The following is a 55997-nucleotide window of genomic DNA, read 5'->3' as shown; positions in this document are numbered from 1 at the left end:
GGGGGAACGTCCTCGGGTTCACGGACTACGGCAAACGGCCGGAGTTGGGCCGAAGACCCTGACGCGAGGTGCCCGCACATCCGCCTTGAACGTGTTCAAACAGGGCCCTGACCGTCTGGGTGGCCCGTACGCTCAGCCGCAACGGGTGGATCCTCCTGGCCGACGTACTGCACGGCAACGAGAAGCCGGCCGACGCCGTCAACCACCTGCTGGTGGTCGGCTTCTACCTGGTCAACCTCGGCTTCGTCGCGCTGTACCTGAGCGGCGACGGGACCATCGCCCACGCGCGGCGTCTTCGAGGCGCTGTCGACGAAGCCGGGCGTGGTCCTGCTGGTGCTCGGGGTGATGCACCTGGGCAACGTGTACGGGCTCAACCGGATCCGGCGGCGCGGGGCGATGGAGCGGGAGCAGCTGCCGCCGGTCCCGCCGCAGGACTGGGTCGCTCCGGCGGCCGGGGCGTGAGCACCGTGGGGACCGCGGCCGCGGAGGGGGGCCGGGGCGGGAGCACCGCAACGGTCCCGGAGGGGGGCCGGGGCGCGGTGCGCGTCCCGGTTCGCCGGCTGACCGTGCTGTACGACGCCGAGTGCGCCCTGTGCGCCTTCCTGCGCGACTGGCTGGTACGGCAGCGGCAGCTGGTGCCGCTGGACCTGGTACCGGCCGGTTCCGCCGAGGCCCGTCGGCGCTTTCCCGGCCTCGACCACCGCGCCACCCTCGACGAGATCACCGTCGTCGGGGACGGCGGCCAGGTGTATCAGGGCGCCGCCGCCTGGATCGTGACACTGTGGGCGCTGCGCGAGCACAGGGGACTCGCGCATCGCCTCAGCACCCCGGCCGGGATGCGGGTCGCCAGGAAGGCCGCGCCTGCCGCCGCGAAGTGGCGCGACGGGCAGTGGGGCGGGCAGGCGCACCGCCGCGCGGAAGGGTGGACGTACGAGCCGGACCTGGGCTGGATGTACGTCCCATCGGGCTGCGCGGGCGGCGCCTGTCCCACTGACTAGGCTCTCTCCGTGTCCGAGGACGCCAAGAAGCCGCAGAACGTGCCCACCAAGTCCGAACAGACCCGTGCGCTGATCCTGGAGACGGCGATGCGGCTGTTCCGGGAGCGTGGGTACGACAAGACCACCATGCGGGCCATCGCGCAGGAGGCCGGGTCTCCGTCGGCAACGCGTACTACTACTTCGCCGGGAAGGAGCTCCTGATCCAGGGCTTCTACGACCGGATCGCCGCCGAGCACCGGGCGGCGGTCCGGGAGGTGCTGGACCGGGAGACCGACCTGGAGGCACGGCTCGCGGGCGTCCTCAGGGCCTGGCTGGACGTGGCGAAGCCGTACCACGAGTTCGCGGTGCAGTTCTTCAAGAACGCCGCCGATCCCGACAGCCCGCTCAGTCCGTTCTCCCCGGAGTCGGAGCACGCGCGCGTGGAGGCGATCAGCGTCCACAGGGAGGTGCTGGCGGGTTCGGAGGCGAAGGTCCCCCAGGAGCTGCGGGACGTGCTGCCGGAGCTGATGTGGCTGTCCCAGATGGGCCTCGTGCTCTATTGGATCTTCGACAGGACCGAGGGGCGCGAGCGGAGCTACCGGCTGGCCGAGCGGGGGGCGCGGCTCACCGCGCGGGGGGTGGCGCTGGCCCGGTTCCGGGTGCTGCGGCCGCTTGTGCTGGAGGTGCATGAGCTGTTCACGGACTTCTTGCCGGGGATGACGCGGGTGTTGCCGGATCCGGCAGTCAAGGGGCGGGGGGAGTGATCCACTTTGGGGTGAAGCGTCCGTCACGGGACACCATGCATCAGGGCTGCCTACGATGATGCTCTCGACACCAGCCCACGGGAGGCACGTGATGTCCGCAGCAGCTGTTGAGCGGCCCTTCGGTGCTCGGCCGCTAACGGTCCTGGCCGACGAGATCATGGAGCGACGTCCGGGCTATCGCGTCGAGATCATCGGAGGCCAGATCCTCGTGACCCCGTCCCCGGACGCCCCCCATGCACGGGCCTTGGACCGGCTGAGGGACCCCTTCGCCGAGGCTGGGCTGGCCGGAAGCGAGACCGAAGTCCTGCAGAACATCAGCATCTGGCTCCCCGATGGTCCCGAGGACTACGCCACACCTGACCTGTCCGTGGTGGATGCTGACATCGACGGCTACTACGTCGAGAACAACGCTTACGACCCCGTCGCCTTCCGGTTGGTTCTGGAGGTGACCTCCAGCAACTGGAAAATCGATCTCCAGACCAAGGTCACCGCTTATGCCAACGCCAAGGTCCCGGTCTACGTCATCGTCGACCGCAAGCACCAGCGCCTCCACGTCCTTACCGACCCCGCCGAGGACGAGTACGCGAACCACCGCGTCCACGCCCCAGGCGAGATCGTCACGCTCCCTGAATCCATCGGCGCCAAGGTCACCCTCGATGTCGAGAAGATCCTGAAAGCCGGACAGCGGACAGCGGACAGCTAGTTGACCACGTCCACCTCCCCCTCGGCCACCTCCACGTCGTACACCAACGGCCCCTCCTCCACGACCACATGCCGTGCCCGGGAGCCCAGCCCGCTCGCCGTCGCCGCCAGCAGATACGCCCCCGGCCCCGGCACCGCCACGATGTACGAGCCGTCCGCCAGGGACGTCACCCGGTCGAGCTGACGGCCGCCTCGCGACAGCAGCGTCACCGCCGCCCCCTCCACCGGCTCACCGTCCGCCGTGCGGATGAAGCCGTGGATCACCGACGAAGGCCCTTCAGGCACCGTCTCCACCGGCTCCTCCTTCGGCTCCACCGCCAGATGCGGCAACCGCTTCTCCAGCCCCGCCGGCAGCCACCAGTTGGCCCGCCCCAGCAGATGCATCGCCGCCGGCACCAGCGCCGTACGCAAAATGAACGCGTCCAGCGCGACCGCCGCCGCCAGGCCGATGCCCGCCATCGCGCCCTCCAGGTCGCCGCTCAGGACGAAGGCGCTGAACACGCAGATCATGATCAACGCCGCGCAGTTGATGACCCGGCTGGTCTCCGCGAGCCCCACCCGGACCGCCCGCGCGTTGTCCTTCGTGTGCACCCACTCCTCGTGCATCCGGCTCACCAGGAACACCTGGTAGTCCATCGACAGGCCGAACAGCAGCGACAGCATGATGACCGGCAGGAACGCCGTGATCGGGCCCTCCTTGCCGATGCCGAGCAGCTCCGTGCCCCAGCCCCACTGGAAGACCGCCACCAGGACACCGAACGACGCGGCCGCCGCGATCAGGTTCATCACCGCCGCCGTCAGCGGGACCACCAGCGAGCGGAAGGCCACCAGGAGCAGCAGGAAGCCGAGCGCGATGATCGTCGCGATGAAGTACGGCAGCCGGTCGCCCGTCACCGACGCGAAGTCCTTGAAGACCGCCGTCACGCCTCCCACGTGGGCCTCGGCGCCGGACGCCGGGATCACCTCGTCGCGCAGTACGTCGATCAGCCGGTCCGTCTCCTCGGACTGCGGTGAGGTCGTCGGCACCACCTGGATCACCGTGACGTCGTTCGCGGGCGGTACGGCGGCCACCTGGGCGACGCCCTCGGTGGACTCGATGCGTGAGACGAGCGAGTCGGGGGCCTGGCCGTCGACCACGACCTGGAGCGGGCCGTTGAAGCCGGGGCCGAAGCCCTCGGCGAGCAGGTCGTAGGCCTGCCGGGTGGTCGTCGTGTCCTGGTGGTTGCCCTGGTCGGTGGCGCCCAGCCGGATGGACAGGACGGGGAGGGACAGCACCACCATGACCGCGAGCGCGAGTGCCGCGATCGAGCGCGGGCGCCTTTGGACGTACGACGACCAGCGCGCCGCAAGCCCGCTCGCCTCCTCCGGCTCCGGTCCCGTGTGGGCCAGCCGGTGCCGCTGCCGGCGGCTGAGCACCCGCGTGCCGAGCAGGCCCAGCAGCGCGGGCAGCAGCGTGACGGCGGCGAGGACGCTGAACACGACGGTGAGGGAGGTCGCGATGACCACACCGTCCAGGAAGCGCAGGTTCATCACCAGCATGCCGGCCAGCGCGATGCAGACCGTGCCGCCCGCGAACAGCACCGCGCGGCCGGAGGTGTTGAGGGCGGTGACGGCCGCCTCCTCCGGCTTCGTACCGCGCAGGATGCCCCGCCGGTGCCGGGTGACGATGAACAGCGCGTAGTCGATGCCGACGCCGAGGCCGATCAGCGAGCCCAGCAGCGGGGCCACGTCGGGCACGTTCGTGACATGGCTGAGCAGCATCGTCGTGAGCATGCCGGTGCCCACCCCGAAGATCGCCACGACGATCGGCAGCAGCATCGCGAACAGCGAGCCGAAGGCCAGGAACAGCACGATCGCCGCCGCCACGATGCCGACCAGCTCGGCCGTGCCGGTGGGCGGCTCCTGAGTGCGGGCGATCGCCTGGCCGCCCAACTCGACCTGGAGCCCGTCGCGTTCGGCCGCCTGCGCGGTGTCCACGACCTCCTCGATCAGCTCCATGGGGATGGCGTTCGCCTGCTCGGTGAAGGTGATCTGGGCGTACGCGATCCGCCCGTCCCGGCTGATCTGCGCCGCGCCCCGCTCACCGGCGTACGGGCCGGCGACCTCGCCGACGCCCTCCATCCGGCCGATCTCGGCCAGCGCGGGCTCGATCCGGGACCGTACGTCCGCGTCCCGCACCGAGCTCTCGTCGACCTTCCACACCACCGTGTCGGTGTCGCCGGCGCTCTCCGGGAAGGCCTTCGCCATCAGGTCGTACGCGCGTTTGGAGTCAGTGTTCGGCAGGGAGAAGACGTTCGCGTAGTCCGTGCCCGCCGTCGTCGCCGTGAAGCCCAGTCCGAACAGCGCCCCCACCCACAGCACCAGGACCACCAGCCGGTGCCGATAGCACCACCGTGCCAATGTCGCCACGCTCAACGCTCCTTCATCGCAAGTCGGTTGGTCCCCCAGGTCCTTGCGCAACAGGATTGGTGGCGGCACACGCGCGTGGACACGGCCCGGCCATGACTCTCAAGGAACTCCAAAGCGAACCGGGCCCCGTTGTCAGTGCCCGCGCCGATACTGGGGGCATGACGACGGCTCCCGGCACCGTGCTGGTCGTGGAGGACGAGGTGAGCATCGCCGACGTCCTCGCGATCGCCCTGCGCTACCACCGTTTCGAGGTCATGACCGCGGGCACGGTCCGCGAGGCGCTCACCCTGGCCGAGCGCACCCGGCCCGACGCGGCGCTGCTCGACGTCATGCTCCCGGACGGCGACGGCCGGGCGCTGGGCCGGGAACTGCGCGAGCGCCGCCCGGACCTGGCGCTGGTCTTCCTCACCGCGCGCGACTCCCCCGCGGAGATCGTCGGCGCCCTCGGCTTCGGCGACGACTACATCACCAAGCCGTTCAACATCGACGAGGTGATCGCCCGGGTCACCGCGGTGCTGCGCCGCACCCGCCCCGCCGACGTCCTGCCCCAGCGGCCGCCCCTGCGGTACGGCGACATGGAGCTGGACGAGACGACGTACTGCGTCCACCGCGCGGGCAAGTCGGTCGAGCTGACCCCGACGGAGTACGCGCTGCTGCGCTTCCTGGTGCGCAACGGCGGCCGGATCGTGCCCAAGGAGCAACTGCTGCGGCACGTCTGGCAGTACGAGCACGTGCCGCCCGAGTCGACCGTCGTGGAGACCTACATCAGCTATCTGCGGCGCAAGCTGGACACCCTGGGACCGCCGGTGATCACCACCCGGCGCGGCGTCGGGTACGGGCTGGCATGAGGCGGCGGACGTGGCGCTGGGAGCGCGGCCCGCGCTCCCTGCGCGGCAAGCTGACGCTGACGAACGTGCTGCTGCTGGCCCTCGGTGTCGTCGTGGCGACCTGCGTCAGTGTGATGGGCATGCGGCTCTATCTGCTCGACGCCGTCGACCGGGAGCTGATGCTGTCCCGGGACTCGATCGGCGACGCGCCGCTGACCTTCGAGCAGGCCGACTCGATGGCCGCACTGTTCGCCCTCAGCGAAAGGCTGTCTCCCGACTCCGCGGGCGCCGAGGCCGACTCACTGGTGCAGGGCTCGGTCTTCGTGGCCGTGGACCGCGGCGGGCAGGCCAGGACCATCGGCGGTCTCGTCCCGACCGACACGCAGCGCGCCCTGGCCGCCGCAGTGGACGACCCGGCGGCCCTCGCCGCCGACACCGAACCGCACGACGTCGAGGTGCGGGACGACCAGTACCGCGTCACCGCCGGGCGGCTCGCCGACGGCACGACCGTGCTGCTCGCCACCTCCACCGAACCGCTGCGCCAGGTCGTCGCCCGGGCCGTCAAGCTCGACCTCGCCGCCGGCACGCTGCTGCTGGCCATGCTGGCCTGGCTGACGATGTTCAGCGTGCGCCGCCGGACCCAGCCCCTGGAGGACATGGTCGAGACGTCGACGGCCATCGCCGAAGGCGACCTCACCCGGCGCGTGCCGTCCAGCCGTGAGGCCACCCTGGAGGTCGAGCAGCTGCGGCTCGCCCTCAACTCCATGCTCCACCAGGTGGAGTCGGCGTACCGCACGCGCGAGCGCAGCGCGGCCCAGCTGCGCCGCTTCGTCGCCGACGCCTCGCACGAACTGCGCACCCCGCTGTCCGCGATACGCGGCTACCTCCAGCTCTACGACCAGGGCATGCTGCGCGACCCGGCCGACCGCAAACGCGCCTGGGAGCGGGTGCTCACGGAGGCAGACCGCATGGGCCGCCTCGTCGACGAACTCCTCACCCTGGCCCGTCTCGACCAACAGCCCGAACTGCGCTTCCGCAACGTCGACGTGAGCCGTCTGGTGCGCGAGGCGGCCGAGGACCTGCGCGTCCAGCAGCCGGAGCGGCCCCTGTCCGTCCGTGCCGACGGCTCGGTGCTGGTGCACGCCGACGAGTCCGGGCTGCGCCAGGTCCTCGGCAACCTGCTGGCCAACGTGCGCATCCACACGCCCGCCGACGTGCCGGTGCGGCTCGGGGTGGAACGGGAGGGCGACGGGGTGGTGCGGCTGTGTGTCGCGGACGACGGGCCCGGGCTGGACGAGCAGGACGCGGCCCGTGTCTTCGACCGCTTCTTCCGCGCGGGAGGCGGCGCGGGCAGCGGGCTGGGGATGGCGATCGTGCAGGGCGTCGTCCAGGCGCACGGGGGTGAGGTGGGCGTGCGTACGGCGCCGGGTGAGGGGCTTGCGGTGACGGTGACCTTGCCGGTGCGGGCGCCGGTGCGGGCGTAGGCCTGGGCCGACGGAGGGCGTACGGCCTACATCTCGGCGTGCATGAGGGCCCACACCGTCTTCCCGTGGCTGCCCCGGCTCCACACGCCCCAGGCCGCGGCGATGTGTTCCACCAGGTGCAGGCCTCTGCCCGCCTCCTCGTCGTCGACCGGCCGCAGGCTGGGTATGTGGCGGTCCTCGTCGGAGACCTCGACGAGGCAGGAGCCGTCGGCCAGCGCGGTCACCGCGACCTCGAAGTCGGCCTCGGTCCGCGGCCCGTGGCGTACGACGTTGGTGGCGAGCTCGGACACCAGCAGCACGGCGTCGGTCAGCGACGGGGCGTCCGGCCCGTGTCCCCAGTCGGTCAGATGGTCCCGCACCCGGCGCCGCGCGAGACCGACGGAGGCCGGGTGCAGGGGCAGCCGGAAGGCGTAGCGTCTCACCACGTTCGCTCCTCACCGCGCGCACACCTTCCACACATGGTGCTGTGTCGGAGCGCTGTCCGGCGGGACTTGGGCGGATCCGGTGGTTGCACATCGCCTGCGACGGCCCTACGCCTGGGGCGACGCCAGCTCGATCACCGTGATGTCGGAGGGGGCGCCCACGCGCGTGGGCGGTCCCCAGGCGCCCGCGCCGCGGCTGACGTACAGCTGGGTGTCGCCGTAGCGCTCCAGGCCCGCGACGGTCGGGTTCGCGGCCGCCGCGAGCAGGTTGCCGGGCCACAGTTGGCCGCCGTGGGTGTGGCCGGAGAGCTGGAGGTCCACATTGTGCTTGACGGCCTCGTGGATCTGGACCGGCTGGTGGGCGAGGAGCACGCACGCGCGCGTGGCGTCGCGGTCGCCGAGCGCCCTGGCGTAATCCGGGCCCTGGCCCTCGCTCTCGCCCGAGACGTCGTTGACGCCCGCCAGGTCGAACAACGGGAGTTCCGTACGCGCGTTCTCCAGCGGGCGCAGGCCCAGCCGCCGTACCTGCTCGACCCACTGCTCGGCGCCGGAGAAGTACTCGTGGTTGCCGGTGACGAAGTACGCGCCGTGCCGGGCGCGCAGCTGCGCCAGGGGCGCGGCCGCGGGGCCCAGGTCCTGCACGCTGCCGTCGACCAGGTCGCCGACCACGGCGATCAGGTCGGGCTGCGTGGAGTTGATGGTGTCGACGACCTTCTGGGCGAAGCCCCGGCCGAGGACCGGGCCCAGATGGATGTCGCTGACCACCGCGATCCGGAAACCGTGCCCCGCGCGCGGGAGCTTGGCCAGCGGGACGGTGACGCGCTTCACTGCGGGGCCGTTCAGGACGCCGTACGTGCCGACGCCGACCGTGCCGACGGCCGCCGTGGCGGCGGCGCCCGCGATGACGCGGGAGACGAACAGGCGGCGGGAGGGGGACCGCGGTTCCTCCGCGGGGGTGGGTGCCTCTGCCTCCGGGACCTCCGGGAACGCGGCGTCCTCGGGGGCCTCGGTGGAGACGGCCTCCTTGGGCGGTGCGCCCGCCGGTATCGGCTCCGGCCGCGGTACGTCGGCGGCGGCCGGCGCCCGCTTCCGCGCGTCCCGGCGTTCGAGGAAACGCCGGAGCAGGGGTCGTACCACCTCACCCGCGACCACGGCGAGCAGCAGATAGATCGACAGCGCGAGCCACAGGAAGCCCGGCCAGGCCAGGGCCTGCTGGAGCCAGAAGGGGGCGCCCGCGCGTTCGGCGACCAGGGCGCCGATCGCGAGCACCCAGCCGCCCCCGATCAGCACCGCGCCGGCACGGCGCAGCGCGCCCGCGCGTCGGGTCGTGTCGCGGAAGAGGCGGCGCCACAGATACCAGTTCGCCACCACGAGGACGCTCACGACGACGAGCAGGAAGACGATCACCATGCTGCTGTTCTCTCCTTGTCCGGGGTTCGGAGCGCTATGACTTGCGGCGCAGGGCGCGCAGTCCGCGCAACCCAATGACCCCGATGACCGTCCCCAATACGAGGGAGACGACGGCGAGCAGCAGATGCACCCAGAAGTACGCCGTCGGCTGACCGTCCTCGAACGCCAGCCCGCTGCTGTCCTTGATCAGGTTGTTGACGAAAGTGACCCAGATGACCCAGCTCCACACCCCGAAGGCGAGCAGGAACCAGGAGATCGGGCGGCTGAGTTTCATGCGTTCAGTATCGCCGCCGGGTGTCCGGTTCGTGCGCCGGGGTGACGAGCGCGGCGGGACTTCCGGGGACCGTACATGTACGTTCTCGCTCGTGCCCGCACCCATGAAGACCGCCCGGCGATCCCTGTTGCTCGCTTCCGCGACCCTGTTGTCCCTGTCGCTGACCGCGCCCGCCGCCTTCGCGGCGCCCCGCCCGTCGCCGACTTCCACGCCGAGCCCGTCGGCCACTCCCCCGGCGAACATGTCGACCGTGGGCGGCGCGCGGCTGGGCCGTCCGGGGACGCAGGTGAACCTGGCGAGCGGGGTCCCGGTGCTGCCCAAGGACGTCACCGCGCGGTCGTGGATCATCGCCGACGCCGAGTCCGGCGAGGTGCTCGCCGCGCACAACGCGCACTGGCGGCTGGCCCCGGCGAGCACCCTGAAGATGCTGTTCGCGGACACGCTGCTGCCGAAGTTCCCCAAGACGGCGACCCGGAAGGTGGCCCCCTCCGACCTGGCGGGCATCGGTTCCGGCTCCAGCATGGTCGGCATAAAGGAGAACGAGACGTACACCGTCCACGACCTGTGGCTCGGTGTCTTCCTGCGCTCCGGCAACGACGCCGTGCACGTGCTGTCCGCGATGAACAAGGGCGTCGAGAACACCGTCAAGGAGATGAACCAGCACGCCGAGGAGCTCCAGGCCCTCGACACGCACGTGGTCAGCCCCGACGGCTACGACGCCCCCGGCCAGGTCTCCTCCGCGTACGACCTGACGCTGATCGCCCGCTCCGGGCTGCAGAAGAAGGACTTCCGCGAGTACTGCTCGACGGTGACCGCGAAGTTCCCGGGCGAGACGACGAAGAACAAGAAGGGCAAGACGGTCCGGAAGTCCTTCGAGATCCAGAACACCAACCGGCTGCTGACCGGCGACTACGACATCTCCCAGTACCAGGGCATCGCGGGCGTCAAGAACGGCAACACCACCAACGCGGGCGCCACCTTCACCGGCGTCGCCGAGCGGGGCGGCAAGGTGCTGCTGGTCACCGTGATGAACCCGGAGAAGGACGAGCACAACGAGGTCTACAAGGAGACCGCGCGGCTGTTCGACTGGGGCTTCAAGGCGGCCGGGAAGGTGCAGCCGGTGGGTGAGCTGGTGCCGCCGAAGGGCGCGACCGTCGCCCAGCCCGGCGCCACCGCCTCAGGCAAGGCGAACGCCGCCGGCGGCTCCGGCGAGGCGGGCGGGGGCGTCGGGACCGGCGGGGAGTCGGCCAAGCCCGTGGCGAGCGCGACGACCGCGAGCGGCTCCAGCGGCATCGGCATCGCCCTCGCCATCACGGGCGGGCTGCTGGCGCTGCTCGCGGGCGGGGCGTTCCTGGTGAACCGGCGGTGGCCGCTGCACAGGCGGTGACCACGCCCCTGTGCCTGGTGCGTCGCCGGGGGCTGCTGCTCAGCCCCCACCTGCCGCCGCCGTATCCGGTACGTCGTCGTCCCCGTCGGCCTCCGCCCGCTCGGTCTCCTTGCTCGGCGTCGCCGTCCAGGCCGCGCAGAACAGGACCAGCTTCGAGGTGAAGTTGATCCACAGCAGCAGGGCGACGGGGACGCCGAACGCGCCGTACATGCTCTTCGCGGCCACGCCCTGCATATAGCCGCTCAGCAGCAGCTTCAGCAGTTCGAAGCCGACCGCGCCCACCAGCGCGCCCACGATCAGCCGCCGCCGGGTGGGCTCGACACCGGGCAGCAGTGTGAGGACGTACAGCAGGAGCAGGAAGGCGGCGAGTACGGCGACGGCGAAGGCGGCGACGCGCAGCAGCAGGCTGCCCCAGCCGTGTTCGTCGAGGCCCAGTCGGCCCGCGATCCAGCCGACCGCGGCCGAGGCGACGGCGGACGCGGCGAGGGTGACGAGCAGCGCGCCGCCCAGCCCCAGCAGAACGCCCGCGTCCTTGGCCTTGCGCAGGACGGGGTTCTCCTCGTCGTCCGGCAGCTCCCACACCGCGCGCAGACAGCCGCGCATCGAGCCGACCCAGCCGATGCCGGTGAACAGCAGCAGGGCGCCGGCGATGATCCCGACGGTGCCGGCGTTGTCGACCAGGGAACCGATGTTCAGCTGGTCGGAGATGCCGGGGATCTGCTCGCCGATCCTGTCCTGGATCTCCTTCTGCTGCTCGGCGCTGAGGGTGGCGGCGGTGATCGCGGCGCCCAGGGTGAGCAGCGGGAACAGCGCGACGAAGCTGGTGAACGTCATCGCGGCGGCCAGTCGTGTCCACTTCACGCGGTCCAGCCGCTCGTACGACCGCCACGCGTGTGTGGCCATCAGCCGGGTGGCCAGGGGGCCGATGACGGGGAGCTTTTTCAGCCAGTCCATGATCCGAGCCTGCCCTCCGCTTCACCGCCGATCCGTCCGACGCGTCCGTCGGCCGCCCGGTCGATGCCGAACACCAATGTCCTTCTGCCCCAGAACCGAAGGGTTGTGTCCGACGCCATGCCGATTCCCGTGCCGGAGGCGGTGTCGAGGTTCGCCGTTGAGGACGACGGCGTACCAGGTGGAGGGGGGCGAGGTCGGTGAGGTGCGCGAGGAGGCCGACGGCGACGAAGGCGAGCGGTGCGCGGGGGCCGGGGCGGCGACGACCAGGGCGTTCTTGACCCACTGCTTGGGGCGGGCGGTTCTGAGCAGGGCCGCGGAGAGGGCGGCGCCCACCGCCTGGCGTGGAGTGGGGGCCGCCTCGACGTGCCGGTGGTCCATGGGGACTCACTGTTCACGTCAACCCCGTGGCAGATCCAGCAATATGGAGCGACATCCCATTAATCACCCGTTCCGGGGAGCTGACGGATGTTTCAGAATCAATACGACACATAGGGCGTTACGGTCACCCCCATGCCTGCCGAGACAGCGCCCCCCACCACCATCGCCCGCGTCGCCGGGTGGGGCCGCACCCGCTCCCACCACCGCCCGGGTGATCCGCCCTCGGACGTACCAGGAGGCCGTGACCGCCGTCCGGGACTGCGGGGCTCGCGGCGACATCGCGAGGGGCCTGGGGCGGGCGTACGGGGACGCTGCGCAGGACGCCGGCGGGACGGTGCTCGACATGGCGGGCCTGGACCGGATCCACGCCATCGACGTCGTCGGCGGGACCGTCCTGTGCGACGCGGGCGTCTCCCTGCACCGCCTGATGGAAGTGCTGCTGCCGCTCGGCTGGTTCGTGCCCGTGACGCCCGGCACGCGGCACGTCACGGTCGGCGGGGCGATCGGTGCGGACATCCACGGCAAGAACCACCACGTCGCGGGCTCCTTCGCCCAGCACGTACCGTCCCTGGTCGCCCCCAGCCGACCTCGTAGCCCGCCCCACGTCGCCCCCCAGGCGACCACACAGCCCCGTCCCCACGTCGCCTCCCCCAGCCGACCACCCAGCCCCGTCCCACCCTCACTACCCAACCGACCGCCCAGCCCGCTCCACCTCACCGCCAACCGACCACCCAGCCCGCCCCCACGTCGCCCCAACCCACCCCCATAGCCCGCCCTCTCCAGGAGCTGTCATGAAGGACGCCTTCGGTCTCCCCCAGTCCCTCCTCGTCCTCGGCGGCACGTCCGAGATCGCACTGGCCACCGCCCGCCGCCTGATCGTCCGCCGTACGCGCACGGTGTGGCTGGCCGGACGCCCCTCGCCCGCCCTGGAGCGGGCAGCCGACGGCCTGCGCGCCCTGGGTGCCGAGGTGCACACCGTCGCCTTCGACGCGCTCGACCCCGAGTCCCACGAGGCGGTGCTCGGCAAGGTCTTCGCGGAGGGCGACATCGACATGGTGCTGCTCGCGTTCGGGATCCTCGGCAACCAGGCGCACGACGAGCGCGAGCCGGTGAGCGCGGTGCGCGTCGCGCAGACCAACTACACGGGAGCGGTCTCGGCGGGCCTGGTCAGCGCCCGCGCGTTGCAGGCCCAGGGACACGGCTCCCTGGTCGTGTTGTCCTCGGTCGCCGCCGAACGCGCCCGCCGCGCGAACTTCATCTACGGCTCCAGCAAGGCGGGCCTCGACACGTTCGCCCAGGGCCTGGGCGACGCGCTGCACGGAACGGGCGTACACGTCATGGTCGTACGCCCCGGATTCGTCCGCTCGAAGATGACCACCGGCTTGGCGGAAGCCCCTCTCGCGACCACCCCTGAAGCGGTCGCGACCGCCATCGAACTGGGCCTGCGCCGCCGCTCCGAGACGGTGTGGGTACCCGGATCGCTCCGTCTGGTGATGGCGGCGCTCCGACACGTCCCGCGCGGAGTGTTCCGGCGGCTGCCGGTGTAACGGGCTAACGGCTGGGAATGGTGCCCCGCTCCACATGCCCCGCCTGCGGAGGCACCACCGCACCGCCGAACGCGAACTCCCGGAGCTTGCGCCACACGCCGTCGGGGCCCTGTTCGTAGAGCGCGAAGCCGGTGCAGGCCCACTCGGCCTGGTAGTCGGCGAGTTCCTCGAAGGCGCGGTCCATGGCCGCCTCGTCGATGCCGTGGGCGACGGTGACGTGCGGGTGGTACGGGAACTGCAGTTCGCGGGCCACGGGGCCGGAGCCGTCCCGGACCTGCTTCTGCAGCCACGTGCAGGCCTCGGCGCCCTCGACGACCTGGACGTACACGACCGGCGAGAGTGGCCGGAAGGTCCCGGTGCCGGACAGCCGCATCACGAAGGGGCGCCCGGCGGCGGCGACCTCGGCGAGGTGCGCCTCGATCGCGGGCAGCTCCGAGTCGTCGACCTCCGTCGGCGGCAGCAGGGTGACATGTGTGGGGATGCCGTGAGCCGCGGCGTCGCCGAAGCCCGCGCGCCGCTGCTGGAGCAGGCTGCCGTGCGGCTCCGGGACCGCGATCGACACACCGATCGTTACGGTCCCCACGTGGTCTCCTGTCGTCGAGTCGGGTACGGGTCTCAAGCAGGCACGGGTGGCCGCGGTTGCGGCCGTCCGGCTATCGACTGTACGGCTCCGGCTGTACCGTCGGCAGGCGCAGCCGCAGTGATGTGCAGCGCTGTGCGGGAGTACGGGGGTACGCCCCGGGGTCGCGGGTGTACGACCCGGGGGTACGGGCGTACGGCCGGGCTCAGTGCTTGGCCGGCAGGAAGCCCACCCTGTCGTAGGCCTGTGCCAGGGTCTCCGCGGCGACGGCGCGCGCCTTCTCCGCGCCCTTGGCCAGGATCGAGTCCAGCGTCTCCGGGTCGTCGAGGTACTGGTTGGTCCGCTCCCGGAACGGCGTCACGAACTCGACCATGACGTCGGCGAGGTCCGTCTTGAGCGCACCGTAGCCCTTGCCGGCGTACTTCTCCTCCAGCTCCGCGATTCCCGCCCCGGTGAGGGTCGAGTAGATGGAGAGGAGGTTGCTGACGCCCGGCTTGGCCTCGGGATCGAAGCGGATCACGGTGTCCGTGTCGGTGACGGCGCTCTTGACCTTCTTCGCCGTGGCCCTGGGCTCGTCGAGGAGGTTGACCAGGCCCTTCGGCGTGGACGCCGACTTGCTCATCTTGATCGACGGGTCCTGAAGGTCGTAGATCTTGGCCGTCTCCTTGAGGATGTACGGCTTCGGGACCGTGAACGTCTGGCCGAAGCGGCCGTTGAAGCGCTCGGCGAGGTCGCGGGTGAGCTCGATGTGCTGGCGCTGGTCCTCGCCGACGGGGACCTCGTTGGCCTGGTACAGGAGGATGTCCGCGACCTGCAGGATCGGATACGTGAACAGGCCGACGGAGGCCCGGTCCGCGCCCTGCTTGGCGGACTTGTCCTTGAACTGGGTCATGCGGGAGGCCTCGCCGAAGCCGGTGAGGCAGTTCATGACCCAGGCGAGCTGGGCGTGCTCGGGGACGTGGCTCTGGACGAACAGCGTGCAGCGGTCGGGGTCGAGTCCGGCCGCGAGCAACTGGGCGGCGGCGAGCCGGGTGTTGGCGCGCAGGTCCTCGGGGTCCTGCGGGACCGTGATCGCGTGCAGGTCGACGACCATGTAGAACGCGTCGTGGGTCTCCTGCAGGGCCACCCACTGGCGGACGGCGCCGAGGTAGTTGCCGAGGTGGAACGAGCCTGCGGTGGGCTGGATTCCGGAGAGCACGCGGGGTCGGTCAGAGGCCATGTTCACCATTCTCTCAGAGCTCGGGGACCGCTCGGGGACCGCTCCGGAACTGATCCGGAACAGGTGGGAACCGAATCGCCTTCCGCGGTGTAACAAGAGTGTGAGGACGCGGGAGGGGGGCCGCATCGTCGATGAGGCCGCGGTGATCGCACGCGTACGCGCCGGAGAGCCGGAGGCGTACGCGGAGCTGGTGCGGGCCCATACGGGCATCGCCCTGCGGGCGGCCGCGGCGCTCGGGGCCGGTGCGGACGCGGAGGACGTGGTGCAGCAGGCCTTCGTCAAGGCCTACTGCGCGCTGGGCCGGTTCAAGGACGGCTCGGCGTTCCGGCCGTGGCTGCTGTCGATCGTCGCCAATGAGACGAGGAACACAGTGCGGACGGCGGCGCGCCAGCGCACGCTCGTCGGCCGCGAGGCGGCGTTCGCCGAGGCGGAGCCGTTGATACCGGAGTCGGCCGACCCCGCGGTCGCGACGCTGGAGACGGAGCGCCGCGCGGCCCTGATGGCCGCCCTGGAGAAGCTGAGCGAGGAGCACCGCCTGGTCGTCACCTACCGCTTTCTGCTGGAGATGGACGAGTCCGAGACCGCCCAGGCGCTGGGCTGGCCCCGGGGGACGGTGAAGTCCCGGCTCAATCGAGCCCTGCGGAAGCTGGGCCGCTTGCTGCCGGACTTCCGGCCTCGGGAAGGAGGTGATGAGCGTGGGTGACATGTCCTACGACGGTCAGGACGGCACCGGCCGTGACCGCGACGGCGCCGACCGGCTGCCGGAGGAGCTGCGGGCGCTCGGGCGGTCCCTGGACCCGCCCGGGGGCGGGTCCGAGTCGATGGTCGAGCGGGTGCTGGAGCAGATACTGGCCATGGAGGCCTCGCCCACGCCCTCAGGGCAGCGGGGGACGGTGCTCGTCCCGGCCGCCGAGCCGCCGGGCCCCGGCGAGCGGCTGCGGGCGGTGCGGAGCTGGACGCGGGCACGCTGGCGTTCACTGACGGCGGCGCTGTGCGGGCTGCTGACGGTGCTCGCGCTGACGCCCCCGGTGCGGGCCGCGGTCTTCGACTGGTTCGGCTTCGGCGGGGTCGAGGTGCGGTACGACCCGTCGTCGGCGCCCTCCCCCGGCGCCGAGGTGCCCGGCTGTGGCCGGTCGCTCTCCCTCGGGCAGGCCGCTCGGCGGGCGGGCTTCGAGCCTCTGGTGCCGGATGCGCTGGGCACGCCCGACGCGGTGACGGTGGCGGGTATGCCCAAGGGGCGGTCCCTGGTGAGCCTGTGCTGGAGCGAGCGGGGGCGCACGATACGGCTGGACCAGTACGCGGCCGGCCTCGACACGGCCTTCGTGAAGACGGTACGCGAGCAGCCGCAGTGGCTGACGCCGGACCCCGACACCCCGGCCGGGGACGTACCTGATCCGGCCCTGTGGTTCCCGCGCCCGCACCTGCTGAGCTTCTGGCTGGTGGACGCGGACGGGGTCCGCTTCACCCGCGAGGAGCGCACAGCTGGGCCCACCCTGCTGTGGGCCCAGGAGACGTCCGGCGGGGATGTGACGCTCCGGCTGGAGGGGGTGGCGGCGAAGGAGCGGGCGCTGGAGGTGGCGCGCTCGCTTGAGGAGGGCCAGGGCGTGTCCGGCGGTGGACGAGGGGCTGGGGCGGCCTCGGAGGCGCCGTGAGCCTCGTCGGCGCCCACCAGTACGGCCTGAGACGAATCTGAAGATCTTCCGAATCCATGGCGCGAGGTGGGAACCGGCTTGGGCCGGGCGGTGTACCAGAAGTGACACGCGGCTCGGCGGACGGGCCGCACGGGGATCGCCCGGTGGGGGTTGGGATGCTCAGGCACGTGAGGCGGCGGAAGGCCAGGGGACGTGAACTGGCAGGAGTGACGGCTGCGTTGGCGGCGGCGCTCGCCCTTCTCATAGGGGTCGCGCCGTCGGCGTCGGCGGGCGGGCCGACGAGCGTGCTCGTGACCTCACCGGAGAGTGCGGAGGCGGACGCGCTGTACTACTCCGACCGGGAGTACGGGGAGCTCCAGCACCTGCTGGACCAGTCCGGCGCCGGCTCGGCGACCAAACCGCCGGAGGCCGATCTGACCCGTGCGCGGCAGACCAACGTCACCTGGCTGCTGCACGACATCACTCCCTGGCGCCACGACCAGGTCTACGCGTCCTCCGAGGACCAGGACGTCTGGATCCACACGGCGGCGAACGTGCCCGAGTCGCTGAACGGCAGCTGGCACCGCGCCGAGCACCCCACCCGGCTGCGTGCCCTGCTCAAGGAGCTGGGTGTCCTGGGCCCGGCGCCGGACCAGGGGTATCCCGGCATCTTCCCGGAGGCAGGGCAGTCGGAGGACCCCGCGGGCACAGCGAGCGACACCGGCACCGGCACCGGCACCGGCACCGGCGCATCTGGTGGCACCGACACGAGCCCTGCGGGCGACGGGGCCGCCGAGGTGCGGGTCACCGCCTCGGGGGCGGGCCAGGACACCGACTGGTGGTGGGCGATACCGGGGGTGGCCGCCGGAGCGGTGCTGGCGCTGGTCCTGCGTCCTGTCGCGGCGCGGATCCCGTCGGCCCGGCTCCGCCGGGAGCCAGGACCGAGGCAGGAGCTGCGCGACATATGAGAAGGCGATGTGAGGGAGGGGGCAAGTGAGACCGATGGCACTTCGGGGGAGGCGACGAGCGGCGGCATCGCTCGCGCCGGCCGCCGTACTGGCGGTGGCGCTGTCAGGGCTGTCGGCGACCGACGCGGCGGCGCGGTCACCGGGCGGGCGGGATGTGCCCGACCTGGCGCTGGTCATGGCGGGCGGCTCGGGCCGGACGACGGTGCTGCGCTCGGGCGAGCCGCACTTCGCTCGCTTCTGGCAGTTGCTGCAGCCGCTGTATCCGGGGACGGAGCGGGTGTCGGAGGCGTGGGCGGAGGGTCGGCATCCGCCGGTGCGGATCACCGTGATGTGGGGTCTGACCGGCGTCGGGGGCTATCCGCAGACCAGCAGTCCGCCGGGCGGCGATGTCGCCATCGAGCGCCAGGACCAGCTGTTCGTCGCCGAGGACGGCACGCCGTGGGTGCGTACGGACCCGGCGCCGGACGTGGACGACGACGACATCCGCTGGCATCGGGCACCGCGGCCGGTGTTCGAGCGGCTGGACGGGGCGGGGCTGCTGGGCAAGGCTGCGGACGGGACCGAGGGCGCACGGGGGGCGAGGGCGGCCACGGTACCGGGCGTCTGGTGGGCGATACCCGGCGTCGCGGTGGGGCTGATCCTCGGGGCGGGCGGCACGCACCTGATACGCCGCGCGGCGGCCCAGCCGGGAGCCGGACCGCCGCGAGCGGAACCACGTCAGGAGCTGATCGACCTCTGAGCGCCGGTCGACGCCCGCTGAGACGGGCCGGTGAAATCAGCCGTCTCTCAGGGTGACCGGTCTCCGAAGCCCTCCGGGAGCGTCAGCCGAGGTCGACCTCCGGGTACAGCGGGAAGCCGGCCACGAGGTCGGTGGCGCGGTGGGAGATCTCGTCGGCGACCTTCGGGTCCAGGACGTGCTGGGCCTTGGACGGCGTGCCCTTGCTGGTGGTGCCGGGCTCCGTGGTGGTCAGCACGCGGTCGATGAGGCCGGCGACCTCGTCCATCTCGGCGGTGCCCAGGCCGCGGGTGGTCAGGGCGGGGGTGCCGATGCGGATGCCGGAGGTGTACCAGGCGCCGTTGGGGTCGGCCGGGATGGCGTTGCGGTTGGTGACGATGCCGGACTCGAGGAGGGCGGCCTCGGCCTGGCGGCCGGTGAGGCCGTAGGAGGTGGCGACGTCGATCAGGTTGAGGTGGTTGTCGGTGCCGCCGGTGACCAGAGTGGCGCCGCGCCGCATCAGGCCCTCGGCGAGTGCGCGGGAGTTGTCGACGATGCGCTGGGCGTAGTCGCGGAAGGAGGGCTGACGGGCCTCGGCGAGGGCGACGGCCTTGGCGGCCATGACATGCGGGAGCGGGCCGCCGAGGACCATCGGGCAGCCGCGGTCGACCTGGTCCTTGAGGGATTCGTCGCACAGAACCATGCCGCCGCGCGGGCCGCGCAGCGACTTGTGGGTGGTGGTGGTGACGATCTGGGCGTGCGGGACCGGGTCGAAGTCGCCGGTGAGGACCTTGCCGGCGACGAGACCCGCGAAGTGGGCCATGTCGACCATGAGCGTGGCGCCGACCTCGTCGGCGATCTCCCGCATGATCCGGAAGTTCACGAGCCGGGGGTAGGCGGAGTAGCCGGCGACGATGATCAGCGGCTTGAACTCGCGGGCGGTGGCGCGCAGGGCCTCGTAGTCGAGGAGGCCGGTGGCGGGGTCGGTGCCGTAGGAACGCTGGTCGAACATCTTGCCGGAGATGTTCGGGCGGAAGCCGTGGGTGAGGTGACCGCCGGCGTCCAGGGACATGCCGAGCATGCGCTGGTTGCCGAAGGCCTGGCGCAGCTCGGCCCAGTCGGCCTCGGAGAGGTCGTTGACCTGGCGGACGCCGGTCTTCTCCAGGAAGGGCGCCTCGACGCGGTCGGCGAGGACGGCCCAGAAGGCGACGAGGTTGGCGTCGATGCCGGAGTGCGGCTGAACGTAGGCGTGGCGGGCGCCGAAGAGTTCGCGCGCGTGCTCGGCCGCCAGCGACTCGACGGTGTCGACGTTGCGGCAACCGGCGTAGAAGCGGCGGCCGACGGTGCCCTCGGCGTACTTGTCGCTGAACCAGTTGCCCATCGCGAGGAGGGTGGCCGGGGAGGCGTAGTTCTCGGAGGCGATCAGCTTCAGCATCTCGCGCTGGTCGGCGACCTCCTGGCCGATGGCGTCGGCGACGCGCGGCTCGACGGCGCGGATCACGTCGAGAGCGGAACGAAAGGCGGTGGACTCGGTGGAGAGGGGCTGCTCTGACATCTCGGCCTCCGGGCGGCGTGGCTTACAGCGGTCACGGTTCACGGTTCGGCCCAGGCGCACGGCACTCGCTCACTACGCAAGGCCGCTCCCCGATGGTCGGTCCCATCCCAGCGCGCCAGTCACGGCCCTCGGTCAGCCTACCGGGCGCGCCGGAAGGTCCAGTTCCCGAGTCCACCATGCGAGCGACGATAAGAAGGGGGTCCAGCCTCATGTTCGGGAGTTGCCGTGACCGCTACGGAAAGCCTCATCGCCGAAGCCGAAGCGCACAGCGCGCACACCTATCACCCGCTGCCGGTGGTCGTCGCCTCGGCCGACGGGGCGTGGATGACGGATGTGGAGGGCCGGCGCTATCTGGATCTGCTGGCCGGTTACTCGGCGCTCAACTTCGGGCACGGCAACCGGCGGTTGATCGAGGCGGCGAAGGCGCAGCTGGAGCGGGTGACGCTGACGTCGCGTGCCTTCCATCACGACCGGTTCGCGGCGTTCTGCACTCAGCTGGCGGAGCTGTGCGGGATGGAGATGGTGCTGCCGATGAACACGGGCGCGGAGGCGGTGGAGTCCGCGGTGAAGACGGCCCGGAAGTGGGGGTACCGGGTCAAGGGTGTGCCTGCGGAGATGGCGAAGATCGTGGTGGCGTCGGGCAACTTCCACGGCCGTACCACGACGATCATCAGTTTCTCCACCGCCCCGGAGGCGCGCGCGGACTTCGGCCCGTACACGCCGGGCTTCGAGATCGTGCCGTACGGGGATCTGACGGCGATGCGGGCGGCGATGACGGAGAACACGGTCGCCGTGCTGCTGGAGCCGATCCAGGGCGAGTCGGGGGTGATCGTGCCGCCGGCCGGCTATCTGCCGGAGGTGCGGGAGCTGACCCGGGAGCGGAACGTGCTGTTCGTCGCGGACGAGATCCAGTCGGGGCTGGGGCGCACGGGGCGGACGTTCGCGTGCGAGCACGAGGGCGTGGTGCCGGACGTCTATGTGCTGGGGAAGGCGCTGGGCGGTGGGATCGTGCCGGTGTCGGCGGTGGTGTCGTCGGCGGAGGTGCTCGGGGTGTTCCGGCCCGGGGAACACGGGTCGACATTCGGCGGGAGTCCGCTGGCCTGTGCCGTGGCGCTGGAGGTGATCGCGATGTTGCGGTCGGGCGAGTGCCAGGCGCGGGCGGCGGAGCTGGGCGAGCATCTGCACCGGGAGCTGGGGGCGCTGACCGGCACGGGGCGGGTGACGCGGGTGCGGGGGCGCGGGCTGTGGGCGGGTGTGGACATCCATCCCAGGTTCGGCACCGGGCGGGAGGTGTCCGAGAAGCTGATGGACCGGGGTGTGCTGGTGAAGGACACGCATGGTTCGACGATCCGGATCGCGCCGCCGCTGGTCATCGCGAAGGAGGACCTGGACTGGGGGCTGGCCCAACTGCGTGGTGTGCTGGGTGTCCAGGGCGCCGGCTAGAGGATCACGTGCGGCAGGAAGCGGGCGTACTCGTCCGTGATCAGGCCGGAGGACTCGCGGATGCCGAGGCCGGCGGACTCGTTCTCGACGATCCAGGCGCCGAGGACGACATGATTGCCGTCGAAGGACGGCAGCGGGGCCAACTCCTGGTAGCAGCAGGGATCGTCGCGAACAACGGGGGCGGCGCCCCGCTCGTGGACGGTCACGCCGGCGCCCTCACGGCCCAGGAGGGGCTTGGTGACGTAGCCCTTCGTCGTCGCCAGGTCGCGTGGTCCGTCGAGGTGGGCGGGGAGCAGGTTCGGGTGGCCGGGGTAGAGCTCCCAGAGGATGGCGAGCAGGGCCTTGTTGCTGAGCAGCATCTTCCATGCCGGTTCGATCCACAGGGTGGTGCCGGTGCCGCCGCCGTTGTCGAGGGTGTCGAGGACGTGGCCGGCGAAGCGGTCGGTGGTGAGCCACTCCCAGGGATAGAGCTTGAAGCAGCTGCGGATGAAGCGGAGGTGGTTGTCGACGAAGCGGCCGGAGAGGGGGTCCCAGCCGATCTCCTCCATGGAGATCCAGTCGGTGTGGAGGCCGGCCTGGTCGGCGGTCTCCTTGAGATAGGCGACCGTCATCAGGTCCTCGCCGAGTTCGTCGGCGCTGGAGTGCGCGAAGTACAGGGGGCTGCCCGGTGGGAGGAGGGCGGCCTGGTTCTTCCAGGCCGCTGTCAGGCGTTCGTGGAGGGAGTTCCACTGGTCGGCGCCCGGGAAGCGTTCCTCCATCCAGAACCACTGGGGGGAGGCGGCCTCGACCAGGGAGGTGGGGGTGTCGGCGTTGTACTCCAGCAGCTTGGCCGGGCCCGTGCCGTCGTAGCGGAGGTCGAAGCGGCCGTAGACGGAGGGGAGTTCGGCGCGGCGGTGCCAGGCCTCGGCGACCGCGTGGGCGACGCGGGGGTCGGTGATGCCGAGGTCGGCGAAGCGGTCGGTGGCGACGATGTGCTCGGCGGCCGCGAGGCACATGCGGTGCAGTTCCTCGACGACCTCCTCCAGGGCCTCGACCTCGGGGAGCGAGAAGACGTAGTAGGCGCTCTCGTCCCAGTAGGGGCGCAGGGAGTTGTCGGGGTAGCGGGTCAGCGGGTAGATCAGGCCCTGCTCCTCGACGGTCTGCTGCCAGCCGGGGCGGGGGGCGATGGTGCGGCGTTCCATGAAAAGGGGTCCTCCGGTCGACGAGTTCGGCGTCGCCGCTCAGCCGCCGCTGCTGCCGCTGCCGCCGTCGCCGTCGCCCGAGCAGCCGAAGCCGCCGCGGTCGACGGCCTCGCTGCGGCTGAAGGTGCCGTGCTCGGCGTAGCCGCCGCTGACCTCGGCGTCGTAGTACCAGGCGGCGTCGACGCGCTGGCCGGTGCTCTTGCGGCCCTTGCCGTAGGAGGTGCCGGACGAGGAGGACGTGCAGTTCTTGTCGGCGACGATCTTGTAGCCGTTGAGGTAGTCGTAGCTGTCGCGGTCCACGCAGCGGCGGTCCGGGTCGGAGCTGCAGGAGGTGAGTGCCGCGGCTATGACGCCCAGGCCGCCGAGTACGACGGTGCTGGAGCGCATCCGTCGTCGGGTTTCCGCCATGTTCTATCTCCCCGTTGGTCTGTCCGACCGGTGATCATAAGTGCCGTGCAGGTGCGCGATCACCTCTGGGCGAGGAGCTTAGGGCAGCGCCTTGCACAGAGCCTCCAGGGTGCCCGTCCAGGCGTGGTCGGGTGGGGTGCCGTAGCCGACGACCAGGGCGTCGAGGTGCTGGGCCCCGGCTGCGGGGTGGCGGTAGCGGGAGAGGCCGTGGACGGCGACGCCCTGCCAGGTGGCGGCGCGGACGACCGGTTGTTCGGTGCCGGGCGGGAGTTGGAGGACGGCGTGCAGGCCGGCCGCGATGCCGGTGGCGCGGACGTCGGGTGCGTGTTCGGCGAGGGCGGCGACCAGGTCGTCGCGGCGGCGCCGGTAGCGCAGGCGGGCGGCGCGTACATGGCGGTCGTAGGCGCCGGAGGTGAGGAACTCGGCGAGGGTCAGCTGTTCGAGGGCGCCCGTGGCCGAGCCGCCGGCGTGCCGCATGACGTCCGGCACCAGCGAGGGCGGCAGGACCATCCAGGCCAGCCGCAGGCCGGGGGCGAGGGACTTGCTGGCGGTGCCGAGGTAGACGACGTGGTCGGGGTCGAGGTCCTGGAGGGCGCCGACGGGCTGGCGGTCGTAGCGGAACTCGCCGTCGTAGTCGTCCTCCAGGATCAGCCCGCCCGTCCGCCGGGCCCAGTCCACGACGGCGGCCCGGCGCGCGGGGCGCAGGGCGACGCCCATCGGGAACTGGTGCGCGGGCGTCAGCAACACGGCCCGCGCGGCGGCGAGGTCGTCGCGGAGAGCGCCCTCGGCTGCCCACCCTTCGGCGGGGCGGGCAGCCGCGCTCCGGGCGTCACGGGCAGCGCCACGCCCGACGGAGCCGACGGCCTCCGGCGTCGCGGAACCGGCGGCTTCCGGCCCCGCCGTGCCACGAGCCCCACGCCCTACGGAGACGGCGGCCTCGGACCTAGCCGAACCACAAACCCCACCCCCAGCGAAGCCGCCACCTTCCGCCCCCACCGAGCCACAAGGTTCCCGCCCACCGAAGCCAGCCGCCCCCGCCCCCACCCAGCCACAAGCCCCACACCCAACAGAACCAACGACACCCGCCCCAGCCGAACCACAAACCCCACCACCAGCGAAGCCGCCACCTTCCGCCCCCGCCGAACCAGAAACCCCGCCCCCGACAGAACCAGCGGCCCCCAGCCCCGCCGAACCAGAAACCCCACCCCCGACGGAGCCCGCAGCCCCGAACCCCACGGCCCCGGGTGTGCCGAGCCCCGCCGCCCCTTCAAGGGCCCCCGGCAAGGTGCCATGTTCGTCGAAGGGAAGCGGGAGGGTGCGCAGGCCCGCGCGTTCCACCAGGTCCCAGTGCACGTCGAGGCCGTAGGACTCCACGGCGAGGGTGCGCAGGCCGCGGGTGTGGAGGACCTCGGCGAGGAGTTTCAGACCGTGCGCGAAGCCGGCGCAGACGAGGATGTGGTCGGGGTCGGCGCGTACGCCGCGGGCGCGGGAGAGGTAGTCGGCGAGGGCGGTGCGCAGTTCGATGCGGCCGCGGGGGTCGCCGTAGCCGAGGGCGTCGTTCGGGGCGGCGGTGAGGGCGCGGCGGGCGGCCTTGAGCCACTCGGCTCGGGGGAAGGAGGCGAGGTCGGGAGTGCCGGGGACGAGGTTGTGGGCGGGGCGGCCGGGTTCGCGGTGGTGCGGGGTCCGCCGGTCGGGCGATGGCAGGACGGCACGGTCGGCGACCCGCGTGCCGGAGCCCTGGCGGGCTGTGAGCCAGCCCTCGGCGACGAGGTCGGCGTAGGACTCGGCGACGGTGTTGCGGGCGATGCCGAGGTCGGCGGCGAGTGAGCGGGAGGAGGGCAGCCGGGTGCCGGGCGCGAGGCGGCCGGTGCGGACGGCCTCGCGCAGGGCGTCGGTCAGGCCGCGGCGCAGGCCGGGCCCGGAGGGTTCGAGGTGCAGGTCGATGCCCAAAGTGGCCCGAGGTTTCGCCATGGAAATGGACCATACTCCTGGGCTGCCTCGCTCGTAGGGTCGAGGACATGACGACGACAGAAGACACGGCAGCCGTGCAGTACGCCCCCGAGCTCACCCCGCGTCTGCAGTGGGCCAAGCTCGTCCCCGACGTCTACAAGGCGATGATCCGGCTCGACACGGCCGCCCGGCAGGGCCTGGACCCGACGCTGTACGAGCTGGTGAAGATCCGCGCCTCGCAGGTCAACCACTGCGCCTTCTGCATCGACATGCACACCAAGGACGCGCTCGCGGCGGGTGAGAGCGTCGAGCGGATCGTGCAGCTGAGCGCCTGGGAGGAGTCGCGGCACTTCTACACCGAGAAGGAGCTGGCGGCCCTGGAGCTGACGGAGGCGGTGACCGTCCTGACGGACGGGTTCGTGCCGGACGAGGTCTACGAGCGCGCGGCGCGGCACTTCGAGGAGACCGAGCTGGCGCAGCTGATCGCCGCGATCACGGTGATCAACGCCTGGAACCGGTTCGGCGTGACCTGCCGGATGACGCCGGGCCACTACCAGCCGGGCCAGTACAAGTGACGGGACGGACCACGTACCTGGATGCCGGGGTGCGGGAGGCGATGCGGGCGCTCAGCGCGTCCGCGAAGCAGGCCTCGGCGACTCCACGCTCGCCGAGCTGGTGCAGATCCGTGCCTCCCCGCTCAACCACTGCGCGTTCTGCCTCGGCATGCATCTCGCGCTCGCCCGCAAGCACGGGGTGAGCGAGAGGCAGCTCGATCTGCTGGCCGCGTGGGAGGAGGCGGTGACCGTCCTGACGGACGGGTTCGTGCCGGACGAGGTCTACGAGCGCGCGGCGCGGCACTTCGAGGAGACCGAGCTGGCTCACCTCACCGCCCTCATCACCGTGATCAACAGCTGGAACCGGCTGATGGTGTCCCGACGGATACCACCGGGAAGGGTGGAGTGGTGACCAAGGCAGTAGTGACCAAAGCAGACACGTTCCGCGCGCTGCACCGCCGACCCGACCCGGCCGAGCCCCTGATCCTCCCGGGCCCGTGGGACGCGGCGAGCGCCCGCGCCCTCGTGGACGCCGGTTTCCCCGCGCTGGCGACGCCCAGCGCGGGGGTCGCCGCCTCGCTCGGCTACGAGGACGGGGAGACTCCGGCGGACGAGGTGTTCGCGGCGGTCGCCCGGATCGTGCGGGCGGTGGACGTGCCGGTGTCGGCGGATGTCGAGGACGGGTACGGGCTCGCGCCGAAGGAACTGGTCGAGCGGCTGCTGGAGACCGGCGCCGTCGGCTGCAATCTGGAGGACTCCGGCGCAGGCGTCCTCAAGGACCCGCACGCGCACGCCGAGTGGCTGGCCGAGGTGCGGGCGGCGGCGGGCGACCGGCTGTTCATCAACGCGCGCGTCGACACGTTCCTACAGGGCGTCATGGACCCCGAACGGGCCATCGAGCGCGCCGCGTTGTACGTCGCCGCGGGCGCCGACTGCGTGTATCCGATCGCCGCCCCGCTCGACGTACTGCCGCTGCTGCGGGCGGGGATCGAGGGACCGATCAACGCGTTCGCACGGCTGGACGGCGCGGGCCCCTCACGAGCCGAGCTCACTCAGCTCACCGAACTCGCAGAGCTCACCGAACTCGGCAGCCGAGGGGCCACCCGCATCACCTTCGGCCCGGGCCTGCAGCGCAGAGCCGCAGCAGCGCTCCGCGACATCGCGGCGGGCCTCAGAAAGTGAGCCTCAGGACAGCCACTGCTTCCACGTCGACTCGTGGCTGCCCACCCACTTCTTCGCCGCCTCCTCAGGGGTCAGCTTCTGCTCGGCGATCATCAGCGAGACCTCGTTCTGGTCCTCGGTCGTCCACTGGAACTTCTTCAGGAACCGAGCCGCCGCCCCGCCGTCCTTCGCGAAGTCGGCGTTCAGGTACTTCTGCAGCGGCGTGTGCGGATAGGCGCAGGCGACCTTCTCCGGGTCCGCGTCGCAGCCCTCCTTGTACGGGGGCAGCTTCACCTCGGTCATCGGGACCTTCTCGAAGAGCCACTGCGGTGAGTACCAGTACGTCAGGAAGGGCTTCTTCTCCTTCGCGAACTGCTTGATCTGCGTGATCTGCGCGGCCTCCGAACCGGCGAAGACCACCTTGTAGTTCAGGTCCAGATTCTTCACCAGCGCCTTGTCGTTGGTGACGTAGGACGGCGAGCCGTCCATCAGCTGGCCCTTGCCGCCGCTCTCCGGGGTGCGGAACTGGTCGGCGTACTTGTTGAGGTTCTTCCAGTCGGTGACGTCGGGGTGCTGTTTCGCGAAGTACGTCGGGACGTACCAGCCGATGTGCCCGGTGACCCCGAGGTCGCCGCCGTTCACGATCGTCTTCTTGTCCTTGACGTACCGCTGTTCCTCCTCGGGGTGCCCCCAGTCCTCCAGGATCGCGTCGACGCGGCCCTGGCTGAGGGCGTCCCAGGCGGGAACCTCGTCGATCTGGACGGTGTCGACGCGGTAGCCGAGTTCGTGTTCGAGCAGGTACTGGGCGACGGCGACGTTCGACTGCGCGCCCACCCACGACTGCACGGACAGGGTCACGGCCTTGGCGCCCTGCGCGTTGGCGAACGGCGAGGCCTGTTTGGTCATGTCGGCGGCGCCGCAGCCGGTGGTCAGGGCGAGCAGCGCCACCGCCGCCACGACGCTCGTACGCGTACGCATGTCACGCTCCCTTCTTCGCGCGGCGTTCCGTCGGCTGGGTCACCCGGTCGAGCATCAGGCCGAGGCAGACGATCGCGGCGCCGGCCACCAGACCGGTCGCCAGGTCGCCCTGCGCGAGGCCGAAGACGACGTCGTAGCCGAGGGCGCCGCCACCGACCAGGCCGCCGATGATGACGACGGCGAGGACGAGGACCACACCCTGGTTGACGGCGAGCAGCAACGACCGGCGGGCGAGCGGCAGCTGGACCTGGCGGAGCTGCTGGCCGCTGGTCGCGCCGAGCGAGCGGGCCGATTCCAGTGCCGCCGGGTCGACCTGCCTCAGGCCCTGGGCGGTGATGCGGACGACGGCGGGCAGCGCGTAGACGACGGCCGCGGCCACCGCCGGGGCGCGGCCGACGCCGAACAGGGCGACGACCGGGATCAGGTACACGAACTGCGGCATCGTCTGGAAGACGTCCAGGACGGGGCGCAGCGCCCGCGCGAAGCGTTCGCTGCGGGCGGCCGCGATGCCGGTCGCGAAGCCCAGGACGAGGGTGACGGCGACGGCGGCGAGGACCTGGGAGAGGGTGTTCAGGGACGGCTCCCAGACGCCGAGTACGCCGATCGCGGCCATGGCGAGGACGGCGGTCAGCGCGGTGCGCCAGGTGCCGATCAGCCAGGCCAGGGCGGCGACGATGAGCAGCACCGACCACCAGGGCAGCCACTGCAGGCCGTCGCGCAGCGGGTCGAGGACCCAGGTGGTGAAGTGCCCGGCCCAGTCGGCGGTGCCGCCGACGACGGGGACGCCCGAGTAGAGGTGGGCGGTCATCCAGTCGACGGCGCGGTTGACCGGCTCGGCGATGTTCAGGGTCCAGGTGTCGGGCCATTCGGTGCGGCCCAGCAGGCGTCCGGCGCCCGCGACGGCCACGGCGGCGGCCAGGGCGTACGGCCATCCGGCGCGGGGGCGTTCCCCGGTGCCGCTGCCCGCCGCCGCGGTGACGCGGTCCAGGACGACCGCCAGCAGCACGATCGGGATGCCCGCGGCGAGGGCCGCACCGACGTCGACCGAGGCCAGCGCCTGGTAGACGCGGTCGCCGAGGCCGCCGGCGCCGATCACGGAGGCGATGACCGCCATGGACAGCGCCATCATGATCGTCTGGTTGAGGCCGAGCAGCAGTTCCTTGCGGGCCAGCGGGATACGGGCGGTCAACAGCCGTTGGCGCGCGGTGGCGCCGAGCGACTCGACCGCCTCCAGGACGCCCTGGTCGGCGCCGCGCAGGCCGAGGGCGGTGAGGCGGGCCATGGGTGGGGCGGCGTAGATGACGGTGGCGAGGACGGCGGCGGGGACGCCGATGCCGAAGACCAGGACGACGGGCAGGAGGTAGGCGAACGCCGGGAGCACCTGCATGGTGTCCAGCACCGGGCGCAGGGCGCGGTCCATCCGGCCGGACAGCCCGGCGGCGAGACCGAGCAGGGCGCCGACGACGACGGACGCCAGCACCGCCACGACCATCAGGGCCAGCGTCTGCATGGTCGGCACCCACATGCCGAGCAGCCCGCAGGCCAGGAACGCGGCGGCCGTACCGAGGGCGAGCCGCACACCCGCCACCCGCCAGGCGAGGAAGGCGCCGAACGCGGTGACGCCCGCCCAGCCGATGGTGAGAAGGGCGAGGTAGACGGCGCGTACGGACAGCACGACCGCGTTGCTGATGTGGCCGAAGAAGTACAGGAACAGCGGGTGGCTGTCCCGGTTGTCGATGATCCAGTCGCTGGCGCCGGTGAGGGGCTGGGTCAGGTCGACGGTGAGGGCGTCGGGCCAGCTCCCACTCGCCCAACGGGCGTTGGCCAGCGGGACGAGGATCGCCGCGGCCAGGGCCAGCAGGGCGAGCTTGGCGACGACCCGGTTCTTCAGTACGGCGGGCAGGGCGCGGGGCGCGGAGGCTGTGACGGTGGCCATCAAGCCACCTCCTGACGAGGCCCCGTACCGGCCACCACACCCAGCAGTCCCTCCGGGTCCACCACGCCGAGGCACCGGCCGGAGTCCACCACCCGCACCGGTCCCCCGTTCCGTGCCACCGCCTCGATGGCCTCCGACACGGTCGCCGCCGGGGCCACCGCCGGTCCGGCCCCCGCCTCCTCCGCGGACGCGGGCCGCATGGCGGTGCGCACGGTCATGACCTGTTCGCGGGGGACGTCGCGGACGAACTCGCGGACGTAGTCGTCGGCCGGGGAGCCGACGATCTCCTCCGGGGTGCCGAGCTGGACGATCCGGCCGTCACGCATCAGGGCGATCCGGTCACCGAGCTTGAGCGCCTCGTTCAGGTCATGGGTGATGAAGACCATCGTGCGGCCCTCGTCGCGATGCAGCCGGACGACCTCTTCCTGCATCTCCCGCCGGATCAGCGGGTCGAGGGCGCTGAACGGCTCGTCGAACAGCAGCACCTCCGGGTCGACGGCCAGCGCACGCGCGAGCCCCACCCGCTGCTGCTGTCCGCCCGACAGCTGGCCGGGCCTGCGCTGCTCCATGCCCGCCAGGCCCACCTTGGCGACGACCTCCGCCGCCTTCTCGCGCCGCTCGGCCCTGCCCACGCCCTGGATCTCCAGTCCGTACGCCACGTTGTCGAGGACCGTGCGGTGCGGGAGCAGCCCGAAGTGCTGGAACACCATCGCGGCGCGGTGCCGGCGCAGTTCGCGCAGCCGGGCCTTGTCCATGGCGCGGACGTCCTCGCCGTCGATGGCGATGGTCCCGGCCGTCGGTTCGATCAGCCGGGTCAGACAGCGCACCAGCGTGGACTTGCCGGAGCCGGACAGGCCCATGACGACGAAGACCTCACCTTTGCGCACGTCGAAGGAGACGTCCCGGACGGCGGCGGTGCAGCCGGTGCGGGCGCGCAGCTCGGCGGCGGGCAGGGCGGCCAGCTCCGGGTCGGCGGGGACGCGGTCGGCCTTCGGGCCGAAGACCTTCCACAGCCCGTCGACGGAGAACACGGAGGCGGTCCCGACAGCGGTACTCATCGCGCACCACCCCCGATCAGCTCCACGGCCCGCTCCCCGACCATCAGCACCCCGATCATCGGGTTCACCGCGGTCATGGTCGGGAACACCGACGCGTCCGCGATCCGGATGCCGTCCAGGCCACGGATCCGCAACTCGGGGTCGACGACCGCGAGTTCGTCGGAGGCGTCGCCCATCCGGCAGGTACCCGCCGGGTGGTAGACGGTGTGCGCGACCTTGCGGGCGTACTCGCTGAGCGCCTCGTCGCTGGTGACGTCCGGGCCGGGGCACACCTCCCGCTTCAGCCAGCCCGCCAGCGGCTCGGCCTTGGCGATCTCGCGGGCGATGCGGATGCCGTCGACGAGGGTGCGGCCGTCGTAGTCGTCCTCGTCGGTGAAGTAGCGGAAGTCCAGTGCGGGCTTCACGGCCGGGTCGGCGCTGGTGAGGTACAGCCGTCCGCGGCTCTTCGGCTTGGGGATGTTCGGGGTCATCGAGACGCCGTACGGGGGCCGTTCGTAGCCGAGGCGCTCCGGGTTGTCCGTGAACGGGATCTGGTAGAAGTGGAACATCAGGTCGGGGCCCGCGTGTTCGGGGTCGCGGCGCACGAACAGGCCCGCGTCGGAGTCCATCGCGGAGTTCTCCGGGAGGGGCCCGTGGGTCTCCCAGACGATCACCGACTCGGGGTGGTCGAGCAGGTTCTCGCCGACGCCGGGCAGATCGTGGACCACCGGTATGCCCAGCTCGGCGAGATCGTCCTTCGGGCCGATGCCGGAGTGCAGCAGCAGCCGGGGCGAGTCGACCGCGCCCGCGCACAGCACGACCTCGTTGCGGGCCCGGACGAGGATCTCCTCGCCGTCCTTGGTGCGGACGTGGACGCCCTCGGCGCGGGTGCCGTTCAGCTGAAGCCTGTGCGCCCAGGTCTCCAGCAGGAGCGTCAGGTTGGGCCGCTCGTCCATCACCGGGTGGAGGTACGCCACCGAGGCCGAGGACCGCTTGTTGTTCTCGGGGTGGTAGGCGAGGTCGAAGAAGCCGACGCCCTCGGTGAACGGCTTCTCGTTGAAGCCCTCCACGCGGGGCACACCCAGCGCGGCCTGGGCGGCGTCGACGAAGTCGCGGGCGATGGCGTTCCGGTCCTTCTCGTCGACCGGGACGATGTTGTTCAGCAGCCGGGCGTAGTACGCCTCCATCTGCACCGCGCCCCAGCCCTTGGCCCCGGCCGCCTCCCACTCGTCCCAGTCGGACGGCAGCGGCTTGAAGGCGATGAGGGTGTTGTGGGACGAGCAGCCGCCGAGGACGCGGGCGCGGCTGTGCCGGATGTGGGAGTTGCCGCGTGGCTGCTCGGTGGTGGGGTAGTCGTAGTCGAGTTCGCCGCCGAGCAGGCCCATCCAGCGGCGCAGGGTGAGGACGTCCTCGCGGTCCACGTCGCTGGGGCCGCCCTCGATGACGGCGACGGTGACGTCGGGGTTCTCGGTGAGGCGGGAGGCGATGACGGAGCCTGCCGTGCCGCCGCCGATGACGACGTAGTCGTAGGTTGGGGTGGTCTCGGGCATGGGGGGTTACTCCAGGGTGAAGGGTGGTTCCTGCGGGCTGTCGGGACCTCAGCCCGCGAACCAGCGCACCGGCTTCGGCGCGAGGTTCTGGTAGACGTGCTTGGTTTCGCGGTACTCGGCGAGCCCGGCCGGGCCGAGTTCGCGGCCGACGCCGCTCTTGCCGAAGCCGCCCCACTCCGCCTGCGGGAGGTAGGGGTGGAAGTCGTTGATCCAGACGGTGCCGTGGCGGAGCCGTCCCGCGACCCGGCGGGCCCGCCCGGCGTCGGCGGTCCAGACGGCACCGGCCAGCCCGTACTCGGTGTCGTTGGCGAGCGCCACGGCCTCGTCCTCGGTGCGGAAGGTCTCCACCGTCAGGACCGGCCCGAAGACCTCTTCGCGTACGACCTTCATCTCGCGGTGGCACTGGTCGAGCACCGTCGGCTCGTAGAAGTAGCCGGTGGCGGGCCGGGAATCGGTGGGCTCCGGACGCTTGCCGCCGCAGCGCAGCACCGCGCCCTCGGCCAGCGCGGAGGCGACGTACGACTCCACCTTGGCGCGCTGCTGCTCGGAGACGAGGGGGCCGCACTCGACGCCGTCCGCCGTCCCGCGCCCGAGGCGGATACGACCGGCCCGGCGCGCGAGTTCGGCGACGAACCGCTCCCTGACCGACTCCTCGACGATGAGGCGCGCGCCCGCGGAGCAGACCTGGCCGCTGTGGATGAAGGCGGCGTTGAGGGCCTGGTCGACGGCGGTGTCGAAGGCCTCGTCGGTGGCGCAGGCGTCGGCGAAGACGACGTTGGGGTTCTTGCCGCCGAGTTCGAGGGCGACCTTCTTGACGGTCGGGGCGGCGGCCGCGGCCACCTTCGTGCCGCTGACCAGGCCACCGGTGAAGGAGACCAGGTCGACGTCCGGGTGCTCGGCGAGGCGGGCGCCGACCGTGTGGCCGGGGCCGGTGACGATGTTCGCGACTCCGGCGGGCAGCCCGGCCTCGGCGAGCAGGTCGATCAGGGCGATGGTGGTCATCGGCGTGATCTCGCTCGGCTTGACCACGAAGGTGTTCCCGGCCGCGAGCGCGGGCGCGATCTTCCAGCTGGCCTGGAGCAGGGGGTAGTTCCACGGTGTGATCAGCGCGCAGACGCCGACCGGTTCGTGCACGACGACGCTGTGGATGTCGGGCGAGCCCGCGTCGACGACCCGGCCGGCCCCTTCCCCGGCCACCAGGTCGGCGAAGTAACGGAAGGCGTCGGCCACGCAGTCGATGTCGACGCGGCCCTCCTCGGCGGTCTTGCCGGCGTCCCGGCTCTCCAGCAGGCCGAGTTCCTCGCGGTCGCGGACCAGCAGGTCGGCGACGCGGCGCAGCAGGGCGGCGCGCTCGGCGACGGGGGTGCGGGGCCACTGGCCCTGCCCGCCGTCGAAGGCGCGGTGGGCGGCGGCGACGGCCAGGTCCGTGTCCTTCTCGTCCCCCTCGGCGACCACGGCGAACGGCAGGGCGTCCGCGGGGTCGAGGATCTCGCGCGTGGCACCGGAGACGGCGGGCCGCCACTCCCCTGCCACGTGGATCGTGTCTCTGTCCGACATGCTCGGTTCTTGCCTTCCGTTCCTGTTCAGGGGGGACCGTGAGCGCCTGCCCGTACCCCTTTCAGGCATGCGGAATCGGTGGCTGAAAGTGTGCTGCCTCACTGAGAATTCGGACAAATACCTAGAAAAACCCTCGCTTCCCTCGCCCCTATGGGCGGATCGGTGTCCTTTGACTAAAGTCAAAGAAATATGGAGGCAGTATCCGAGCACGTCGCGGCTTTCCGCCGCTTCAACCGCTACTTCACCCGCCGCATCGGCGCCCTCGACGACCACTACCTGGGCCAGAACCGCCCCCTCGGCGAGGCCCGCCTGCTCTTCGAGATCGGCGACGGCGCCTCGCTGCGTGAGCTGCGCGCCCGGCTCGGCCTGGACGCGGGCTATCTGAGCCGGATGGCCAAGGCCCTGGAGGCACAGGGCATGGTCCGGCTGAGCGTCCACCCCGGCGACAACCGGCTGCGCATGATCGAACTCACCCCGGCCGGACGCGTCGAGGTCAACGAACAGAACCGCCGGGCCGACGCCCTGGTGACCGGCCTGCTCGACGGTCTCACCCCGGCCCAGCGCGCCCGGCTCACCGAGGCCATGACCACCACCGAGCGCCTGCTGCGCCTGGCCGGCATCACCGTCGAACGCGTCGACGGCGCCTCCCCGGACGCCCGCGCCACCCTCGCCGCCTACGCCGCCGAGCTGGACGAACGCTTCCCCGAAGGCTTCGATCCCGCCGATCTCGTACGCCCGGAAGAGGTGTCCGGCGACTCGGGTGCCTTCTTCGTGGCGTACGAGGACGAACGTCCCGTCGGCTGCGGCGGGCTGCGCCCTCTCGAACCGGGCGTGGGCGAGATCAAGCACGTGTGGGTCCACCCGGACGCCCGGCGGCTGGGGCTGGCCCGCCGGATCCTAGCGGCGCTGGAGCGCGCGGCGATCGAGCGCGGCTTCGACGTCGTACGACTGGACACGCACGCCGTGCTCACCGAGGCGCAGACGATGTACCGGGCGGCCGGCTACACGGAGATCCCGGCGTACGCCGAGCACATCTACGCCGGGCACTGGTTCGAGAAGCGGCTGCGCTGACCTGTCCGGTCGGCTGAGCGCCCTGCGCCGCCGCCGACTTGGCCGGCTGGACGGCGCTCAGAAGGCTGAGGCCGGGGGCCGCCTAGCGCAGGTGCTTGATCGCCGCGACGGAGTCGGCGGGACCCTCGTACCCGACGGCGTCCAGCCGCTCGCGCACCCAGCGGGCGCGCACATCCGTGTCGGTGGCCGCGGCGGCCTGCTCGACCAGGGCGACGGCCCGCTCCAGGCCGGGGCGGGTTGAGGAGCTTCCGAGCGTCGTAGCAGAAGCAATGTGCCCAGGGAAAACGACGACGACCCCCGGCCCGTGGTGGCGGGCCGGGGGTCGTGCGGCGGGTGTCGCCGGGGTCAGATGAGGCCGAGGCCGCGGACCGCCTCGCGCTCCTCCTCCAGCTCCTTGACGGAGGCGTCGATGCGGGCGCGGGAGAAGTCGTTGATCTCCAGGCCCTGGACGATCTCGTACTTGCCGTCCTCGCAGGTGACCGGGAAGGAGGAGATCAGGCCCTCCGGGACGCCGTAGGAGCCGTCGGACGGGATGCCCATGGAGACCCAGTCGCCCTCGGGCGTGCCGTTGACCCAGGAGTGGATGTGGTCGATGGCGGCGTTGGCGGCGGACGCGGCCGACGAGGCGCCGCGGGCCTCGATGATGGCGGCGCCGCGCTTGGCAACGGTCGGGATGAAGTCCTCGGCCAGCCACTTCTCGTCGTTCACGACCTCGGCGGCGTTCTTGCCCGCGACGGTGGCGTGGAAGATGTCCGGGTACTGGGTGGCGGAGTGGTTGCCCCAGATCGTCAGCTTCTTGATCTCGGAGACCGGCGTGCCCGTCTTCTTCGACAGCTGGGTCAGCGCGCGGTTGTGGTCCAGCCGGGTCATCGCGGTGAAGCGCTCGGCCGGTACGTCCGGGGCGGCGGCCTGTGCGATCAGCGCGTTGGTGTTGGCCGGGTTGCCGACGACGAGGACCTTGATGTCGTCCGCGGCGTGCGCGTTGATGGCCTGGCCCTGCGGCTTGAAGATGCCGCCGTTGGCCTCCAGCAGGTCACCGCGCTCCATGCCCTTGGTGCGCGGGCGGGCGCCGACGAGGAGGGCGACGTTGGCGCCGTCGAAGGCGACGTTCGGGTCGTCGGTGATGTCGATGCCCTGGAGCAGCGGGAACGCGCAGTCGTCCAGCTCCATCGCGGTGCCCTCGGCGGCCTTCAGCGCCGGGGTGATCTCCAGGAGGCGGAGCCTGACCGGCACGTCCGCGCCGAGCAGCTGGCCGGAGGCGATGCGGAAGAGCAGGGCGTAACCGATCTGGCCGGCCGCGCCGGTGACGGTGACGTTCACGGGAGTGCGGGTCATGGCGTTCTCCGTATGACAGCTGGCGGTGGGGCGTCCCTGCCCCGGCTTTTTTGATCGATCTCTTGGCGTCAAGAGAGATCCAGCGGTCAGGCTATCGCGCATCCGGGATCCCGGACGTGCGGGTTGATGTGGCCCACCCCACAGAACCCACGAAAGGCGGCGGCCGCCCGTCCGGGAGAGGAGAGACGGGACGACCGCCGGGTAGGGGTACCGTTGCCGGACTCCCGTGGGGGTACTGTGCGCGTTCCCGGGATCGCGGAACGGCATGCGCACCGCCGACGCCTTTCTGCCGCGCTTCTACTGTGTGCAGCCCCGCTCCCCCGACGCCAGCGTGGCGCACGCCGTGGCCTCGCCCGCGTCCTTCACGGCGATCATCGGGGTGTACGCGATGGTGTCACCGACGGCTGTGATGGAGCCGTTCTCCTTGGTCGTGCCCACGGTCACCTGGACCTCGTCGCCCTCGGCGGCCTGGGTGATACGGCCCCACGCCGCGCCGCAGGTCTCGCTGTAACGGACCTCGACGACGGTGGTGCCGACGGTCGCCGTCCTGGCGGTGGTGACGAGGTCGCCGCTGCATCCCATGGTCTCCGCGTCCTTGCCGGTGCAGGTGTCGCCGCTGCACTTGACGCCGGGTGGCAGGTTGGCGTCGATGCTGACGGACGGGGACGGGGCGGCGCTCGCGGTGTCGTTCCGGTCGCCGCCGGTGAGGTGGTACGCGGCACCGGCCGCGACGGCCACGGCGACGGCACCGGCGGCGAACAGCGCGAGCCGCTTCTTGCCGGACGCGCCGCCGGAAGGGGCGCCTGGCGGGGTCGGCACTCCGGCGCCCGGCGGGCGCGGGGACGGCGTGGGCACTCCGGCGCCCGGCGGCGGGGTGGGGGTCGGCACTCCGGCGCCCGGCGCCCGTCCGGCCGACGCCGGATTCACCCCCGTACCGGCGCCACGACGGCCGCTCGCCCGGGACGGCCCGGTGTACCCCGCGAGCCCCCACGAGTTGACCGTCGGCCGTGCCTCGGCCTCCCGGGCGTTCGCGTCCGGTGCCGTCGGCTGGGGCGGCACCGTCGGGGCCACGCCCGCCGGGCCCGCGATGCCCGGCATGGCCGTCGCGCTGCCGCCCCTGCGGGCCGTCTTGCCCTTGGTGTTCGCCGGGGGCGCGCCGAACTCGCCGAGCGCCGCGCGCGCCTGCGATATCCGGATCGCCTCCATGGTCCTGTCGTGGCGCATCTCCGAGCGGCTCCAGGCCCGTTCGGCGAGCTCCCACATGGTGGTCAGATGGATCGGGTTGGTGCCGGTGACCTCGGCCAGCGCGACGATCGCGCCCTTCGGTGCGAGCAGCCGCCCGTTCAGGTAACGCTCCCAGGACGTCTTGCTGTAGCCCGTGCGGTCGGACAGCGCGGAGATACTCAGGCCGCTGCGGTCCACGAGCCGCCGCAGCTGGCCGACGAACTCCTCTATCTGCGGATCGAGTTCATCCGGCAAGGCCTTCCAACGAGGCATCGCTTCCCCCCTTTTCCCCCTGTACGTGCTGCTTGTTCCCCCGTCGACTGGGATGCACCCCGTCAGATCTCAGTTCCCGGGACGTCCCGATTGGGCAGATTAGCCCCGCTGTGCAGTGCCCAGTCCGGCATTCCCGAAGCTGTCAATACATCGACACAACGGGAACACACCGACGGCCTCGGACGTCTCAGGGGCGCGCATCGCACCCAGGCGCAACCGGTCCTCGACGGTGGCGGAGCGCGGACTCCGCAGCGGAACGGTCACTTCCGTGCCACAGCGTACGGACAGCCGTTGAACAGGTTGTTCGACGTGCGGGAGTTTGGGTGCGGCGGCGGCCCGTCCTTGCTCGGGGGAGGGGACGGGCCGCCGTTTCGTGGGAGCGCCCGGCCTGCTAACTGCTGACGGTGAAGTGCAGGGTGTCCTTCAGGAACGGGAGCTCCAGCCAGGGGTTCGGCTGGGCCATCAGCGCCAGCAGGACGATCGCCAGGCCGAGGACGCCGTAGGTGGCGATGTCCGTGAAGCGGGAACGCACGGCGAGCATGCCGACGCCGGGCAGCAGCCAGCGCAGTACGGCGCCGCCGACCAGCGCCGCGCCGATCAGCATCGTGCCGATCCGGAACGCGTCGAACGCCGTCAGCAGCAGGCCGAGGCCGACCAGCGCGAGCACGGCGAGCATCGGCCACTGCCGCGCGGGCGCGGGCGCGTCCCCGGGCGCCGCCCGGCCGCCACCCTCGGGCCGCGCGGTGTCCTTCGTGAACAGGGGGAAGCGGCGGGTGGTCCGCCGGGGCGTCCCGTCCTCGTCCACGACACTGATCGCGTCCCGCACGACAAGCTCGGCGTCGTCGAGAGCACCGTTCACGGACGCGCCGTGCGCGGGGGTCGCGGAGCCGTTCGGCGACACACCGTCCGACGCGGGCACGGAGCCGCTCGGACCCTCGCCGCCCGCAGCGTAGGCCCGGCCGTTCGGGGCCTCGCCGCCCGCAGCGCGCGCCCGGCCGTTCGGCGATGCACCGTCCGCCGTCTGTGCCCCGCCGCTCGGCGATACGCCATTCTTGGCGGCAGCCCCGTTCTGTGCGGGGGCGCCGTTCCGCTCGGCGCCCCCGTTCTCCTCAGGTGACTCCGCCGACTCAGCCGACACTGCGCTCCGCCGCCTCGACCACGTTGACCAGCAGCTGGGCCCGGGTCATGGGCCCGACGCCGCCGGGGTTCGGGGAGATCCACCCGGCGACCTTCGCCACGTCCGGGTGGACGTCGCCCACGATCTTGCCCTCGGCGCTGCGCGAGACGCCGACGTCGAGGACGGCGGCTCCCGGCTTGACGTCCTCGGGCCGGACCAGGTGGGCGGACCCGGCGGCCGCGATGACGATGTCCGCACGCCTGAGGTGCGCCGACAGGTCCCGCGTACCGGTGTGGCACTGCGTCACCGTCGCGTTCTCGCTGCGCCGGGTGAGCAGCAGCGGCATCGGCCGCCCGATCGTCACACCCCGCCCGACGACCACGACCTCCGCCCCCTTGATCTCCACGCCGTAGCGGCGCAGCAGCGTGAGCACGCCGTTGGGGGTGCAGGGCAGCGGCGCGGGCTCGTTCAGGACCAGGCGGCCCAGGTTCATCGGGTGCAGCCCGTCCGCGTCCTTGTCCGGGTCCATCAGTTCGAGGACGCGGTTCTCGTCGATGCCCTTGGGGAGCGGCAGTTGCACGATGTAACCGGTGCACGCCGGGTCCTCGTTGAGTTCCCGTACGACCGCCTCGATCTCCTCCTGCGTCGCCGTACCCGGCAGCTCACGCTGGATGGAGGCGATGCCGACCTGCGCGCAGTCGCGGTGCTTGCCGGCGACGTACTTCTGGCTGCCGGGGTCGTCCCCGACCAGGATCGTGCCGAGGCCGGGCGTGACGCCCTTCTCCTTCAGCGCCGCCACGCGGGCGGTCAGATCGGACTTGATCGCGGCTGCGGTGGCCTTGCCATCGAGAATCTGGGCGGTCATGGCCCCATCCTCCCGGATGACCGGGCCCGGGTTCCAATCCGGGTGCTCCGGGGCCGTCCCGCCGTATGTCCCCATGATCCCTTCATGATCGGTGATGTTGCACTTGCACAACACCTGGGGAATGCGGCTGGACAAGCAACCCATGCCTGAAGAACGATTGACGCCACAGTGCCGCGGGCTGTACCGGGGGGACGAACCGCATCTGTAGCAACCTTCCTCCGATCACGCCGCGTCGTCCCCGCACACCAGGCAAAACGGAGGAACACCGCCATGAGTTTCGGCGAACCGAACAACCCCTACGGCCCCCCGCAGGGCCAGCAGCAGGGATACGGCTATCCCCAGCAGCAGCCCCAGGCCCCGGGCTACGGCTACCCCGCCGCCCCGCCGGTCGGCGCGTACACCGGCGCCCCGGCGCCGACGTCCATGCCGGGCTCGGTGAGCACGGCCCGCGTACTGCTGTGGGTCATCGTCGGCCTGCAGTTCCTCGGTGTGGCCCTGTTCGCGTTCAGTGCCGCGACCGTCGAGGCCGCGAAGAGCGACGAGACGCTCCAGGAGGACGCCGCCTTCCAGCAGCTCGCCGACTACTCCACCGGCATGCTGTGGGGCATGGCGGTGTTCGCCCTGGCTTGGGGTGTGTTCGCGATGGTGCTGGCGCTGAAGTTCAACACCGGCGGCAACGGCATCCGCATCACGATCCTCGTCTTCGGCATCATCACCGCGATCCTCGGCATCTACCCGTTCATCCTGGTGGGCCTCGTCCACACCGTGCTCGCCATCCTGGTGGCCGTGTTCGTCGGCAACGCCAACGGATCCGCGTGGTTCAAGCGCCCGCGCTACTGAGCCACCCGAACACCGAGTAAGGGCCGCGGCCTCCTCAACGGGAGGTGCGCGGCCCTACGCCTTCAGGGCGGTGACGAAGGCCGCCCAGGCGGGGGCCGGGAAGACGAGGGCGGGGCCTTCGGGGTTCTTGGAGTCGCGGACGGGGGTGACGCCGGGGAGATTGTCGGCTACTTCGACGCAGTCGGCGCCCTGCCCATCGCTGTAGCTGCTCTTACGCCAAGCGACGAGACGGTAGTCAATCCCCTTGCTGCGCTTCATGTCTGTGGGTCCTCGCTGCTTTTTCGATCAGGGCAAGGGACGCGTCGGGCGGAAGTGCGACGGCCCTGAGCAGATCGTAGTCCCGCCGGTGCCGGTTCACGAGGGCCGGAAAGTCGATGATGCGCCCGTCGTAGTTTGTGTCCGCCCAGACCAGCGGCGGGGCGTCAGCGAAGGTCATGATCTTGGCCATCCCGTGTGCGAGAGGGTGCCAGGGCGTTGTTTCCGGAACGATCTGGAGAACGCTCCGCGTGGACCGGATCACATCGAGGACGTGCTCCAACTGCTCGGCCATCACAGCTGGTGGAAGCGGCGTTCTCCGGATGACCGACTCGCGCAGGATCCCCCAGTAGGTGGGCCGGTCCTCGCGTTTCCACAACTCCGCACGCGCCAACCGTGCTCGGACACGCTCCTCGACCACCTCCGGCGGCGTCTCCGGCGCTTCGTAGGTGACAACCCCCCGCGTGTAGGCCGCGGTCTGAAGCAGGCCCGGAATGACATTGGGCTGCCACTCCTCCAACGTCTGCGCCTGCTTCTCCAGGTCCGGCACGTCCTGGAAGTACAGCGGATGCCCCACCCGCCGCGCCTTGGCCGCGTCTTCACACCGCCGTTGGAAGAACCTGTCCGTCCCCAGCCGCTCGTCCACATGCTTGGCGAAGTCGATCGGCATCCCCCGCTCGCCTCGCTCGATCTGGCTGAGGAACGAGATCCCCCGGAAGCTCCCCTCCACCAACTGCTCCAGCGTCAGGCCCGCTTGCTCCCTCCTGTAGCGCAACTCGGCGCCAAAGAAGCAGGGAACGCTCACCGACGCGTCAGGGTCCTTCTTCGCGGGCACAACTCACCACCGCCGTTTCTTACTTGCCCGTGCGCAGCCGAAACCCCTTTCACGGTACGCCGCTCGACGCCACGCTGTGAGTGATTCGTCACAGAACGCACAGGACCGGAAAGGCGTACGCCTCATGCACCCCCACGACGACCTCAAGGCGAACGGCCGCATCGACCCGCCGACCTTCGCAGCCGCGTACTCCCTGAACAAGGCGGCCGACCAGTGACCGAACCGCTCGTCCTGGAACTGCTCGCGCTTCCCAAGGCCGTCCCCGAGGCCCGTCGGGCGGTTCGTGACCATCTCCGCGCGCCCTGTCCCGAAGTGCAGTTGTGCGTCAGCGAGTTGCTGACCAACGTGATCCGGCACCTGGGCGAGGGCACTCCGGTGACCGTGCGTCTGTACCACGCGCCGGACGGACGTATCCGCCTGGAGGTCACGGACCCCGACGCCCGCGCATGGCTGGTCGCCCGCACGCCGGACGAGACCGACGAGACCGGCCGCGGCCTGCTGCTGCTCGACGCGGTCGCACGGCGCTGGGGGGTGTGGCTGTCCCCCGTCGGCAAAACGGTGTGGTGCGAACTGTACGAGGACGCGGCCCTCGGAAGCACGGGCGGCTCCGTCCCGTCCACCTGAAAGGTACGAGGTACCCCCGGTCTTCCGCCGTCGCCAGCATGACCATGGCGAAACGCCACACAGCACCAAACCAACGGGGAAGGAACGTCAATGAGCCTCCGCACGACACGCACCCGCCTGGGAGCCGCCGCCGTCGCCGCGCTCGCCGTCGGCGCGCTGGCCGTGGGCGCCTCGCCCGCCTCGGCCTCCGCGTCCAGTGGCTATGTCAACGGTGCAGGCACCTACACGGACGACTTCGGCGACGAGGGCACCCTGTCCAGCTCGTCGTACTCCTCGTCGAACGCGACCTGCCTGTGGCAGCAGATCCTCTGGGCCGAGGGGGCCACCGAGTCGAACGGCTCCGCGTACGACTTCTCGGACGTCGACGGCCACTTCGGGCCCAACACGACCCACGCGACCAGGAACCTGCAGGCGCGCTGGGGCCTGTCGGCCGACGGCCTGGTCGGTCCCCAGACGTTCGGCCGCGCCGACAGCAAGCTGCGGTACGTCTCGGGCAGCACGGCCTCGGGCGAGTACCTCAGGGTCAGGTACGACGGCGCGCAACACGACATCGACCTGCTCCGCGCCACCAACGGCAGGTACATCATCTACAGCACCGGCGACCGCGACACCGGCAGCGCAGTGTACGCGGCCTACGGCTACAACAGCTGCGACTGATTCCCCGGCAGAACACGCGCCGCCGTTCATGGCCCCGGCTTCCGCCTCCGGAAGCCGGGGCCATCGCCATGGCCGACGCGCCGCGCAAAGGCGGAGCTTCCGGCCGCCCGCCCACTTACCCTGACCGTCGTCCGGAAAATTCGGGGCCGCTCGGAACGGTCCGGGACGGCTCCGGCGCGGAGAGGGGGACTCCATGCACAGCATCATCGTCGTGCCGCCGGACGCGCGCGGCACCGCGGACCACAGCAGGCTCGCACCCGGTGAAAGGCTCGTGTTCGGAAGGAGCGTGCCGGGCGGCGTCGGTCTGACGATCGCCCACGAAGGAGTGTCCCGCGCCGCCGGTGTGATCACCGCGCAGGGCGCCTTCTGGATGCTCAGCAACCTCAGCGCCCGCCAGACGTACGTCGTGGAGAACCCGGAGGGTGCGGGCGAGCACATCAAGGTGGCGCCGGGGCGGCTGGACGCCCCGGTCCCCTTCGAGTTCTCCCGCGTGGTGCTGCCCGCCGCGGGCGACCTCCTCGGCTTCGACGTCTGGGCCCCACGCCACGACATCCTGGACACCAGCGGCCGGTCCGGTGACGGCGAACCGACCGGTACGACCACGGCACCGGCGTTCTCCCTGGACCGCACGAAACGCTACTTCGCCGTGCTGACCGCCCTGTGCGAACCCCGTCTGCGCGGCGCGCCGCACGCCCCGCCGCCCACCGCCGACGCGTTGGTGGAGCGTCTGCGCGCCACCTGGCCCGCGGCGAACAGGGCGACCGTGCAGTGGAACATCGACTACCTGGCGGTCAAGCTGCGGCTGAAGCCCGACCCGGACACCACGACCGACTCGGGGCCCCGTCTCAACGGCAAGAAGGAGTTACTGGTCTCACTCGCGCTCCGCTTCGACCTCGTACGGGAGGACGACCTGGTCGTTCTCGCCACCCCGAGCGGGGTGACGTCTTGACCGGCCGACCGCACGCCGTCCAGGTGCCGGCCGGCTACCGCGTCGGCCGCTGGGAGGTCCGCGAGCCGATCGCCTCGGGCGCCTTCGGCACCGTCTACGCGGCCCGTGCCGCCTCGGGGAACGGCGCGCCACCGCGGCGGGTGGCCCTGAAGTTCCTGCCCACCGGCACCCACACCCCCCGACAGCTCGCCCACCTGCGGGACCTGGCCGAACGGGAGGTGGAACTGCTCAAGCGCCTGCGCGCACCACGCCTCGTCCGCATGTACGAGGCCCTCACCGTCGACGACCCCGGGCACCCCGAACTCGACGGCGCCACCGTCCTCGTACTGGAGCGGGCGCAGGGCTCGCTGGACACGCTGCTGTCGCTGCGCCCGGCGACCGGCGCCGTGTCCGCGCTGCTCGTCCAGGTCTGCGAGGGCCTGGACCAGCTGCACCGGGCCGGTTGGGTGCACGGCGACCTCAAACCCGCCAACGTCCTCCTCATGGACGACGGCACCATACGTCTCGCCGACTTCAACACCGCCGCCGAACTCGACGGCACCCACGCCTACGCCGCCGCCTTCGCCACCCCCGACTACACCCCGCCCGAACTCCTCTGGCCGGAGATCAGCCCCCGTGGCTTCCAGATCCGCCCCACCGCGGACATCTGGGCCTTCGGCATCCTGGCCCACCTCGCCCTCGCGGGCACGCACCCCCTGCCCGGCGCCACCCCGGCCGCCCGCCGGGACGCGGCGGTGCGCCATGCGCGCGGCGCCGAGGAGCTGCGTCTGAGCGCCGAACTCCCGCCCGCCTGGCGGCAGATCATCGCCGACTGCCTCGCCCGTACCCACGAAGAACGCGCCGCCCACGACACGGCCGCCCTGCTGCGCCGCGTGGCCCAGGCGGCGGGCACCGCCCGCTCCCCCCGCCTGCCGCGGCTCCGCTCCCGCCCACGGGGCCGCCTCATGCTGGCCACCACCACGGCGACGGTGCTGCTCACGGCCCTCACCCTCGGCGTCAGGGCCCTGGTGGGCGACGGCGGGTCACCGGGGCCCGGGCTGCAGGCGGAGACCGCCGCCGACGCCTCACCCACCACCACCGGCGTCTCGGCGACGGCGACCGGGTACGACCGCTGCCCGCCGGGCCACATCTGTTTCTTCACCGAACCGGCCGGGCAGGGCGACATGTGCGACTGGTGGGGTGACGACGTCGACTGGATCCAGGGGGAGAACAGTTGCGACTGGGCGGGCCGCGCGGACGCCCGGTCGGTCTTCAACAACGGGCTCGACACCGACGCGGGCGAGCAGTTCGTGGACGTCGTCTACTACGGACAGCGCGCTCTGCGGGCCCGCGAGGGCTGCGTGGAGGTCGGCACGAAACGCGATCTACCGGCAGGAGTGCGCCCGCTGTCCCACATGTGGGCGGAGAACTGCTGAGCACTCCCCCGGCGATCCCTGGTCCGGGCCGTCCTCGGACGTTCGAGGTTCCGCGGCCCCGCGCCGGAAGCCATGGTGAGGGGGTGCCGCCGGACGGCGGCCCAGCACCAGGACGCAGCAGGGGGACGCGGAATGAAGCGTGCATACGTTGCCGCGTGCGCGGTCGCGGTCGTCGTCTCGACGGCCCTGACCGGGTGCACGCCGGACACCGACGACACCGCGGCCGCCGCGACCCGGCAGCGGGAGGCTCCGCGATCGCTGACGCACGCGCAGGAGGTGCGGCTGAAGGACGCCGAACAGCTCCTGGTCAAGCGCTGCATGACACGCCAGGGCTTCACCTATCACGAGCACCGGCCGATGACCCTGGAGGAGCTGCGCCCGGTTGGCTATGTCCAGGACGACATCGCCTGGGCCCGGGAACACGGATACGGCAGCCGCATCGCGGACAAGGGAAACCGGGCCCGGCGCGACAACCCCAACATCGCCCATCGCGCGTCGCTGTCCGACAAGGAGGGCAGGGCCTACGACACCGCTCTCAACGGCGGCGCGAGCGGACCGACGGTCTCGGCCGAGGTGCCGGGCAGCGGCAGGATCAGCAAACGCGTCGGCGGCTGTGTCGGTGAGGCCGAACAGCAACTGTACGGCGACCTCGAAACGTGGTTCGGCGCCGACAAGACGGCGAGCGGTGTCCGTGCCCTCGCCGAGGCAGAGGTCATGGACGACCCTCGGTTCACGGCGGCAGTCGAGCGCTGGGCACGGTGCATGAAGCGCTCGGGCCACCCCTACACGGATCCGGGCCTGGCCCGGGAGGCGGTCCAGCGGCGATCCGGGCGGCTGCCGGACGCCGAGGCGTTCGAGGTGGAACGGACGACCGCCGTCGCGGACGCCACCTGCGCCCGGCAGGTCTCCCTCAGGTCGGTCGCGGAGGAGCGGCAGGCCCACCACCTCGCCGGGTTGCTCGACGAGCACGGCGAGTACGGCGACGCGCTCGACACAATCGCCCGGATCCAGCGGGACGCCCTGGACCGGGCGGAGCGGATCGTCGGCCCCCGAACCTGACGGCCCGGCCGAGCCGTACCGCAGCACCCCATTCCCCACAGGCTTCCGCGGCAGCGGGCCGCGGATCGGCATGCCTCGACCGAGGCGACCTCATCCCACACAGGAGGACACCATGCGTAAAACAGCAGCGGCGCTCGCCGCCCTCGGACTGGCGGTGCTCGGCGTCTCCGCCACCGCGACCACGGCCCACGCGGGCCCGATCTGCAACTCCAAGTGGCCCGGCAACAACAACCGTGACGGCATGGTCCGCGCCTGGCAGCTGAACGACTGCTCCGGCATCTACCTCGGCGGTACCCAGTCCTGGGACTCGGACTGGGGCAACAGCAGCGGACCCTTCCAGGGGAACGACGACAACCGGGCCTCGTCCGTCATGAACAGCGGTTACGTCGGTGACTTCGACATCGTCGCCTTCTACCGGCTGCCCGGCTACGGCGGCGGTTACGCCTGCCTGGCGCCGGACGAGCTCTTCGCGGACAAGCTGAGCGACAACTACTTCACCAACGACGACCCCGTCGACAACCGGATCTCCTCCCACCGCTGGGTGAACAGCTGCTCCAACCTGCTCACCTGAGCCCACCTGCCGCTGTGCCGAGGGCGGCATCCTCGGCACAGCGGCAGGACGGGGAAGGGAAGGTCGAGGCAGGTTCCACGTCAGTGGAAGAAGTGCCGCGTCCCCGTGAAGTACATCGTCACGCCCGCCTTGCGCGCCGCCTCCACGACCTGCTCGTCACGGACCGAACCGCCCGGCTGCACCACGGCCTTGACGCCCGCGTCGGTGAGGATCTCCAGCCCGTCGGGGAAGGGGAAGAAGGCGTCGGAGGCCGCGTAGGAACCCTGCGCCCGCTCGGCACCGGCCCGCTCCACCGCCAGCTTCGCCGAGTCGACCCGGTTGACCTGCCCCATGCCCACGCCGACCGAGGCGCCGTCCTTGGCGAGCAGGATGGCGTTGGACTTCACGGCCCGGCACGCCCTCCAGGCGAACGCCAGCTCCTTGAGCTCCTCGGGGCTCAGCGCCTCACCGGTCGCCAGCGTCCAGTTGGCGGGGTCGTCGCCCTCGGCCTGGAAGACGTCCGTGATCTGGGCGAGGCCGCCGCCGTCGATCGGCTTGAACTCCGCCGAGGGCTCCGGTGCCTGCGGGCAGCGCAGTACGCGGATGTTCTTCTTCTTGGTGAGCGCTTCGAGCGCGCCCTCCTCGTAGTCGGGCGCGACGACGACCTCGGTGAAGATCTCGGCGACCTGCTCGGCCATCTCCTTGCTGACGGGCCGGTTGACGGCGATGACACCGCCGAACGCCGACAGCGGGTCGCAGGCGTGCGCCTTGCGGTGGGCCTCGGCGACGTCCGCGCCGATCGCGATGCCGCAGGGGTTGGCGTGCTTGATGATCGCGACGCACGGCTCGTCGTGGTCGTAGGCGGCACGGCGGGCGGCGTCCGTGTCCGTGTAGTTGTTGTACGACATCTCCTTGCCGTGCAGCTGCTCGGCCTCGGCCAGACCACCGCAGCCGCCGGTGTAGAGGGCGGCGGGCTGGTGCGGGTTCTCGCCGTAGCGCAGCACCTGCTTGCGCTGGTACGTCACCCCGATGAACTCCGGGAACTCCGCACCGTCACCGACGTACTCGCCCGCGAACCAGCCGGCCACCGCCACGTCGTACTCGGCCGTGTGCCGGAACGCCTCGGCGGCCAGCCGCTTGCGGGCGGCGAGGTCGAAGCCGCCGCCGCGCACGGCGGCGAGGACGTCGGCGTACCGCTGCGGGCTGGTGACCACGGCGACCGAGGGGTGGTTCTTGGCGGCGGCGCGGACCATCGACGGGCCGCCGATGTCGATCTGCTCGACGCACTCGTCGGGCGAGGCGCCGGAGGCGACGGTCTCCTGGAACGGGTAGAGGTTGACGACGACGAGGTCGAACGGCGCCACGCCCAGCTCGCCGAGCTGCTGCCGGTGGCTGTCGAGCCGCAGGTCGGCGAGGATGCCCGCGTGGACCTTCGGGTGCAGGGTCTTCACCCGGCCGTCCAGGCACTCGGGGAAGCCGGTGAGCTCCTCGACCTTGGTGACGGGGACGCCGACGGCGGCGATACGGGCGGCGGTGGAGCCGGTGGAGACGAGTTCCACGCCCGCCTCGTGCAGGCCACGGGCCAGCTCCTCCAGCCCGGTCTTGTCGTAGACGCTGACGAGCGCGCGACGGATGGCCCGCTTGTTGCTCTCGGCGGTGGCGGTCACTGGATAACTACCTTTCGTCCCTCAATGCGATAGCCGTTGCGGGCGAGCCGCCCCACGACATCGACGAGCAGCCTTCGCTCGACTTCCTTGATGCGCTCGTGCAGCGCGCTCTCGTCGTCCTCGTCCCGGACCTCCACCACGCCCTGAGCGATGATCGGCCCGGTGTCGACGCCGTCGTCGACGAAGTGGACGGTGCAGCCGGTCACCTTGGCGCCGTACGCGAGCGCGTCACGGACGCCGTGGGCGCCGGGAAAACTGGGGAGGAGGGCGGGGTGGGTGTTGATGAACCGCCCGCCGTAACGGGCCAGGAACTCCTTGCCCACGATCTTCATGAACCCGGCGGAGACGACGAGATCGGGCTCGTACGCGGCGACGGCGTCGGCGAGGGCGGCGTCCCACGCCTCCCGGGTCGGGTAGTCCTTCACCTTCCGTACGAAGGTGGGCAGCCCGGCGCGCTCGGCCCGCGCGAGGCCCTCGATGCCGTCGCGGTCGGCGCCGACGGCGACGATCTCGGCGCCGTACTCCTCGGGCCCGGTGGTCTCGATGGCGTCCAGCAGCGCCTGCAGGTTGGTGCCGGATCCGGAGACCAGCACGACGAGGCGCTTGGCGCGCTTGGCCACGGGCTTGGCGGCCACGGTGGGGCCCTTTCTCGGAAGACGTTTTGTAGGGTCGTACGAATGCTTCGCGCCCCCTGATACGGGGAAGCCTACGAAGCAGCCGACCGTCAGCAACGATACCGGCACACCGGGCGGCCCCCATGGGACGGGGGCGTGGCCGGAAGGTAGCGTCTGGGAGGAGCCGGTTCGGGAACGCGGTCCGGGCACCGCGCGTTCACCAGTAACCGGCGAGATGCACAAGCATCGGCCAGCAAGATCCGTAGAAGCCAGATCCGTAGAAGCCAGATCCATCGGATCCATCCAGATCCATAAGGGGAAGACGCTCTCTTGATGCCGGACCGCAGTCTGCGACTCCTCACGTTCCCCCCGCAGTCGGTACAGGGGAGGGAGCGCAGTGGCGTGCTGCTGCGGGAGCGCCCCGCCTCACCGGCCGACGCACCGTCGGGCGACGCCAACGGCGACCGGCAGGACGACAACCCCTTCGCTCCCCCGCCGGAGGGCACGCCGGACCGGCCGTGGCAGCCGCGGCGGCCCTCGGGCGACAGTGGCGGGGACTCCGGAGGCTCGGACGGCGCTCAGGGAGACGGCGGGCGCCCCGTGTGGGGCAGTCAGTGGAGCGACCGGCAGCCCGGCCGCTCCTCCGGCGGCGGCTTCGGCGACCGGCCCGGCGGCGGCCCCGAGCGACCGGGCGGTCCGGCGCCGGGCATGCGCTGGGACCCCACGGACCCGGCACAGCGCCGGGCCCGCTATGCGCTGCTGGCGGGCATGTGGGCCTTCTTCTTCGCGCTGTTCGGCTGGACGTACGTGGCGCTGCTGCTGGGTGCGCTGGCGCTGTACTGGGGCATCAGCGCCCTGCGCACCAAGCCGCGCACCCCGTCGCCGGACACTCCGGCCGACGCGACACCGGCCCGCCCGCAGGCCGCGGCGGCGGTGAGCGGTCTGGTCACGGCGTCGCTGGCGATCGCGCTCGTCGGCGCGTCGTTCGCGGCGCAGCTGGTGTACCGCGACTACTACACGTGCACCAATGACGCCCTCACGAACCAGGCCCGCCAGGCGTGCAGCGAGCTGCTGCCGGAGCAGTTGCGGGATGTTCTGGGGGAGAACGCCTAGTCGCCTAGTACGGCTCAGGGGGCGCCGGGCGCTGAGGGGCCTTCGGTGGGCGGGTCCGGCTTCTTGAGTTCCGTCGACTCCGTCGGCTCCATCTGCTTCATCGGCTCCGTGTGCTTCGTCGGCTCCGTGTGCTTCGTCGGGTCTGGCGGGGCTGGCGGGTCTGGCGGGTCCATCGCCTCCGCCTCCGCCTTCGCGGAGGCTTCGCGCAACGCCGCCCAGCGGGCCTCGCGGGCGGCGTCGTCGTGGGGCCAGGGGGGTGGGGGGCTGAGCGGGAGGGGTTCGTAGGGCTCGTAGGTGTCGTACGAGTCGTGGGCGTCGTAGGTGTCGAGGGTGTCGTCCGCGAGGTCGGGGATTTCCGGGTCGTGGGTCGGCTCCGGTGATGCGGGGCCCTGCGCCGGGTCGGCTCCGGTGCCCTGCGGTCCCGTGCCGGCGTCCGTTTTCGTGTCCGGCACCGCTCCCCCCTTGCCCTCCGCCACCGGCTTCCCCTTGGCCGACCCTTCCGTCTCGCCTTCTCCGACCGTCCCCCGGCACCCCCACCACCGCACCGCCAAAGCCACGGGCACCCCCACCATCGCCATCCACCCCACCGTCGCCAACGCCACCTGCCACCACACCGGCCCGAACCGGGCCAGCGCGTCCACCCCCAGCGGCCCGCCCGCCAAACCCGCCAGCAACGCGAGCCAGGCCCCGCACAGCACCGCCGCCACCCCGGCGTACCCAGCGGTCCGCCCCAGCGACCAGGGCTCAGCACCATCCCGGGTGCCCGCCGCAGCCCGAGCCGTGAACCACCCCACCGTCACCCCGGCCACCACGGGCACCGCGCCGGCCGCCCAGTTCAGCGGCGTACCGCCCCCCGCCCCCGGCACCGCCGCCAGCAGCGGAATCGGCGGGAGGAGAGGGGTGGGGTCGGAGGACAGCGGGCACGTGACATGTCCGGCGCTCAGCGTGAAACCGGGCCCGAGGGCGTACGCCGCGCCCCACACCGCCGCGTTCGGCACCAGCGCCAGGCACAGCAGCAGCACCGCGAACCGCCCCGACCAACCCTCGGTCAGCTGTGCGAACGTCACCCGAGCGGCCGGTCCGTGCCACACCAGCGACGCCGCCACCAGTAGGGCTCCGCCCCCGACCAGCACCGCGGCCCCGGCCGTCGCCGCCCGCGCCGAGACGCCGAGCCGCTCCCGGGTCTCCGCGCCGACCAGGGCCCGCCGCAGCGGCCCCAGCAGGTTCAGCACGCTGTCCACCGGTCGGCGAGGACGCCCGTACGCCGTCCACACCCCGGTCCCGGCCGCGCCGACGGCGACGAGCGGCAGGCATACCGCCGTCCGCTCCCAGTCCGGCCGCAGCATGCCCCCCGCCGTATACGCCGCTACCGCGCCGCCGATGGCGAGATAGCCGAGCACCACCCCCGCCCACGCCGTCCGCCCAGCCACCAAGGGCGCCGGTTCGTCACTCTCGTAGGCCCCGTCCACCGCGTCCCGGGCCGCCCGGTGCAGCAGCCACACCGGCAGGAGGAGCAGCAGCATGGGGGTGAGGCCCACGGGGGCGGGGGAGCCGGAGAGGGTGTCGGTGCGGATGAGGTCAGCGCCGTGCGCCAGCAGCCACAGCGCCGCGGCCACGTGCAGCGCGCCGCCCGGCCCGCTGTCGGGATAGGGCGAGCTGATCCACAGCATCATCACCAGCACGGCGAACGAGCCCAGCCCCAGCCCGGCCGCCACCACGCCGCCCAGAAGGCTGGTGGCCAGTCCGGGCGATCGGCGGCGCACCCGCGTGAGCCGGGGAGACAACGGCGATCGGCGGTCGGTCATCAGGATCACGACGGCCATGCTCCCAACGACACGCGCTTTCCCGGCGTAACAGGCGAACCGCCGATGTGTCGCTCAATATGTGCTTATGTGCTTTTTCGTTCAAAGGGGTGACCTGTGACAGAGAGCCCTGCAACTCCGCTTCCCCCGCCCAAGGAGCGGCGACGTCTGCGCGAAGCCGGTTCCCTGACACAGGCTCAGGTCGCATCCCGGGTGGGCGTCTCCAAGGGGACGGTGCGGGCGTGGGAGTCCGGTCGCACGACGCCCCACGGCCGAGAGGCGGAGGCGTACGCGAAACTGCTGGCCTCCCTCGCGACCGAGGCCGCCGCCACCGCCGTACGAGCCGAAGAGCCCGCATCCGACCCCGGGCCGTCACCCGCAGCGTCTGCCGGACTGTCACCCGCAGCGTCTGCCGAACCGTCACCCGGATCGGCCCTCGAACCGCTGACGCCCGATCAGGCCTTCGACGCGCTCTACGCGTTCTGCGCGCCCGCCCTCGTCCGGCAGACGTATGTGCTCACCGGGCGGCGTGAGCTGGCCCGCGAATCGGTCGAGCGGGCCTTCCAACTCGCCTGGCAGCGCTGGCCCGAAGTGGCCCTCGACCGGGACCCGGCGGGCTGGGTGCGGGCGGCGGCGTACGAGTACGCGCTCTCCCCCTGGCACCGCTTCCGCCGCCGCTACCGCCACCCGGAGGCCCCACCGGCCGACCAGCGCGAGCGCGCGCTGCTGAACGCCATCCTGACACTGCCGCCGCCGTACCGCCGTACCCTCCTCCTCTACGACGGTGTGGGCCTGGGCCTGCCCGAGACCGCGGCGGAGACGGAGGCGAGCACTCCGGCGACGGCGAACCGGCTGATGCACGCGCGCCAGGCCGTCGCATCCCGCCTGCCCGACCTCGCCGACCCGGCGGAGCTGCAGCGGCGGCTCACCGAACTGGCGTCCACGGAGCGGCTGCGCGCGGCGAGCCCCATCGCGGTCCGCCGCGGCAGCGAACGCCGGGCCCAGTTCTGGACCCGGGCCGCCATCGCCTTCACCGTCACGCTGATCGGCGCGACGGCACTGACCCTGCGGACGGCTCCGACGCAGTACGAGCCGCCGGTGCCCGCCGGGGAGACCGTGCGGGGCGTGCCCCCGCGGGCGGCGCCGGGCCCGCTGTCGTACGAGCAGCTGGAGCTGCGGCAGAAGCTGCGGCAGGCGATCGTGAGTGGGCCGGAGCGGTTGGTGCCGGAGGCGCGGTGAGCATACGGAAGGACCCGCTCCCCTGCCGGGGTGCGGGCCCTTCCGCTGCGTTCGGCTGTGTTCTGCCTGTGTTCTGTGGTGTTCCGCTGTGCTCCGCTGTGCGCTGCGTCAGCCGGCGAGGATCTCGCGGGCCAGCTTCGCGGTCTCGGTCGGGGTCTTGCCGACCTTGACGCCCGCGGCCTCCAGGGCCTCCTTCTTCGCCTGGGCCGTGCCCGACGAACCGGAGACGATGGCACCCGCGTGGCCCATGGTCTTGCCCTCGGGGGCGGTGAAGCCCGCGACGTAGCCGACGACCGGCTTGGTCACGTTCTCCTTGATGAAGGCCGCGGCCCGCTCCTCGGCGTCGCCGCCGATCTCGCCGATCATGACGATCAGGTCGGTCTCGGGGTCGTCCTGGAAGGCGGCGAGGGCGTCGATGTGGGTGGTGCCGATGATCGGGTCGCCACCGATGCCGACGGCGGTCGAGAAGCCGATGTCGCGGAGCTCGTACATCATCTGGTACGTCAGCGTGCCGGACTTCGAGACCAGGCCGATGCGGCCCGGCTTGGTGATGTCGCCCGGGATGATGCCGACGTTGGACTGGCCCGGGGTGATGATGCCGGGGCAGTTCGGGCCGATGATGCGGGTCTTGTTGCGCTTCTTGCCGGCGTACGCCCAGAAGGCGGCCGTGTCGTGCACGGCGATGCCCTCGGTGATGACGACGGCGAGCGGGATCTCGGCGTCGATGGCCTCGACGACCGCGTCCTTGGTGAACTTCTCCGGCACGAAGATGACGGAGACGTTGGCGCCGGTCTTCTCGATGGCCTCCTTGACGGTGCCGAAGACGGGTACCTCGGTGCCGTCGAAGTCCACGGTCTGACCCGCCTTGCGCGGGTTCACGCCGCCCACGACGTGCGTGCCGTCGCCGAGCATGAGCTTGGTGTGCTTCATGCCGGTGGCGCCGGTCATGCCCTGGACGATGACCTTGCTGTCCTTGTTGAGCCAGATAGCCATGGTGTGTGGATGTCCTCGTCCTAGGTGCTTACTTGGCGGCTGCGGCGAGCTCGGCGGCCTTGTCGGCCGCACCGTCCATGGTGTCGACGCGCTGGACCAGCGGGTGGTTGGCGTCAGTGAGGATCTGGCGGCCCAGCTCGGCGTTGTTGCCGTCGAGACGGACGACCAGCGGCTTGGTGACCTCCTCGCCGCGGTCCTCCAGCAGCTTCAGGGCCTGGATGATGCCGTTGGCGACCTCGTCACAGGCGGTGATGCCACCGAAGACGTTGACGAACACGGACTTCACGTCCGGGTCGCCGAGGATGATCTCCAGTCCGTTCGCCATCACCTGGGCGGAGGCGCCGCCGCCGATGTCCAGGAAGTTGGCGGGCTTGACGTTGCCGTGCTTCTCACCGGCGTACGCGACGACGTCCAGGGTGCTCATCACGAGACCCGCGCCGTTGCCGATGATGCCGACCTCGCCGTCGAGCTTGACGTAGTTGAGGTTCTTCTCCTTGGCGGCCGCCTCGAGCGGGTTGGCGGCGGCCTTGTCGTGGAGCTCCTCGTACTCGGGGTGACGGAACTCGGCGTTGTCGTCCAGCGACACCTTGCCGTCGAGGGCGATGACGTCACCGGAGGCGACCTTCGCGAGCGGGTTCACCTCGACGAGCAGGGCGTCCGACTTGATGAAGGTGTCCCACAGCCTGACGAGGACGTTCACGACCTTGTCGGCGACCTCGGCCGGGAACTTGGCGGCCTCGACGATCTCGCGGGCCTTGGCCTCGTCCACACCGTCGATGGGGTCGATCGCGATCTTGGCGACGGCCTCGGGGCGGGTGGCCGCCACCTCCTCGATCTCCACGCCGCCCTCGACGGAGGCGATGGAGAGGAAGGTGCGGTTGGCGCGGTCGAGGAGGAAGGAGACGTAGTACTCCTCGATGATCTCCGGAGCGGTCTCGGCGATCATGACCTTGTGGACCGTGTGGCCCTTGATGTCCATGCCGAGGATGTCCGTCGCACGGGCGACGGCCTCGTCCGGGGTGGCGGCCAGCTTCACGCCTCCGGCCTTGCCGCGGCCACCGACCTTCACCTGCGCCTTGACGACGGACTTGCCGCCCAGCCGCTCGGTGATCTCGCGCGCCGCCTCAGGCGTGTCGATGACTTCACCGGCCAGCACCGGTACATCGTGCTTGGCGAAGAGGTCCCTCGCCTGGTACTCGAACAGGTCCACGCGCTTCCGTCCCTATCAGTGATCTCGCGGTTCGTTGGATGCGTGGGCGTGCCGCGAAGGGCAACGTGACGACCGCATGTGTCACAAGGGAAGCGCACACGGTGTCCGAGCGCGCGGCATGTCCGTCTCGCAGGTTATCTCTGCTTGCGGGGGGCCTCTAAATCGCGGGTCACATGTGAGCGGTGATACCTGTCACATGATGCCGGGCTCACTGGCACGGGGTGCCGCTGGTGAGGGAATGGGGTGATCAGGCGGCGATCAGGCAGGGAGCGCGGGCCGCACGGCGCAAGGGGCGGGGCGGGGAGTACGCCGGTGACGGGCGCGAGGGACCG

The 55997-nt window shown here is 71.6% G+C and carries 51 protein-coding genes, 4 pseudogenes and 1 riboswitch (1 of these 56 running past the window's edge); of the genes and pseudogenes, 28 read left to right on the top strand and 27 right to left on the bottom strand.

Annotated elements, in window-relative coordinates; genetic code table 11:
• From KWI83_RS26570 to KWI83_RS26550, 5 genes and pseudogenes are all read left to right on the top strand, one after another.
• A protein-coding gene (locus KWI83_RS26570; RefSeq protein WP_218516903.1) for a VOC family protein crosses the window boundary here: on the top strand, positions 1-62 show its 3' end. Its footprint begins 349 nt before the window's first position; the window shows 62 of its 411 coding nt (coding positions 350-411); its start codon lies beyond the left edge, outside the window; it ends in the stop codon at positions 60-62.
• Positions 63-107: 45 nt separating this feature from the next.
• Positions 108-462, top strand: a pseudogene (locus KWI83_RS26565) (hypothetical protein).
• 77 nt (positions 463-539) lie between these two features.
• Positions 540-998 (top strand): DCC1-like thiol-disulfide oxidoreductase family protein, encoded by a 459-nt coding sequence (locus KWI83_RS26560; RefSeq protein ID WP_218516902.1) that lies wholly within the window; start codon positions 540-542, stop codon positions 996-998.
• Positions 999-1085: 87 nt separating this feature from the next.
• A pseudogene (locus KWI83_RS26555) lies at positions 1086-1741 on the top strand (TetR/AcrR family transcriptional regulator).
• 91 nt (positions 1742-1832) lie between these two features.
• Positions 1833-2444 carry a Uma2 family endonuclease gene (locus KWI83_RS26550; RefSeq protein WP_218516901.1) on the top strand — a complete coding sequence of 204 codons (612 nt, stop codon included), beginning with the start codon at positions 1833-1835 and terminating at the stop codon, positions 2442-2444.
• Here the strand turns inward: KWI83_RS26550 and KWI83_RS26545 are convergent.
• Positions 2441-4843 (bottom strand): MMPL family transporter, encoded by a 2403-nt coding sequence (locus KWI83_RS26545; protein ID WP_218516976.1) that lies wholly within the window; start codon positions 4841-4843, stop codon positions 2441-2443. The two genes, KWI83_RS26550 and KWI83_RS26545, sit on opposite strands and share 4 nt — an antisense overlap.
• Before the next feature lie 167 nt (positions 4844-5010).
• Here KWI83_RS26545 and KWI83_RS26540 point away from each other — a divergent pair, with 167 nt between their 5' ends.
• Complete coding sequence (locus KWI83_RS26540; protein WP_218516900.1) at positions 5011-5700, top strand: response regulator transcription factor; 690 nt, start codon at positions 5011-5013, stop codon at positions 5698-5700.
• Positions 5697-7163 (top strand): cell wall metabolism sensor histidine kinase WalK, encoded by a 1467-nt coding sequence (locus tag KWI83_RS26535; RefSeq protein ID WP_218516899.1) that lies wholly within the window; start codon positions 5697-5699, stop codon positions 7161-7163. The genes KWI83_RS26540 and KWI83_RS26535 overlap by 4 nt, the downstream gene beginning before the upstream one ends.
• A gap of 26 nt (positions 7164-7189) precedes the next feature.
• Here the strand turns inward: KWI83_RS26535 and KWI83_RS26530 are convergent, their stop codons facing one another.
• The 3 genes from KWI83_RS26530 to KWI83_RS26520 form a co-directional block, all read right to left on the bottom strand.
• Positions 7190-7588: an ATP-binding protein gene (locus KWI83_RS26530; protein ID WP_218516898.1), complete on the bottom strand. Its 399-nt coding sequence runs from the start codon at positions 7586-7588 to the stop codon at positions 7190-7192.
• A 105-nt stretch (positions 7589-7693) separates the two neighbouring features.
• Entirely contained in the window at positions 7694-8995 is a 1302-nt protein-coding gene (locus KWI83_RS26525; protein WP_218516897.1) for a metallophosphoesterase, read from the bottom strand.
• 34 nt (positions 8996-9029) lie between these two features.
• Complete coding sequence (locus KWI83_RS26520) at positions 9030-9269, bottom strand: SCO4848 family membrane protein (protein WP_218516896.1); 240 nt, start codon at positions 9267-9269, stop codon at positions 9030-9032.
• Between the two features lie 91 nt (positions 9270-9360).
• Between KWI83_RS26520 and KWI83_RS26515 the strand changes: the two genes are divergently transcribed.
• Entirely contained in the window at positions 9361-10656 is a 1296-nt protein-coding gene (locus KWI83_RS26515; protein WP_308122194.1) for a D-alanyl-D-alanine carboxypeptidase, read from the top strand.
• A 39-nt stretch (positions 10657-10695) separates the two neighbouring features.
• On the opposite strand, the gene KWI83_RS26510 is transcribed toward KWI83_RS26515, so the two are convergent.
• Complete coding sequence (locus KWI83_RS26510; protein ID WP_218516894.1) at positions 10696-11610, bottom strand: YihY/virulence factor BrkB family protein; 915 nt, start codon at positions 11608-11610, stop codon at positions 10696-10698.
• 510 nt (positions 11611-12120) lie between these two features.
• On the opposite strand from KWI83_RS26510, the pseudogene KWI83_RS26505 reads away from it, so the two are divergent.
• Positions 12121-12559: pseudogene (locus KWI83_RS26505) on the top strand (FAD-dependent oxidoreductase); the annotation flags it as partial.
• A 220-nt stretch (positions 12560-12779) separates the two neighbouring features.
• Positions 12780-13535 (top strand): decaprenylphospho-beta-D-erythro-pentofuranosid-2-ulose 2-reductase, encoded by a 756-nt coding sequence (locus KWI83_RS26500; protein ID WP_218516893.1) that lies wholly within the window; start codon positions 12780-12782, stop codon positions 13533-13535.
• A 4-nt stretch (positions 13536-13539) separates the two neighbouring features.
• Here the strand turns inward: KWI83_RS26500 and KWI83_RS26495 are convergent, their stop codons facing one another.
• Entirely contained in the window at positions 13540-14118 is a 579-nt protein-coding gene (locus KWI83_RS26495; RefSeq protein ID WP_218516892.1) for a 2'-5' RNA ligase family protein, read from the bottom strand.
• 202 nt (positions 14119-14320) lie between these two features.
• Positions 14321-15334, bottom strand: a complete 1014-nt coding sequence (trpS, locus tag KWI83_RS26490) for a tryptophan--tRNA ligase (RefSeq protein ID WP_218516891.1) — start codon at positions 15332-15334, stop codon at positions 14321-14323.
• 142 nt (positions 15335-15476) lie between these two features.
• On the opposite strand from trpS, the gene KWI83_RS26485 reads away from it, so the two are divergent.
• From KWI83_RS26485 to KWI83_RS26470, 4 genes are all read left to right on the top strand, one after another.
• Complete coding sequence (locus tag KWI83_RS26485) at positions 15477-16037, top strand: sigma-70 family RNA polymerase sigma factor (protein WP_308122192.1); 561 nt, start codon at positions 15477-15479, stop codon at positions 16035-16037.
• On the top strand, positions 16024-16986 hold the full coding sequence (locus tag KWI83_RS26480; RefSeq protein ID WP_374106384.1) for a hypothetical protein: 963 nt from the start codon (positions 16024-16026) through the stop codon (positions 16984-16986). The genes KWI83_RS26485 and KWI83_RS26480 overlap by 14 nt, the downstream gene beginning before the upstream one ends.
• Positions 16987-17192: 206 nt before the next feature.
• Entirely contained in the window at positions 17193-17933 is a 741-nt protein-coding gene (locus tag KWI83_RS26475) for a hypothetical protein (protein WP_308122191.1), read from the top strand.
• Between the two features lie 34 nt (positions 17934-17967).
• Positions 17968-18672, top strand: coding sequence for a hypothetical protein (locus KWI83_RS26470; protein WP_256362854.1), 705 nt, complete (start codon positions 17968-17970; stop codon positions 18670-18672).
• A gap of 82 nt (positions 18673-18754) precedes the next feature.
• Here KWI83_RS26470 and KWI83_RS26465 read toward each other — a convergent pair whose 3' ends face one another.
• Complete coding sequence (locus KWI83_RS26465) at positions 18755-20203, bottom strand: glycine hydroxymethyltransferase (protein WP_218516889.1); 1449 nt, start codon at positions 20201-20203, stop codon at positions 18755-18757.
• A 41-nt stretch (positions 20204-20244) separates the two neighbouring features.
• A riboswitch (ZMP/ZTP riboswitch) is annotated at positions 20245-20336 on the bottom strand.
• Between the two features lie 92 nt (positions 20337-20428).
• Between KWI83_RS26465 and rocD the strand changes: the two genes are divergently transcribed.
• Entirely contained in the window at positions 20429-21646 is a 1218-nt protein-coding gene (gene rocD / locus KWI83_RS26460) for an ornithine--oxo-acid transaminase (RefSeq protein ID WP_218516888.1), read from the top strand.
• Here the strand turns inward: rocD and KWI83_RS26455 are convergent.
• The 3 genes from KWI83_RS26455 to KWI83_RS39055 all read right to left on the bottom strand — a co-directional run bounded on the left by KWI83_RS26455 (position 21643) and on the right by KWI83_RS39055 (position 25206).
• Positions 21643-22827, bottom strand: coding sequence for a glutathionylspermidine synthase family protein (locus tag KWI83_RS26455; protein ID WP_218516887.1), 1185 nt, complete (start codon positions 22825-22827; stop codon positions 21643-21645). The genes rocD and KWI83_RS26455 overlap by 4 nt on opposite strands.
• A gap of 39 nt (positions 22828-22866) precedes the next feature.
• Positions 22867-23235: a hypothetical protein gene (locus KWI83_RS26450; protein WP_218516886.1), complete on the bottom strand. Its 369-nt coding sequence runs from the start codon at positions 23233-23235 to the stop codon at positions 22867-22869.
• 78 nt (positions 23236-23313) lie between these two features.
• Positions 23314-25206 (bottom strand): PLP-dependent aminotransferase family protein, encoded by a 1893-nt coding sequence (locus KWI83_RS39055; protein ID WP_256362838.1) that lies wholly within the window; start codon positions 25204-25206, stop codon positions 23314-23316.
• Positions 25207-25253: 47 nt separating this feature from the next.
• Between KWI83_RS39055 and KWI83_RS26435 the strand changes: the two genes are divergently transcribed.
• The 3 genes and pseudogenes from KWI83_RS26435 to KWI83_RS26425 all read left to right on the top strand — a co-directional run bounded on the left by KWI83_RS26435 (position 25254) and on the right by KWI83_RS26425 (position 26921).
• Positions 25254-25760 carry a carboxymuconolactone decarboxylase family protein gene (locus KWI83_RS26435; protein WP_218516885.1) on the top strand — a complete coding sequence of 169 codons (507 nt, stop codon included), beginning with the start codon at positions 25254-25256 and terminating at the stop codon, positions 25758-25760.
• A pseudogene (locus KWI83_RS26430) lies at positions 25757-26151 on the top strand (carboxymuconolactone decarboxylase family protein). Before KWI83_RS26435 ends, KWI83_RS26430 begins: the two are co-directional and overlap by 4 nt.
• Before the next feature lie 11 nt (positions 26152-26162).
• Positions 26163-26921, top strand: a complete 759-nt coding sequence (locus tag KWI83_RS26425) for an isocitrate lyase/phosphoenolpyruvate mutase family protein (RefSeq protein ID WP_218516971.1) — start codon at positions 26163-26165, stop codon at positions 26919-26921.
• Between the two features lie 3 nt (positions 26922-26924).
• Here the strand turns inward: KWI83_RS26425 and KWI83_RS26420 are convergent, their stop codons facing one another.
• From KWI83_RS26420 to KWI83_RS26400, 5 genes are read right to left on the bottom strand one after another with little or no spacing between them, the layout of a single operon-like run.
• Positions 26925-27878: an ABC transporter substrate-binding protein gene (locus KWI83_RS26420; protein ID WP_218516884.1), complete on the bottom strand. Its 954-nt coding sequence runs from the start codon at positions 27876-27878 to the stop codon at positions 26925-26927.
• Position 27879: 1 nt separating this feature from the next.
• Positions 27880-29814 (bottom strand): proline/glycine betaine ABC transporter permease, encoded by a 1935-nt coding sequence (locus tag KWI83_RS26415; RefSeq protein ID WP_218516883.1) that lies wholly within the window; start codon positions 29812-29814, stop codon positions 27880-27882.
• Positions 29814-30872: a glycine betaine/L-proline ABC transporter ATP-binding protein gene (locus KWI83_RS26410; protein WP_218516882.1), complete on the bottom strand. Its 1059-nt coding sequence runs from the start codon at positions 30870-30872 to the stop codon at positions 29814-29816. The genes KWI83_RS26415 and KWI83_RS26410 overlap by 1 nt, the downstream gene beginning before the upstream one ends.
• A complete protein-coding gene (locus KWI83_RS26405; RefSeq protein ID WP_218516881.1) occupies positions 30869-32401 on the bottom strand; it encodes a GMC family oxidoreductase in 1533 nt (510 codons plus the stop codon). The genes KWI83_RS26410 and KWI83_RS26405 overlap by 4 nt, the downstream gene beginning before the upstream one ends.
• Positions 32402-32449: 48 nt before the next feature.
• Positions 32450-33958 (bottom strand): aldehyde dehydrogenase family protein, encoded by a 1509-nt coding sequence (locus KWI83_RS26400; RefSeq protein WP_218516880.1) that lies wholly within the window; start codon positions 33956-33958, stop codon positions 32450-32452.
• Positions 33959-34147: 189 nt separating this feature from the next.
• Here KWI83_RS26400 and KWI83_RS26395 point away from each other — a divergent pair, with 189 nt between their 5' ends.
• On the top strand, positions 34148-35029 hold the full coding sequence (locus KWI83_RS26395; protein WP_218516879.1) for a helix-turn-helix domain-containing GNAT family N-acetyltransferase: 882 nt from the start codon (positions 34148-34150) through the stop codon (positions 35027-35029).
• Between the two features lie 345 nt (positions 35030-35374).
• On the opposite strand, the gene KWI83_RS26385 is transcribed toward KWI83_RS26395, so the two are convergent.
• The 4 genes from KWI83_RS26385 to KWI83_RS26370 all read right to left on the bottom strand — a co-directional run bounded on the left by KWI83_RS26385 (position 35375) and on the right by KWI83_RS26370 (position 39843).
• The gene (locus KWI83_RS26385) at positions 35375-36364 is read right to left on the bottom strand and encodes a malate dehydrogenase (protein WP_218516877.1); all 990 of its coding nucleotides are present in this window, start codon (positions 36362-36364) and stop codon (positions 35375-35377) included.
• A gap of 297 nt (positions 36365-36661) precedes the next feature.
• Complete coding sequence (locus KWI83_RS26380; RefSeq protein WP_218516876.1) at positions 36662-37861, bottom strand: XRE family transcriptional regulator; 1200 nt, start codon at positions 37859-37861, stop codon at positions 36662-36664.
• A 391-nt stretch (positions 37862-38252) separates the two neighbouring features.
• The gene (locus KWI83_RS26375; RefSeq protein ID WP_308122189.1) at positions 38253-38720 is read right to left on the bottom strand and encodes a DUF3017 domain-containing protein; all 468 of its coding nucleotides are present in this window, start codon (positions 38718-38720) and stop codon (positions 38253-38255) included.
• Positions 38721-38988: 268 nt separating this feature from the next.
• Positions 38989-39843 carry a bifunctional methylenetetrahydrofolate dehydrogenase/methenyltetrahydrofolate cyclohydrolase gene (locus tag KWI83_RS26370; protein WP_218516874.1) on the bottom strand — a complete coding sequence of 285 codons (855 nt, stop codon included), beginning with the start codon at positions 39841-39843 and terminating at the stop codon, positions 38989-38991.
• A 270-nt stretch (positions 39844-40113) separates the two neighbouring features.
• On the opposite strand from KWI83_RS26370, the gene KWI83_RS26365 reads away from it, so the two are divergent.
• The gene (locus tag KWI83_RS26365; protein WP_218516873.1) at positions 40114-40683 is read left to right on the top strand and encodes a hypothetical protein; all 570 of its coding nucleotides are present in this window, start codon (positions 40114-40116) and stop codon (positions 40681-40683) included.
• 54 nt (positions 40684-40737) lie between these two features.
• Here the strand turns inward: KWI83_RS26365 and KWI83_RS26360 are convergent, their stop codons facing one another.
• Positions 40738-40941 carry a DUF397 domain-containing protein gene (locus KWI83_RS26360; RefSeq protein ID WP_218516872.1) on the bottom strand — a complete coding sequence of 68 codons (204 nt, stop codon included), beginning with the start codon at positions 40939-40941 and terminating at the stop codon, positions 40738-40740.
• A complete protein-coding gene (locus KWI83_RS26355; RefSeq protein ID WP_218516871.1) occupies positions 40919-41773 on the bottom strand; it encodes a helix-turn-helix transcriptional regulator in 855 nt (284 codons plus the stop codon). Before KWI83_RS26355 ends, KWI83_RS26360 begins: the two co-directional genes overlap by 23 nt.
• Positions 41774-41986: 213 nt before the next feature.
• Between KWI83_RS26355 and KWI83_RS26350 the strand changes: the two genes are divergently transcribed.
• The 6 genes from KWI83_RS26350 (at position 41987) to KWI83_RS26325 (ending at position 47048) form a co-directional block, all read left to right on the top strand.
• Entirely contained in the window at positions 41987-42397 is a 411-nt protein-coding gene (locus KWI83_RS26350; RefSeq protein WP_218516870.1) for an ATP-binding protein, read from the top strand.
• Between the two features lie 90 nt (positions 42398-42487).
• A complete protein-coding gene (locus KWI83_RS26345; RefSeq protein WP_218516869.1) occupies positions 42488-43054 on the top strand; it encodes a peptidoglycan-binding protein in 567 nt (188 codons plus the stop codon).
• Between the two features lie 193 nt (positions 43055-43247).
• Positions 43248-44003 (top strand): FHA domain-containing protein, encoded by a 756-nt coding sequence (locus KWI83_RS26340; RefSeq protein WP_218516868.1) that lies wholly within the window; start codon positions 43248-43250, stop codon positions 44001-44003.
• Complete coding sequence (locus KWI83_RS26335; protein ID WP_218516867.1) at positions 44000-45418, top strand: serine/threonine-protein kinase; 1419 nt, start codon at positions 44000-44002, stop codon at positions 45416-45418. Before KWI83_RS26340 ends, KWI83_RS26335 begins: the two co-directional genes overlap by 4 nt.
• Positions 45419-45550: 132 nt before the next feature.
• On the top strand, positions 45551-46477 hold the full coding sequence (locus KWI83_RS26330) for a hypothetical protein (protein ID WP_218516866.1): 927 nt from the start codon (positions 45551-45553) through the stop codon (positions 46475-46477).
• 112 nt (positions 46478-46589) lie between these two features.
• Complete coding sequence (locus tag KWI83_RS26325) at positions 46590-47048, top strand: hypothetical protein (protein WP_218516865.1); 459 nt, start codon at positions 46590-46592, stop codon at positions 47046-47048.
• A gap of 80 nt (positions 47049-47128) precedes the next feature.
• Here KWI83_RS26325 and purH read toward each other — a convergent pair whose 3' ends face one another.
• Entirely contained in the window at positions 47129-48694 is a 1566-nt protein-coding gene (purH, locus tag KWI83_RS26320) for a bifunctional phosphoribosylaminoimidazolecarboxamide formyltransferase/IMP cyclohydrolase (protein WP_218516864.1), read from the bottom strand.
• Positions 48691-49329, bottom strand: coding sequence for a phosphoribosylglycinamide formyltransferase (gene purN, locus KWI83_RS26315; protein WP_218516863.1), 639 nt, complete (start codon positions 49327-49329; stop codon positions 48691-48693). Before purN ends, purH begins: the two co-directional genes overlap by 4 nt.
• Positions 49330-49641: 312 nt before the next feature.
• Here purN and KWI83_RS26310 point away from each other — a divergent pair, with 312 nt between their 5' ends.
• Positions 49642-50421 (top strand): hypothetical protein, encoded by a 780-nt coding sequence (locus KWI83_RS26310; protein WP_218516862.1) that lies wholly within the window; start codon positions 49642-49644, stop codon positions 50419-50421.
• A 14-nt stretch (positions 50422-50435) separates the two neighbouring features.
• On the opposite strand, the gene KWI83_RS26305 is transcribed toward KWI83_RS26310, so the two are convergent.
• Positions 50436-52244, bottom strand: a complete 1809-nt coding sequence (locus KWI83_RS26305) for a DUF6350 family protein (protein WP_256362837.1) — start codon at positions 52242-52244, stop codon at positions 50436-50438.
• Between the two features lie 96 nt (positions 52245-52340).
• Between KWI83_RS26305 and KWI83_RS26300 the strand changes: the two genes are divergently transcribed.
• Positions 52341-53462, top strand: coding sequence for a helix-turn-helix domain-containing protein (locus KWI83_RS26300; protein ID WP_218516861.1), 1122 nt, complete (start codon positions 52341-52343; stop codon positions 53460-53462).
• Between the two features lie 108 nt (positions 53463-53570).
• On the opposite strand, the gene sucD is transcribed toward KWI83_RS26300, so the two are convergent.
• A complete protein-coding gene (gene sucD, locus KWI83_RS26295) occupies positions 53571-54455 on the bottom strand; it encodes a succinate--CoA ligase subunit alpha (RefSeq protein ID WP_218516860.1) in 885 nt (294 codons plus the stop codon).
• Between the two features lie 28 nt (positions 54456-54483).
• Positions 54484-55665 carry an ADP-forming succinate--CoA ligase subunit beta gene (gene sucC / locus KWI83_RS26290; protein ID WP_218516859.1) on the bottom strand — a complete coding sequence of 394 codons (1182 nt, stop codon included), beginning with the start codon at positions 55663-55665 and terminating at the stop codon, positions 54484-54486.
• Positions 55666-55997: the final 332 nt, after the last annotated feature.

It is taken from the genome of Streptomyces sp. TRM70350, from assembly GCF_019219825.1.
Classification (GTDB): domain Bacteria; phylum Actinomycetota; class Actinomycetes; order Streptomycetales; family Streptomycetaceae; genus Streptomyces.
This window is presented reverse-complemented; position numbering and strand designations above follow the sequence as displayed.

Bases quoted from the DNA above. Each gene is read 5' to 3' on its own strand.
- KWI83_RS26550 (WP_218516901.1), top strand. From the start codon at position 1,833: ATGTCCGCAGCAGCTGTTGAGCGGCCCTTCGGTGCTCGGCCGCTAACG.
- KWI83_RS26540 (WP_218516900.1), top strand. From the start codon at position 5,011: ATGACGACGGCTCCCGGCACCGTGCTGGTCGTGGAGGACGAGGTGAGC.
- KWI83_RS26535 (WP_218516899.1), top strand. From the start codon at position 5,697: ATGAGGCGGCGGACGTGGCGCTGGGAGCGCGGCCCGCGCTCCCTGCGC.
- KWI83_RS26525 (WP_218516897.1), bottom strand. From the start codon at position 8,995: ATGGTGATCGTCTTCCTGCTCGTCGTCGTGAGCGTCCTCGTGGTGGCG.
- KWI83_RS26520 (WP_218516896.1), bottom strand. From the start codon at position 9,269: ATGAAACTCAGCCGCCCGATCTCCTGGTTCCTGCTCGCCTTCGGGGTG.
- KWI83_RS26510 (WP_218516894.1), bottom strand. From the start codon at position 11,610: ATGGACTGGCTGAAAAAGCTCCCCGTCATCGGCCCCCTGGCCACCCGG.
- KWI83_RS26500 (WP_218516893.1), top strand. From the start codon at position 12,780: ATGAAGGACGCCTTCGGTCTCCCCCAGTCCCTCCTCGTCCTCGGCGGC.
- trpS (WP_218516891.1), bottom strand. From the start codon at position 15,334: ATGGCCTCTGACCGACCCCGCGTGCTCTCCGGAATCCAGCCCACCGCA.
- KWI83_RS26480 (WP_374106384.1), top strand. From the start codon at position 16,024: ATGAGCGTGGGTGACATGTCCTACGACGGTCAGGACGGCACCGGCCGT.
- KWI83_RS26470 (WP_256362854.1), top strand. From the start codon at position 17,968: ATGGCACTTCGGGGGAGGCGACGAGCGGCGGCATCGCTCGCGCCGGCC.
- KWI83_RS26465 (WP_218516889.1), bottom strand. From the start codon at position 20,203: ATGTCAGAGCAGCCCCTCTCCACCGAGTCCACCGCCTTTCGTTCCGCT.
- KWI83_RS26455 (WP_218516887.1), bottom strand. From the start codon at position 22,827: ATGGAACGCCGCACCATCGCCCCCCGCCCCGGCTGGCAGCAGACCGTC.
- KWI83_RS26450 (WP_218516886.1), bottom strand. From the start codon at position 23,235: ATGGCGGAAACCCGACGACGGATGCGCTCCAGCACCGTCGTACTCGGC.
- KWI83_RS39055 (WP_256362838.1), bottom strand. From the start codon at position 25,206: ATGGCGAAACCTCGGGCCACTTTGGGCATCGACCTGCACCTCGAACCC.
- KWI83_RS26435 (WP_218516885.1), top strand. From the start codon at position 25,254: ATGACGACGACAGAAGACACGGCAGCCGTGCAGTACGCCCCCGAGCTC.
- KWI83_RS26420 (WP_218516884.1), bottom strand. From the start codon at position 27,878: ATGCGTACGCGTACGAGCGTCGTGGCGGCGGTGGCGCTGCTCGCCCTG.
- KWI83_RS26415 (WP_218516883.1), bottom strand. From the start codon at position 29,814: ATGGCCACCGTCACAGCCTCCGCGCCCCGCGCCCTGCCCGCCGTACTG.
- KWI83_RS26410 (WP_218516882.1), bottom strand. From the start codon at position 30,872: ATGAGTACCGCTGTCGGGACCGCCTCCGTGTTCTCCGTCGACGGGCTG.
- KWI83_RS26405 (WP_218516881.1), bottom strand. From the start codon at position 32,401: ATGCCCGAGACCACCCCAACCTACGACTACGTCGTCATCGGCGGCGGC.
- KWI83_RS26400 (WP_218516880.1), bottom strand. From the start codon at position 33,958: ATGTCGGACAGAGACACGATCCACGTGGCAGGGGAGTGGCGGCCCGCC.
- KWI83_RS26395 (WP_218516879.1), top strand. From the start codon at position 34,148: ATGGAGGCAGTATCCGAGCACGTCGCGGCTTTCCGCCGCTTCAACCGC.
- KWI83_RS26385 (WP_218516877.1), bottom strand. From the start codon at position 36,364: ATGACCCGCACTCCCGTGAACGTCACCGTCACCGGCGCGGCCGGCCAG.
- KWI83_RS26380 (WP_218516876.1), bottom strand. From the start codon at position 37,861: ATGCCTCGTTGGAAGGCCTTGCCGGATGAACTCGATCCGCAGATAGAG.
- KWI83_RS26370 (WP_218516874.1), bottom strand. From the start codon at position 39,843: ATGACCGCCCAGATTCTCGATGGCAAGGCCACCGCAGCCGCGATCAAG.
- KWI83_RS26365 (WP_218516873.1), top strand. From the start codon at position 40,114: ATGAGTTTCGGCGAACCGAACAACCCCTACGGCCCCCCGCAGGGCCAG.
- KWI83_RS26360 (WP_218516872.1), bottom strand. From the start codon at position 40,941: ATGAAGCGCAGCAAGGGGATTGACTACCGTCTCGTCGCTTGGCGTAAG.
- KWI83_RS26345 (WP_218516869.1), top strand. From the start codon at position 42,488: ATGAGCCTCCGCACGACACGCACCCGCCTGGGAGCCGCCGCCGTCGCC.
- KWI83_RS26340 (WP_218516868.1), top strand. From the start codon at position 43,248: ATGCACAGCATCATCGTCGTGCCGCCGGACGCGCGCGGCACCGCGGAC.
- KWI83_RS26330 (WP_218516866.1), top strand. From the start codon at position 45,551: ATGAAGCGTGCATACGTTGCCGCGTGCGCGGTCGCGGTCGTCGTCTCG.
- KWI83_RS26325 (WP_218516865.1), top strand. From the start codon at position 46,590: ATGCGTAAAACAGCAGCGGCGCTCGCCGCCCTCGGACTGGCGGTGCTC.
- KWI83_RS26310 (WP_218516862.1), top strand. From the start codon at position 49,642: ATGCCGGACCGCAGTCTGCGACTCCTCACGTTCCCCCCGCAGTCGGTA.
- KWI83_RS26305 (WP_256362837.1), bottom strand. From the start codon at position 52,244: ATGGCCGTCGTGATCCTGATGACCGACCGCCGATCGCCGTTGTCTCCC.
- sucD (WP_218516860.1), bottom strand. From the start codon at position 54,455: ATGGCTATCTGGCTCAACAAGGACAGCAAGGTCATCGTCCAGGGCATG.